The 57,671-nt window shown below is 60.1% G+C and carries 52 protein-coding genes (2 of these 52 cut by a window edge); 22 read left to right on the forward strand and 30 right to left on the reverse strand.

Annotation, left to right across the window (positions count from 1 at the left end; all coding sequences use genetic code 11):
* Positions 1-662 carry the beginning of an acetyl-CoA carboxylase biotin carboxylase subunit gene (locus AABM52_RS30225; protein ID WP_347909805.1) on the reverse strand. 754 nt of this gene lie to the left of the window's left edge, so the window shows 662 of its 1,416 coding nt (coding positions 1-662); the start codon lies at positions 660-662; the stop codon falls past the left edge of the window.
* Positions 663-853: 191 nt separating this feature from the next.
* Here AABM52_RS30225 and AABM52_RS30230 point away from each other — a divergent pair, with 191 nt between their 5' ends.
* Complete coding sequence (locus AABM52_RS30230) at positions 854-1,816, forward strand: LysR family transcriptional regulator (protein WP_150671917.1); 963 nt, start codon at positions 854-856, stop codon at positions 1,814-1,816.
* Here AABM52_RS30230 and AABM52_RS30235 read toward each other — a convergent pair.
* The 3 genes from AABM52_RS30235 to AABM52_RS30245 all read right to left on the reverse strand — a co-directional run bounded on the left by AABM52_RS30235 (position 1,758) and on the right by AABM52_RS30245 (position 6,081).
* Positions 1,758-1,967 (reverse strand): PA3496 family putative envelope integrity protein, encoded by a 210-nt coding sequence (locus AABM52_RS30235; protein WP_046038865.1) that lies wholly within the window; start codon positions 1,965-1,967, stop codon positions 1,758-1,760. The two genes, AABM52_RS30230 and AABM52_RS30235, sit on opposite strands and share 59 nt — an antisense overlap.
* A gap of 176 nt (positions 1,968-2,143) precedes the next feature.
* Entirely contained in the window at positions 2,144-3,010 is an 867-nt protein-coding gene (hexR, locus tag AABM52_RS30240; RefSeq protein WP_007954250.1) for a transcriptional regulator HexR, read from the reverse strand.
* Positions 3,011-3,210: 200 nt separating this feature from the next.
* Complete coding sequence (locus AABM52_RS30245) at positions 3,211-6,081, reverse strand: EAL domain-containing protein (protein ID WP_347909806.1); 2,871 nt, start codon at positions 6,079-6,081, stop codon at positions 3,211-3,213.
* A gap of 256 nt (positions 6,082-6,337) precedes the next feature.
* On the opposite strand from AABM52_RS30245, the gene uvrD reads away from it, so the two are divergent.
* From uvrD to AABM52_RS30265, 4 genes are all read left to right on the forward strand, one after another.
* On the forward strand, positions 6,338-8,521 hold the full coding sequence (gene uvrD / locus AABM52_RS30250; protein WP_347909807.1) for a DNA helicase II: 2,184 nt from the start codon (positions 6,338-6,340) through the stop codon (positions 8,519-8,521).
* A 42-nt stretch (positions 8,522-8,563) separates the two neighbouring features.
* On the forward strand, positions 8,564-9,004 hold the full coding sequence (locus AABM52_RS30255; protein WP_347909808.1) for an EamA family transporter: 441 nt from the start codon (positions 8,564-8,566) through the stop codon (positions 9,002-9,004).
* A gap of 179 nt (positions 9,005-9,183) precedes the next feature.
* A complete protein-coding gene (locus AABM52_RS30260) occupies positions 9,184-10,062 on the forward strand; it encodes a Tim44 domain-containing protein (RefSeq protein WP_347909809.1) in 879 nt (292 codons plus the stop codon).
* A 138-nt stretch (positions 10,063-10,200) separates the two neighbouring features.
* Positions 10,201-10,608, forward strand: coding sequence for an SMI1/KNR4 family protein (locus AABM52_RS30265; protein ID WP_223455238.1), 408 nt, complete (start codon positions 10,201-10,203; stop codon positions 10,606-10,608).
* Positions 10,609-10,630: 22 nt separating this feature from the next.
* Here the strand turns inward: AABM52_RS30265 and AABM52_RS30270 are convergent, their stop codons facing one another.
* Positions 10,631-12,394: a cation:proton antiporter gene (locus tag AABM52_RS30270; protein ID WP_347909810.1), complete on the reverse strand. Its 1,764-nt coding sequence runs from the start codon at positions 12,392-12,394 to the stop codon at positions 10,631-10,633.
* 286 nt (positions 12,395-12,680) lie between these two features.
* Between AABM52_RS30270 and AABM52_RS30275 the strand changes: the two genes are divergently transcribed.
* A complete protein-coding gene (locus AABM52_RS30275) occupies positions 12,681-13,163 on the forward strand; it encodes an acyl-CoA thioesterase (protein WP_046038855.1) in 483 nt (160 codons plus the stop codon).
* Between the two features lie 113 nt (positions 13,164-13,276).
* On the opposite strand, the gene pdxY is transcribed toward AABM52_RS30275, so the two are convergent.
* Complete coding sequence (gene pdxY, locus AABM52_RS30280; RefSeq protein WP_347909811.1) at positions 13,277-14,149, reverse strand: pyridoxal kinase PdxY; 873 nt, start codon at positions 14,147-14,149, stop codon at positions 13,277-13,279.
* Positions 14,150-14,268: 119 nt separating this feature from the next.
* On the opposite strand from pdxY, the gene AABM52_RS30285 reads away from it, so the two are divergent.
* Entirely contained in the window at positions 14,269-14,682 is a 414-nt protein-coding gene (locus AABM52_RS30285; RefSeq protein ID WP_347909812.1) for a DUF3301 domain-containing protein, read from the forward strand.
* 4 nt (positions 14,683-14,686) lie between these two features.
* On the opposite strand, the gene AABM52_RS30290 is transcribed toward AABM52_RS30285, so the two are convergent.
* Complete coding sequence (locus AABM52_RS30290; protein WP_347909813.1) at positions 14,687-15,658, reverse strand: GTP-binding protein; 972 nt, start codon at positions 15,656-15,658, stop codon at positions 14,687-14,689.
* A 27-nt stretch (positions 15,659-15,685) separates the two neighbouring features.
* On the opposite strand from AABM52_RS30290, the gene AABM52_RS30295 reads away from it, so the two are divergent.
* Positions 15,686-16,042, forward strand: coding sequence for an NADH:ubiquinone oxidoreductase (locus AABM52_RS30295; RefSeq protein ID WP_347909814.1), 357 nt, complete (start codon positions 15,686-15,688; stop codon positions 16,040-16,042).
* Positions 16,043-16,057: 15 nt separating this feature from the next.
* Here AABM52_RS30295 and zigA read toward each other — a convergent pair whose 3' ends face one another.
* Complete coding sequence (gene zigA, locus AABM52_RS30300; protein WP_347909815.1) at positions 16,058-17,263, reverse strand: zinc metallochaperone GTPase ZigA; 1,206 nt, start codon at positions 17,261-17,263, stop codon at positions 16,058-16,060.
* A 142-nt stretch (positions 17,264-17,405) separates the two neighbouring features.
* Between zigA and AABM52_RS30305 the strand changes: the two genes are divergently transcribed.
* The 7 genes from AABM52_RS30305 to AABM52_RS30335 all read left to right on the forward strand — a co-directional run bounded on the left by AABM52_RS30305 (position 17,406) and on the right by AABM52_RS30335 (position 22,802).
* Complete coding sequence (locus AABM52_RS30305; protein ID WP_347909816.1) at positions 17,406-17,786, forward strand: glutamine synthetase; 381 nt, start codon at positions 17,406-17,408, stop codon at positions 17,784-17,786.
* Positions 17,787-17,931: 145 nt separating this feature from the next.
* A complete protein-coding gene (gene folE2 / locus AABM52_RS30310) occupies positions 17,932-18,828 on the forward strand; it encodes a GTP cyclohydrolase FolE2 (RefSeq protein WP_347909817.1) in 897 nt (298 codons plus the stop codon).
* Positions 18,825-19,493 (forward strand): ATP-binding cassette domain-containing protein, encoded by a 669-nt coding sequence (locus AABM52_RS30315; protein WP_347909818.1) that lies wholly within the window; start codon positions 18,825-18,827, stop codon positions 19,491-19,493. Before folE2 ends, AABM52_RS30315 begins: the two co-directional genes overlap by 4 nt.
* Positions 19,493-20,359 carry a metal ABC transporter permease gene (locus AABM52_RS30320; RefSeq protein WP_223531990.1) on the forward strand — a complete coding sequence of 289 codons (867 nt, stop codon included), beginning with the start codon at positions 19,493-19,495 and terminating at the stop codon, positions 20,357-20,359. The genes AABM52_RS30315 and AABM52_RS30320 overlap by 1 nt, the downstream gene beginning before the upstream one ends.
* Before the next feature lie 11 nt (positions 20,360-20,370).
* Complete coding sequence (locus AABM52_RS30325; RefSeq protein WP_347909819.1) at positions 20,371-21,246, forward strand: metal ABC transporter substrate-binding protein; 876 nt, start codon at positions 20,371-20,373, stop codon at positions 21,244-21,246.
* Entirely contained in the window at positions 21,243-21,803 is a 561-nt protein-coding gene (locus AABM52_RS30330) for a carbonate dehydratase (protein ID WP_347909820.1), read from the forward strand. Before AABM52_RS30325 ends, AABM52_RS30330 begins: the two co-directional genes overlap by 4 nt.
* Before the next feature lie 120 nt (positions 21,804-21,923).
* Positions 21,924-22,802, forward strand: a complete 879-nt coding sequence (locus AABM52_RS30335; protein WP_347909821.1) for a His/Gly/Thr/Pro-type tRNA ligase C-terminal domain-containing protein — start codon at positions 21,924-21,926, stop codon at positions 22,800-22,802.
* Positions 22,803-22,913: 111 nt separating this feature from the next.
* Here the strand turns inward: AABM52_RS30335 and AABM52_RS30340 are convergent, their stop codons facing one another.
* Positions 22,914-23,435, reverse strand: a complete 522-nt coding sequence (locus tag AABM52_RS30340) for a DUF3617 domain-containing protein (protein ID WP_095946189.1) — start codon at positions 23,433-23,435, stop codon at positions 22,914-22,916.
* 132 nt (positions 23,436-23,567) lie between these two features.
* Between AABM52_RS30340 and cls the strand changes: the two genes are divergently transcribed.
* The gene (cls, locus tag AABM52_RS30345; protein ID WP_347909822.1) at positions 23,568-25,007 is read left to right on the forward strand and encodes a cardiolipin synthase; all 1,440 of its coding nucleotides are present in this window, start codon (positions 23,568-23,570) and stop codon (positions 25,005-25,007) included.
* On the opposite strand, the gene cfaB is transcribed toward cls, so the two are convergent.
* From cfaB to AABM52_RS30370, 5 genes are all read right to left on the reverse strand, one after another.
* Positions 25,004-26,188 carry a C17 cyclopropane fatty acid synthase CfaB gene (gene cfaB / locus AABM52_RS30350; protein WP_223455211.1) on the reverse strand — a complete coding sequence of 395 codons (1,185 nt, stop codon included), beginning with the start codon at positions 26,186-26,188 and terminating at the stop codon, positions 25,004-25,006. The two genes, cls and cfaB, sit on opposite strands and share 4 nt — an antisense overlap.
* A gap of 218 nt (positions 26,189-26,406) precedes the next feature.
* Positions 26,407-28,317, reverse strand: a complete 1,911-nt coding sequence (locus tag AABM52_RS30355; protein WP_347909823.1) for a heavy metal translocating P-type ATPase — start codon at positions 28,315-28,317, stop codon at positions 26,407-26,409.
* Positions 28,314-29,372 (reverse strand): protease modulator HflK, encoded by a 1,059-nt coding sequence (locus tag AABM52_RS30360; protein WP_347909824.1) that lies wholly within the window; start codon positions 29,370-29,372, stop codon positions 28,314-28,316. Before AABM52_RS30360 ends, AABM52_RS30355 begins: the two co-directional genes overlap by 4 nt.
* The gene (locus AABM52_RS30365; protein ID WP_347909825.1) at positions 29,369-30,412 is read right to left on the reverse strand and encodes a protease modulator HflC; all 1,044 of its coding nucleotides are present in this window, start codon (positions 30,410-30,412) and stop codon (positions 29,369-29,371) included. The genes AABM52_RS30360 and AABM52_RS30365 overlap by 4 nt, the downstream gene beginning before the upstream one ends.
* On the reverse strand, positions 30,409-32,367 hold the full coding sequence (locus tag AABM52_RS30370; RefSeq protein WP_347909826.1) for a protease modulator HflK: 1,959 nt from the start codon (positions 32,365-32,367) through the stop codon (positions 30,409-30,411). Before AABM52_RS30370 ends, AABM52_RS30365 begins: the two co-directional genes overlap by 4 nt.
* Positions 32,368-32,583: 216 nt before the next feature.
* Here AABM52_RS30370 and lpdA point away from each other — a divergent pair, with 216 nt between their 5' ends.
* A complete protein-coding gene (gene lpdA / locus AABM52_RS30375) occupies positions 32,584-33,984 on the forward strand; it encodes a dihydrolipoyl dehydrogenase (protein WP_347909827.1) in 1,401 nt (466 codons plus the stop codon).
* A 111-nt stretch (positions 33,985-34,095) separates the two neighbouring features.
* Here lpdA and AABM52_RS30380 read toward each other — a convergent pair whose 3' ends face one another.
* Positions 34,096-34,569 (reverse strand): Lrp/AsnC family transcriptional regulator, encoded by a 474-nt coding sequence (locus AABM52_RS30380; protein WP_347909828.1) that lies wholly within the window; start codon positions 34,567-34,569, stop codon positions 34,096-34,098.
* A 146-nt stretch (positions 34,570-34,715) separates the two neighbouring features.
* On the opposite strand from AABM52_RS30380, the gene AABM52_RS30385 reads away from it, so the two are divergent.
* Complete coding sequence (locus AABM52_RS30385; RefSeq protein WP_347909829.1) at positions 34,716-35,345, forward strand: LysE family translocator; 630 nt, start codon at positions 34,716-34,718, stop codon at positions 35,343-35,345.
* A 3-nt stretch (positions 35,346-35,348) separates the two neighbouring features.
* On the opposite strand, the gene AABM52_RS30390 is transcribed toward AABM52_RS30385, so the two are convergent.
* The 5 genes from AABM52_RS30390 to AABM52_RS30410 all read right to left on the reverse strand — a co-directional run bounded on the left by AABM52_RS30390 (position 35,349) and on the right by AABM52_RS30410 (position 42,502).
* A complete protein-coding gene (locus AABM52_RS30390) occupies positions 35,349-37,466 on the reverse strand; it encodes a hypothetical protein (protein WP_347909830.1) in 2,118 nt (705 codons plus the stop codon).
* Entirely contained in the window at positions 37,453-38,649 is a 1,197-nt protein-coding gene (locus AABM52_RS30395; protein ID WP_347909831.1) for a DUF3142 domain-containing protein, read from the reverse strand. Before AABM52_RS30395 ends, AABM52_RS30390 begins: the two co-directional genes overlap by 14 nt.
* A 109-nt stretch (positions 38,650-38,758) precedes the next feature.
* On the reverse strand, positions 38,759-40,789 hold the full coding sequence (locus AABM52_RS30400) for a pyridoxamine 5'-phosphate oxidase family protein (protein ID WP_347909832.1): 2,031 nt from the start codon (positions 40,787-40,789) through the stop codon (positions 38,759-38,761).
* Positions 40,790-40,852: 63 nt separating this feature from the next.
* Positions 40,853-41,479: a glutathione S-transferase gene (locus AABM52_RS30405; RefSeq protein ID WP_347909833.1), complete on the reverse strand. Its 627-nt coding sequence runs from the start codon at positions 41,477-41,479 to the stop codon at positions 40,853-40,855.
* A 120-nt stretch (positions 41,480-41,599) separates the two neighbouring features.
* Entirely contained in the window at positions 41,600-42,502 is a 903-nt protein-coding gene (locus AABM52_RS30410) for a LysR family transcriptional regulator (RefSeq protein ID WP_347909834.1), read from the reverse strand.
* 559 nt (positions 42,503-43,061) lie between these two features.
* Between AABM52_RS30410 and AABM52_RS30415 the strand changes: the two genes are divergently transcribed.
* Genes AABM52_RS30415 through AABM52_RS30430 form a run of 4 tightly spaced genes read left to right on the forward strand, consistent with a single transcriptional unit; the run spans position 43,062 to position 47,871 of the window.
* On the forward strand, positions 43,062-44,219 hold the full coding sequence (locus tag AABM52_RS30415; protein WP_347909835.1) for an AI-2E family transporter: 1,158 nt from the start codon (positions 43,062-43,064) through the stop codon (positions 44,217-44,219).
* Positions 44,220-44,233: 14 nt separating this feature from the next.
* Complete coding sequence (locus AABM52_RS30420) at positions 44,234-45,745, forward strand: TolC family protein (protein WP_347909836.1); 1,512 nt, start codon at positions 44,234-44,236, stop codon at positions 45,743-45,745.
* Positions 45,738-46,856, forward strand: a complete 1,119-nt coding sequence (locus AABM52_RS30425; protein WP_347909837.1) for an HlyD family secretion protein — start codon at positions 45,738-45,740, stop codon at positions 46,854-46,856. Before AABM52_RS30420 ends, AABM52_RS30425 begins: the two co-directional genes overlap by 8 nt.
* A complete protein-coding gene (locus AABM52_RS30430) occupies positions 46,846-47,871 on the forward strand; it encodes a DUF2955 domain-containing protein (protein WP_347909838.1) in 1,026 nt (341 codons plus the stop codon). The genes AABM52_RS30425 and AABM52_RS30430 overlap by 11 nt, the downstream gene beginning before the upstream one ends.
* Positions 47,872-47,917: 46 nt before the next feature.
* Here the strand turns inward: AABM52_RS30430 and glmS are convergent, their stop codons facing one another.
* From glmS to atpE, 10 genes are all read right to left on the reverse strand, one after another.
* Positions 47,918-49,750: a glutamine--fructose-6-phosphate transaminase (isomerizing) gene (gene glmS / locus AABM52_RS30435; RefSeq protein ID WP_347909839.1), complete on the reverse strand. Its 1,833-nt coding sequence runs from the start codon at positions 49,748-49,750 to the stop codon at positions 47,918-47,920.
* Between the two features lies 1 nt (position 49,751).
* Positions 49,752-50,528, reverse strand: a complete 777-nt coding sequence (locus AABM52_RS30440; RefSeq protein ID WP_347909840.1) for a DeoR family transcriptional regulator — start codon at positions 50,526-50,528, stop codon at positions 49,752-49,754.
* A 201-nt stretch (positions 50,529-50,729) separates the two neighbouring features.
* Entirely contained in the window at positions 50,730-52,097 is a 1,368-nt protein-coding gene (gene glmU / locus AABM52_RS30445; RefSeq protein ID WP_347909841.1) for a bifunctional UDP-N-acetylglucosamine diphosphorylase/glucosamine-1-phosphate N-acetyltransferase GlmU, read from the reverse strand.
* Positions 52,098-52,210: 113 nt separating this feature from the next.
* Positions 52,211-52,636, reverse strand: a complete 426-nt coding sequence (locus AABM52_RS30450; RefSeq protein ID WP_007985046.1) for a F0F1 ATP synthase subunit epsilon — start codon at positions 52,634-52,636, stop codon at positions 52,211-52,213.
* A 45-nt stretch (positions 52,637-52,681) separates the two neighbouring features.
* Complete coding sequence (atpD, locus tag AABM52_RS30455) at positions 52,682-54,061, reverse strand: F0F1 ATP synthase subunit beta (RefSeq protein ID WP_347909842.1); 1,380 nt, start codon at positions 54,059-54,061, stop codon at positions 52,682-52,684.
* 27 nt (positions 54,062-54,088) lie between these two features.
* Complete coding sequence (gene atpG / locus AABM52_RS30460; RefSeq protein WP_008045673.1) at positions 54,089-54,949, reverse strand: F0F1 ATP synthase subunit gamma; 861 nt, start codon at positions 54,947-54,949, stop codon at positions 54,089-54,091.
* A 50-nt stretch (positions 54,950-54,999) separates the two neighbouring features.
* The gene (gene atpA / locus AABM52_RS30465; protein ID WP_008045678.1) at positions 55,000-56,544 is read right to left on the reverse strand and encodes a F0F1 ATP synthase subunit alpha; all 1,545 of its coding nucleotides are present in this window, start codon (positions 56,542-56,544) and stop codon (positions 55,000-55,002) included.
* Between the two features lie 21 nt (positions 56,545-56,565).
* The gene (locus AABM52_RS30470) at positions 56,566-57,102 is read right to left on the reverse strand and encodes a F0F1 ATP synthase subunit delta (RefSeq protein ID WP_008045680.1); all 537 of its coding nucleotides are present in this window, start codon (positions 57,100-57,102) and stop codon (positions 56,566-56,568) included.
* Between the two features lie 12 nt (positions 57,103-57,114).
* Entirely contained in the window at positions 57,115-57,585 is a 471-nt protein-coding gene (locus AABM52_RS30475) for a F0F1 ATP synthase subunit B (RefSeq protein WP_008064601.1), read from the reverse strand.
* 58 nt (positions 57,586-57,643) lie between these two features.
* Positions 57,644-57,671 carry the final stretch of a F0F1 ATP synthase subunit C gene (gene atpE, locus AABM52_RS30480; protein WP_003097235.1) on the reverse strand. It continues 230 nt past the right edge of the window, so the window shows 28 of its 258 coding nt (coding positions 231-258); its start codon lies off the right edge, out of view; the stop codon is at positions 57,644-57,646.

The raw sequence follows: 57,671 nt of genomic DNA on the forward strand, positions 1-57,671 counted from the left end.
ACCACGTTGCCGAAGCTGTCGCCAAGAATCTGCGCTTCGATGTGCTTCGGATTGACGATGCATTTTTCCAGGAACACTTCCGCCGAACCAAAAGCCTTGGTGGCTTCGGAAATGACACGCGGGAAAGCCTGTTCGAGTTCTTCGCGGCTGTTGCAGCGACGAATGCCGCGGCCGCCACCACCGGACGTGGCCTTGAGCATTACCGGGTAACCGATGCGATCGCCTTCAGTCAGGGCTTCTGCGATGTCCGCGACGTTGCCTTCGGTGCCTGGAGTGACTGGCACACCGGCCTTGATCATGCTGCGGCGGGCTTCGGTCTTGTCGCCCATGCGGCGAATCACTTCAGCCGATGGACCAATGAATTTGATACCGCGCTCGGCGCAGATGTCCGCCAGTTCGGCGTTTTCCGAAAGGAAACCGTAGCCGGGGTGCAGCGCATCGCAACCGGTTTCCACGGCCAGGTTCACCAGCTTGCGCGGGTTCAGGTAACCGGCCAGCGGTTCGGCACCAATGCTGTGGGCCTCGTCCGCACGCTTGACGTGCAAGGCATGACGGTCGGCATCGGAATAGATCGCGACCGAGCGAATGCCCATTTCGGCGCAGGCACGCACGATTCGTACGGCAATCTCACCACGGTTGGCGATCAGGATCTTTGTTATCACTTGGAGGTTCCCTTGAGCCGGTGGTACCCACGACCTGCTAGACCCAGGTCGACGCGTGACCAAATGTTTCAATTTGGTCGCAGGTCCACACTAGCGCCCACAAGGGATTAACAAAAATGAATAAAAATTGGGTCGTGCATAAGTAAAGACTTATAGTTGATTCACCAGCCAGCGACGAGAGCGACCCAATAATGCGTAAGTCATTGATGCGTATGACTTTGCGGCAATTGCAGATCTTCAACGAGGTCTGTGATTTGCGCTCCTACAGCCGTGCGGCCGAAGAAATGTCGCTCACACAACCTGCCGTCAGCCTACAGATTCGTCAACTTGAAGAGCTGATTGGCCAGCCTTTGTTCGATTACGTCGGCAAAAAACTCTACATGACCGAAGCGGCTGAAGCGTTACAGCGGGCCAGTCGGGATATTTTCGGGCGCCTGGAAAACCTCGACATGCAGCTGTCGGACATGCAGGGCTCGTTGCAGGGGCAGCTGAAACTGGCGATTGAATCCAGCGCCAAATACTTCGTGCCGCATCTGTTTGCCGCGTTCAAACGCCAGCACCCGGAAGTGAACCTGCAACTGACGGTGGTCAATCGCGGCCAGGTCATTCGGCGTCTGTCGGACAACCGCGACGACCTGGTGATCATGTCTATGGTGCCTCAGGATATGGGCCTGGAATTCCTGCCGTTCCTGAACAACCCAATCGTCGCCGTGGCGCCACCGGATCATCCGCTGTGCCATATGGGACCGCTGCGCCTGCAGGATCTCGAGCCCTACACACTGCTGCTGCGCGAGCCAGGCTCCGGGACGCGGCTGGCGTGTGAAGAATACTTCAAAGAGAAGCGCGTGCACTTCAACCAGACCCAGGAGGTCTCGTCTGCCGAAGCTCAGCGTGAATGTGTACTGGCAGGCTTGGGCGTTGCGCTGTTGACGCGCCACGCCCTGAGCCTTGAACTGGCAACCGGTGGACTGATCGAGCTACCGGTTGAAGAGCTGCCACTGTTTCGCAGTTGGTGCCTGGTGCAGGCCAAGGCGAAACGCCTGTCACCGGTGGCTCACGCCTTCCTGGCGTTTATCCGCAGCGAACGGATTCAGATCAGCGCGCTGGTTGAGCGTTTCGACGGGACGCCGAGGGAGATGCCTGCCAGAAGTTGAGTTCCAACTCCGGAAAATCGCCAATTTCGGCCAGAAGCTGACGGCGTTCGCAGCGATCTTCGATGGCGCGGCGGAATTCCATGCGGCGCTGATCTTCTTGCTGACGACGGGTTTTGACAGCGCTGTTGCGTTCTTCGTAGGGCATGGCCATTTCGAGTCTCCCAAGGCGAGTACGGGAGTTTCAAGATAGGCGCGAGGGATGACGGTTTGGCGGCTTGGGCGTTACAGGGAGATGAACATTCAGAAGCAAAGATCGCAGCCTTCGGTAGCTCCTACACAGGAACGCGAATACCTGTAGGAGCTGCCGAAGGCTGCGATCCTTTGATCTTAGTCGTCCAGCGCTTTCACCGACTTGGGCGACAACCGCAAGCTGCGCAGGCTGCGCTTGACGCTCTTGAGGTGGTTGACCAGGCTCGGGCCACGCGCCATGGCCACGCCCATCGCCAGCACGTCGATCACCACCAGGTGGGCGATGCGCGAAGTCAGCGGCGTATAGATTTCAGTGTCTTCATGAACATCGATCGCCAGATTGACCGTAGACAGTTCGGCCAACGGCGTCTGGCTCGGGCACAGGGTGATCAACGAGGCGCCGCTTTCGCGCACCAGGTTAGCGGTGATCAGCAGGTCCTTGGAACGCCCGGACTGGGAAATGCAGATCGCCACGTCGGTTGGCTTGAGCGTCACGGCCGACATCGCCTGCATGTGCGGGTCGGAATACGCCGCAGCGGTAAGCAGCAAGCGGAAGAACTTGTGCTGAGCGTCCGCCGCGACCGCACCCGAGGCACCGAAGCCGTAGAACTCGACACGTTGGGCCTGGGACATCAGCGTCACCGCCCGCTGCAATTCCAGCGGATCGAGTTTCTCGCGAACTTCCATCAGCGTATGCAGGGTGGTGTCGAAGATTTTCAGGCTGTAGTCGGCGACCGAATCATCTTCATGGATCGCAAACTGGCCGAAACTCGCACCTGCCGCCAGGCTCTGGGCCAGCTTCAGCTTCAGGTCCTGAAAACCGGAACAACCGATGGCACGGCAAAAACGCACGATGGTCGGTTCACTGATGCCCACGCTGTGGGCCAGGTCGGCCATGGAGCTGTGCATCACGGCCGCAGGATCAAGCAGCACGTGGTCGGCGACCTTGAGCTCCGACTTGCGTAACAGGTGGCGAGACTGGGCGATGTGTTGCAGCAGATTCAAGGGGCTGGACTCTTTGTTATTGGCAGGTGCCGGGGATGTAGCACGCTTGTAGTTATACTACATGAATTGGCTTTTTGCCTGCTCAATGCGTTACCGAATCCCTCGATTTCAGGTGCCCGCGCTTCATGTAGCACCCATGGCGCCTATCCAGCTGCGCCGGGTGCGCGTTTTACAGGACAAAAGCGCCTTACGTACCCTCGTCAACTTGCGGCTTGCGCGTGCAGCAAGCCGGCTAACGTCTCGGCCTCGACCGGGCGGCTGATCAAATAGCCCTGCACTTCATCGCAGCGCTCGGCTTTCAGGAACTCAAGCTGTTCTTCCCGCTCCACCCCTTCCGCCACGACCTTCAGCTTCAGGCCGTGAGCCATGGCAATGATCGCCCGTGTGATCGCAGCATCCTCGGTACCCTCTCCCAACCCGCGGATAAAGGCCTGGTCGATTTTCACGTAATCCACCGGGATGCGCTTGAGGTAGCTCAGGGATGAGTAACCGGTGCCGAAATCATCAATGGCCAATTTCACCCCGAGATCACGCAACTGCTGGAAGGTTGCGATGATGTGTTCGACGCTGTCCAGCAACTGGCTTTCGGTGAGCTCCAGCTCAAGCAGTTGCGGCGCCAGCCCGGTCTCTTCCAGCACCTGCCGCACCAGACTGACCAGCTTGCCCTGGCGCAATTGATGCACCGACAGATTGACCGACACCCTAATCGCTTCAAGCCCCTGCCGTTGCCACTCACAGGCTTGCCAGCAGGCCTGACGCAGCACGAACTCACCGATCGGGCCGATCAATCCGGTTTCTTCAGCCAGGCCGATGAAATCCCCCGGCGGCACGCGGCCCATAGTCGGATGATCCCAACGCACCAAGGCTTCGGCGGCATTCAACCTGCCAGTGGCCAGGCACAGTTTCGGTTGGTAAAACACCTTCAGCTGTTTGTCTTCGATGGCTTTGCGCAGGTGGTTTTCCAGCTGTAAACGCTCCAGCGTGCTGGCTTGCAAGCTGTCGGTGTAAAACTGGAAATTATCGCCACCCAGGTGTTTGGCGTGCTGCATGGCCATGTTCGACTGACTGACCAACGCGGAAATTTCCCGGGCGCTGTCCGGCAACAAGCTGATGCCCATCGACGCGCTGACCACCAACTCATGCCCGTCAATAGTCACGGGCAAACGCAACTTGCTCGCCAGACGCGTCGCCACCCGGGCCAGGCTCGAAAGGTTGCCGTAGGCGTTGAACAGCACCGCAAACTCATCACCGGAAAGGCGCGCGATGGTGTCTGCCTCAGGCAATGCATTCACCAGTCGCCGGGACATTTTCTGCAACAACTGGTCGGCGACTTCATGCCCCAGGCTGTCGTTGAGTTGCTTGAACCGATCGAGATTGATGTGCAGCAACGCCAGGCTGCGATAACCGCCCTGTCGCACTCGTTGATGAGCCTCGCTGAGTCGTTCGCGGAACATCGCGCGGTTGGCCAGACCGGTAAGTTCGTCATAATGGGTCAGATAGCGCATGCGCTCTTCGGATTCTCGGCGAGCCGATAGATCAGCGAAGAAGCCTACAATATGGCTTACATTTCCCCGGGTATCGCGCACGGCATTCAGTTGCAACCATTGCGGATACATCTCCCCGTTCTTGCGGGTCTCCACCAATTCGCCCTGCCAGCTGCCTTCCTGCTCCAGCGCTTGATGTATTGCGGCGTAATGCCGACGTGCATCGCGACTGCATGGCAACTCAACGACATTGCGTCCGATCATGTCGTCAATGTCATAGCCCGTCACCCGACTGAAGGCTTGATTGATCGCGATCAGGACGTAGTTCGGATCGAAAATCACAATCCCTTCGCTGGCCGCCTCGAACACGGTCGCCGCCAGTTGCCGCTGCTCTTCCAGGCCTTTGCTGGCGCTGATGTCGCGGCGAGTGCCGACCATGCGAATCACCCGGCCGTTGTCGGCACGCTCAACTGCCCGCCCACGGTCCTCGATCCAGACCCAGTGGCCGTCGCCATGCCGCACGCGGTACTCGATCTGATAGTCCTCGGTGCGACCCTTCAAATGCTCGACCAGCGCCCTTTTCAGCGCAGGAAGATCCTCATGATGAAGGCGCGGCTTGAGGTGGCGCAGTAATGCCGTGACCTGCTCCGGCTCCAGGCCGAACAATTCCTGAATTTGCGTGTGATGGACTTCGTCGGTTTGCAGATTCCAGTCCCACAATCCCAACTCACTGGCCTTCAATGCCAGCGCCAGGCGCGCCTCACTCTTGCTCAGTGCCTGGTTGGCGGCGTCCAGTTCCAGGCTGCGCTGGGCGACCCGGTCTTCCAGGTCGACCTGGATCTCTCGCAACTCGTCCTCGGCACGTCGACGCTGCTCTATTTCCTTGGCCAGCTTCTGATTGAGCTGATCACTGCAGCTTTGCGCCTGCTGTAGATGCTCGATCAGTGCCTGATTCTGAAAACGTCGCATCAAGCCCCGATCGATCAATCGATTGACTTGCCAGGCAACCACATTCAATGCACCGAGCAGGATCAGCCCGAACCAGCCCCAACCGTGCTGCTGTTCGTCAGCTCCCCAAAACATATAGGCGATGGCCGGCAACAGGCAGGGCAAGGTGAATGACAGAAAGGCCGGCAAGCTGACCGCATAAGCCACACTGGCCGAGAGCGCCGCAGCACCGATGAGGCCGAAGACCCAGGCTTGCTGAATGAAGTTGTCGGCGGGAACCAGCGCGATGCCGGCACCGGCCAGGGTCAGTCCGGTGAGGCCGGAACCCAGCAAAAACATCCGCCACCAAATGGGATGGGCCTGACGATTGGGAATGGCCGAATCGAAGGCTGCGACCTGAATTACCCGCAATGCCACCAATGACAACAACCACACCAGCCAGACACTGACCAGGAAATAGCGCTGTGGGCTCCAGAGCAAACCGGCACAGACCAGGCCATTGATCAGCATGAACAACGTGGGCAGCAGCGAGCCTTGATACAGCAGGCGCGTGCGTTCGACCGCCATTTCCATGGCGTACTGTTTACGGATCTCCCGGGGCTCCACAGTGGGGCCCGACAGGTCGAAGCTGAGGGTCATAGGCGATGTTCTTGTTCTTATAATGATGAGCATGGGCCCGAAACTGCTCGGAGCATACACAAGCATTTGCCCGGACCAAACTGCTGCTGATCAATAAATCGCCAAATATTTCAGCCGCCGATGCCCCCGAAAACGCGGGAGGCACGCCCCGCCAACGCCCGCAGCCGATGACTGACCGGTCGTCCTTCGCATAACTTTCATCGGTTAAAGCAAAGCGGGGTTTGCCCGGTGTGTCGCGGCCCCCTAGAATGCCCCGATGCGCGATGATCTCTCCCTTCTGCTGAACTCCCTCAACGATGCCCAACGTCAGGCCGTAGCGGCCCCCGTGGGTCGTCAGTTGGTCCTGGCCGGTGCTGGTTCCGGTAAAACCCGAGTGCTGGTGCACCGTATCGCCTGGTTGATCCAGGTCGAAAACGCCTCACTCCACTCCATCCTGTCGGTGACTTTCACCAACAAGGCCGCTGCCGAGATGCGCCAACGCATCGAACAGTTGATGGGTATCAACCCGGCCGGCATGTGGGTCGGCACCTTCCACGGCCTGGCGCACCGCCTTCTGCGGGCACACTGGCAGGAAGCGGGCTTGAGCCAGACCTTCCAGATTCTCGACAGCGATGACCAGCAGCGGCTGGTCAAGCGGGTGATCCGCGAACTCGGCCTGGACGAACAGCGCTGGCCGGCCCGTCAGGCCCAATGGTTCATCAACGGCCAGAAAGACGAAGGCCTGCGCCCGCAACACATCCAGGCCAGTGGTGACTTGTTCCTGGCGACCATGCGCGGCATCTATGAAGCCTACGAGGCCGCCTGCCTGCGTGCGGGCGTCATCGACTTCTCCGAATTGCTGCTGCGCGCCCTCGATCTGTGGCGCGATCACCCAGGCCTGCTCGCTCACTATCAAAAGCGCTTCCGGCACATCCTGGTGGATGAGTTCCAGGACACCAACGCCGTGCAATACGCCTGGTTGCGCCTGCTGGCCAAGGGTGGCGACAGCCTGATGGTCGTAGGCGACGATGACCAGTCGATCTACGGCTGGCGCGGCGCGAAAATCGAGAACATCTACCAGTATTCCGAAGACTTCCCGGACGCCGAAACCATTCGCCTGGAGCAAAACTATCGCTCCACCGCCGGCATCCTGAAGGCTGCCAACGCCTTGATCGCCAACAACACCGGGCGCCTGGGCAAAGAGCTGTGGACAGACGGCGGCGACGGCGAAGCGATCAACCTGTACGCCGCCTTCAACGAGCACGACGAAGCACGTTACGTTGTCGAAACCATCGAAAGTGCGCTGAAAACCGGCTTGTCACGTAGCGATATCGCGATTCTGTACCGCTCCAACGCCCAATCTCGGGTTCTGGAAGAAGCCTTGCTGCGCGAGCGCATTCCCTACCGCATCTATGGCGGCCAACGCTTCTTCGAACGCGCCGAAATCAAAAACGCCATGGCTTACCTGCGGTTGCTCGAAGGTCGTGGCAACGACGCCGCGCTGGAACGGGTGATCAACGTACCGGCCCGTGGCATCGGCGAGAAAACCGTCGAAGCGATCCGCGACCATGCGCGCCACAGCGATGTGTCGATGTGGGAAGCGATGCGCCAACTGGTGGCCAACAAAGGCCTGACCGGTCGTGCGGCCGGCGCCCTGGGCGCGTTTATCGAGCTGATCGAGAACCTCGCCGCCAAGTGCATGGAAATGCCACTGCACCTGATGACCCAGACCGTCATCGAGCAGTCGGGGCTGATTGCCTATCACGAAGCGGAAAAAGGCGAGAAAGGCCAGGCCCGGGTAGAAAACCTTGAGGAACTGGTCAGCGCCGCGCGCAACTTCGAAAACAGCGAAGAAGACGAAGAGCTGACGCCATTGGCAGCGTTCCTCGGTCACGCATCGCTGGAAGCCGGCGATACGCAGGCCGACGAGCACGAAGACAGCATTCAACTGATGACCCTGCACAGCGCCAAGGGCCTGGAATTCCCTTACGTGTTCCTGGTGGGCATGGAAGAAGGCCTGTTCCCGCACAAGATGAGCCTGGAAGAGCCCGGTCGCCTTGAGGAAGAACGTCGTCTGGCCTACGTTGGCATCACCCGGGCCATGCAGAACCTGGTGATGACCTATGCCGAAACCCGACGCCTTTATGGCAGCGAGACCTACAACAAGGTGTCGCGCTTCGTACGCGAAGTTCCGAAAGGCCTGATTCAGGAAGTGCGGCTGTCCAACAGCGTCAGCCGTCCGTTTGGTGGCAACCAGTCGATGAGTGGCAGCAACCTGTTCAGCGGCAGCGAGATTCCGCAGACCGGCTTCAGCCTCGGCCAGACCGTACGCCACTCGGTGTTTGGCGATGGCGTGATCCTCAACTTCGAAGGCGCCGGGGCCCAGGCCCGGGTGCAGGTGAACTTCAGCGAAGGCAGCAAGTGGCTGATGCTGGGGTATGCCAAGCTGGAAGCAATCTAGCCTTTCTGTGCTGGCCTTAACTGATCTTGGAGGCGCAAACACATGGGCACAGGCTTTTTTTCTTCCTGGACATTCTGGGCCCTGTTATCGGCGGCATTCGCGGCAATGACCGCCATTTTCGCGAAAATCGGCATTGAAAGCGTCAATTCCGACTTCGCCACCCTGCTACGTACGATAGTGGTATTGGTCAGCCTGGCCTTGATTTTGTACGCCACGGGCCAATATCAGTCATTGGGATCGATCTCTGCGAAGAGCTACCTGTTCCTGCTGTTGTCGGGCCTTGCCACCGGTGCATCGTGGATCTGCTATTTCCGCGCACTCAAGGTCGGCCCGGCGTCACTGGTTGCCCCAGTGGACAAACTCAGCGTGGTGCTGGTGGCTGTTCTTGGCGTTGTCCTGCTGGGCGAAAAACTCGACCTGCGCCAATGGGGCGGAATCGGCCTGATCACGGCCGGGGTTGTCTTGCTTGCCTTGCGCCGCTAGGCAAGCGTCCTACAAATCCTGTCCACTCATCTGACAGATCAAAGTCAAAAGGCCTTATTGCACTGACTGGAGCTGAACACGACCTGTCAGGCAAAAGCCCGAAACACTCTGCCGCTAGCCAGTAACACTTCAGCTGTGCAACATGGCGCGCGTGCCTTCCACAAATGGGAATTCCCTTTATGAAACGTTTTCTTAGCATCGCCATGGCGTTGTGCATCGGCCTGACGATGAGTCTCGACGTCAATGCCGCCAAGCGCTTCGGTGGTGGCAAAAGCGCAGGCGCTGCGCCGACTCACCAAACCAGCCAGATGGCTCCTTCTTCTCCAGGCATGGGCGGCGCTGCGGCGACCGCTGGTGCTGCCGGTGCCGCTGGTGCCGCTGCCAAAGCCGGTGGCGCTTCGCGCTGGCTCGGCCCTCTGGCCGGTATCGCGGCCGGTGGCCTGCTGGCCTCCATGTTCATGGGTGGCGGCTTCCAGGGCATGCAGATCTTCGACATCCTGATCATGGCCGTCATTGCGTTCCTGGCCTTCCGCTTTATCGCCGCCCGTCGTCGCAAGCAGCAGGGGCAGTACGCTCCGGCCGGTCACGCGCCGATGCAACGTGAGGCGTTCGAACAAAAGCCTGCCGGCGGTTCGATCTTCGGTGGTTCGGCAGCGCCTGTTGCGGCTCGCCCGGTGATCAACGCGCCAGCCTGGTTCAACGAAAGTAACTTCGTCGAAGCGGCACGCAATCACTTCCAGTCCCTGCAACAGCACTGGGACGCCAACGAAATGGACAAGATCGCCGAGTTCGTGACCCCGCAAATGCTGGAGTTCCTCAAGCGTGAGCGTGCTGACCTGGGCGACGGTTTCCAGTCCACCTACATTGATAACCTCAATGTACAGCTGGACGGTGTGGACGATCGCGCCGAAAAGACCATTGCCACCCTGACTTTCACTGGCGTGTCGAAAACCTCGCGTTTCGACCAGGGTGAAGTCTTCAGCGAAAGCTGGAACATGGAACGTGCACAAGGCGAAAACCAGCCTTGGCTGGTAGCTGGTATCCGCCAGAACGGCTGATATCGCGTAGAGCTCCATCTGCTGTAAACAAAACCCCAGCCCTGGCTGGGGTTTTCTATTTCGCGGTTGCATCTATAGCAAGCTACTGTATAAACCGCCCCATATAAACCGCGCCATACAAGCAAGAGGATCCCGGACGTGGAAGAAATCATCGAACAACTGCGTGAAGCCAACGAACCGGTACCGGTCCCCTTGGAATTGCCCGACGAAGACCTGCTGGTCGAAATCGAAGAACAACTGTTCATCGACATTCCATTCGTCTTCAGAGAGTTTCTGCTGACCGTCAGCGACGTGGTCTACGGCAGCCTGGAACCGGTTACCGTGACCGACCCGCAATCCCACACCTACCTGCCCGACGTTGCCGCCAATGCCTGGGACGCTGGTGTCGATCGTAGCCTGATCCCGATCTGCCAGGTCGGTGACGACTACTATCTGGTCGAAGAAGACGGCACCGTGGTGCTTTGGCAGGCCGAAGAAGAGCTGATCGCCGAGGAAACCTGGGAGTCGGTGTGGCACTGGGCGCGGGACGTCTGGCTGGAAAGCTGACCCAGTCAACGCCGCTGGGTGGTCATTGCCCGGACGACTCCTTGTGATTGTCGAGGGTCTCCAGCAACGCCACCTGCATCCGCGTATGCATACGAATGAACCAGCGCCACAGCAGCGCCGCCACGGCGGCCGCGACCACGGCGATCAGTACCAGCAACTTGTTGGTCGGCAGAATACTGGCCGACAAGGCTGCCAACAGCAAAAAGATCACCAGCAGCGACAGGATCGGGATCACTTCGGCGATCACCCGGCGCACTCGCTGCGTGTGGCGCCCGGCCATCTCCGGCTTCACGCCCATTTCCGCCAGCAACATCGACAGTGCCTTTAGCTTGCGGTACGCCGCGATCAAAAAAGGCAGCGATAACAGCAGTGCCCCACCCCAGATCAACGCCTTTTGCCAGCTCGGATCGCTGATCCAGCCTTGCAGGTAAGCCGACATGCGTTCGGCGAAGTACGCGCCCGAGAAGAAAATCGCGATCACCAGTGCCAGATTGACTCCCACCTGCAGCAAAATCCTGCGAATCATGGATGCCAGTAACGCGCCCTCACCCTGAGGCTGGATGCTGCGCAGCCATTCGCCATACATCCCCAACACCCGTCTCATGCGCTCTGGCATAGCGTCAGCGAGCTTGATCGACAATGGATCGGCCGCACGAATCAGATAAGGCGTCAGCAAGGTCGTGATCACCGAAACCGCCACAGCCACGGGGTACAGAAAGTTGCTGGTGACCTGCAACGTCATGCCCAGTGCCGCGATGATGAAAGAGAATTCGCCAATCTGTGAAAGACCCATCCCGACCCGCAGTGAGGTACGTCCATCATTGCCGGCGATAAATGCACCAAGGCCACAGGACAGCATCTTGCCGAGCACCACGGCTACGGTGATTACGGCGATGGGCCAGGCGTACTGAAGCAGGATCGCAGGATCGAGCATCAGCCCAATGGCCACAAAGAAAATCGCGCTGAAAAGATCGCGGACCGGCTCAATCAATCGTTCGATTTTCAGCAGTTGCCGGGACTCAGCCATGATCGCGCCGATCAGGAATGCCCCGAGGACCATGCTGTATTCAAGCTTGACCACCAGCAGGCAGAAGCCAAAACACAGGCCCAGCACGGTGATCAGCAGCATTTCGTTGCTTTCGAATCTGGCGACGTAGGCCAGCAGCCGCGGCACCATCAGGATGCCGATGACCAACGCGACGATCATGAACAGCGACAGTTTGCCGACCGTGGAAAACACTTCGCCGGAGCTGACCGTACCGCTGACCGCGATGCTGGACAGCAGCGCGATGATGCCGATGCCCAGAATGTCCTCGACGATCAGCACACCGAATATCAACTGGGCAAATCGCTCGTTCTTCAACTTCAGATCGTTGAGCGCCTTGACGATGATAGTGGTCGAGGAAATCGCCAGGATCGCGCCGAGGAACAGTGAGTCCATGGTGTTCCAGTCAAACCAGCGACCAATCTCGTAGCCGATCCAGATCATCAGCACGATTTCCAGGAATGCCGCGATGAATGCCGTGGCACCGACCTTGAACAACTTGCGCAGGCTGAACTCCAGGCCCAGGCAGAACATCAGGAATATCACCCCGAGCTCGGCCAGGGTCTTGATGGTTTCTTCGTCGTGGATCAGGCCGAATGGCGGGGTGTGCGGGCCAATGATGAAGCCGGCGACGATGTACCCCAGTACCACCGGTTGTTTCAGGCGATGGAAAACCACGGTGACCACACCTGCGATCAACATGATCACTGCCAGATCCTGAATGAAACTGATGGCATGCATGGCGTGAGGCTCCCTGGATGGTATTGCTCGATCCCCGGACGCAGGAAAAGTCTGATCGAACAGAACAAAAATCGGAATTGCACGTAGGAAATGCCCTTGAGGCAGGGCTTTTTGCAGGGTAACACCGCGACTTCTGGCAGAAAGGCGGTGCAATATATGGAAACAGATCGATCCGGCGTGACGGCGACCCTGCACCCGGCGTCCCGATAACTGTTGGTTTGAAAAAACCGCCGAGGCACCCGCAGAGGTGCATCCCTCAAACCTGGCCTTGACCCGTGAGAATGCTATGGAACCCGGAAACGCCCAGCTGTCGATGACGGTATTGATGACCCCCGACATGGCCAACTTCTCTGGCAATGTCCACGGCGGCACCCTGCTCAAATACCTCGACGAAGTGGCCTACGCCTGCGCCAGCCGTTATGCCGGCCGCTATGTGGTGACCCTGTCGGTGGATCAGGTCATTTTCCGTGAGCCGATCCATGTCGGTGAACTGGTGACCTTTCTCGCCTCGGTCAACTACACCGGCAATACCTCCATGGAGGTGGGCATCAAAGTGGTGACCGAGAACATCCGCGAACGCTCGGTACGCCACACCAACAGTTGCTTCTTCACCATGGTCGCGGTTGATGACCAGCGCAAACCCGCCTCCGTACCACCGTTGCAACCCCAGAATAGCGAAGACAAGCGCCGTTACATGCAGGCCCAGCAGCGCCGGCAGATTCGTCAGGAGTCGGAAAAGCGCTATCAGGAGATCAAGGGCGACGTCTAAGGCAGGTCGCTCTCGCGCGATCTTCGGATCGCTATCGCGAGCAGGCTCTCTCCCACAGGTACTGCACTAGCCTTGTGGGGGCGAGCCTGCTCGCGAATGGGTTCAACGCTGAATCAGAGACTGATTGGTGTAGCCTCGAACCGCACCCGCGGATGGGCAATCCGGTCCTGAGCCCGGACCAGTTCCAACTCGTAGCTGGCACAGGCCTGGGTTTCCAGCAGCACTTCATGCACCGCCGACGCCGTGAACTCGAACGCGGCCACCAGGCTGTCGCCCAACAGCACGCGCGCCAGGAACAGGCCGGACGTCAGATCGCCCACGCCCACCGGCTGACGCGGGAACGCCAGCAACGGGCGCTGCAAATGCCAGCTGCCTTCGGCCGTCACCAGCAGCATCTCGAAAACCTCTGCCGATTTGCCTGGGTAGTCCAGATGCTTGACCAGCACCGCTTTCGGGCCGCGCACCAGTAATGCACGCGCCATGGCCAGGCAATCGAACAGCGATTGCGGCTTGCGCCCGGAGAAGCTGTCCAGCTCCAACTGGTTCGGGCACATGAAGTCCGCCACGGCGGCGGCCTCTTCCAGCAGGAAATCACTGACCTCCGCCGGAACACTGCAGCCCTTCTCCGGATGCCCCATGACCGGGTCACACAGGTACAGTGCCTTGGGGTTCATCGACTTGATCCGCGCCACCCCCGTCAGGATCGCCCGGCCCTGGGCCGCGCTGCCGAGGTAACCGGAGAGCACCGCATCGCAGTTGCCCAACTCACCAATCGCCGCAATGCCTTCGACCAGGTCGGGGATCTGGTGCGGCGCCAGCACTTCACCGGCCCACTGACCGTATTGGGTGTGATTGGAGAACTGCACGGTGTTGAGCGGCCAGACATTCACCCCGACCCGTTGCATCGGGAAAACCGCGGCACTGTTGCCGGCGTGACCGAATACCACGTGGGACTGGATAGCGAGCAAATGCGGAGTACGTTTCATGCGGTGGATTTCCGTAAAACGATTGAAATTCTAGCCGCGCAGTATGCGACTAAACGCAGCCTGTACGACAGACCAGCGACGCAGTTAAGCTGACACTATCTTGTTGGAGCACCCTGTTGATGCTGACCCTTGGAAATATATTCGTGCTGATGCTGTTCGCCACTGCCGGCGCATGGCTATGGCACAACCACGGCTTGCGCGAGCGCGCGCTGGAGCGGGTCAAGCAGCATTGCGGCAAGCTCGGGATCGAATTGCTCGACGGCAACGTGGCCTTGAAAAGAATCGCGTTCATCAGGGATGCCAGTGGTCGCCGACGCCTGGCCCGTGTGTATAACTTCGAATTCACCGTGACCGGCGAAACCCGACACAACGGCACCATCACCCAGTTCGGCGCTCACAGCGCACAGATTGAGCTGGCGCCCTACCCGGTCCCGTTCGACGAAACCGAGCCGGTGGTCGACGTGGTGAAACCTCGCGCGGAAGTGATCGAGCTGAGCCAGTGGCGTCAGGACCATACCAAGTGGCGGCCATGAGCCGTTAACCCGATCCGGATCGGCACGCCGCCAACTCACGCTGCAGTCGTTCTGCATTCTGCGCTTCACTGAAAATCAGCTCGATACGCGAATCCTGCCGCCATTCACTGGGCTTCCAGTCCAGCGCCGAGTTATCCACCGCGTTCGCCGAGACCCAGCCGTGGGCGCTGTGGATAACCAGCTTCGCCCGCCTCCAGGCAAGGCTTTCAAGCCACCGGCCAACCAGAGCGGCATCAAACACCTGGCTTGGGTGCCAACGCCATCCGATGCTCCAGCCTCCGCCCTGTTCCTGACTCAAGCAAATGGGCAGCGCGGGATCGCTCCATATCGCCGGCAACTGCGCCAATCCCTTGGGCACGACGAAGTTATCCACACCTGCCCGCGCTTTGGCATTCAGCCCCGGCAACTCGCTCAAAGGTAAAGCCGCCTGTTGCGTCCAGCACAGGGGGAGCGGCGGCAATTGTCCGGCAATTCGCTGACGGCTTTCTTCTTCGAGCCCCTCAGACTTGTTCAACAGCAGCAATCCCGCATGGCCCAGCGCTTGCTGTTGAACATCCGGCAGCGGTTTGCCAGCAGCGAGCGACTGGGCATCCAACACCAGCACACAAGGCTGGACAGCCAACACGCCTTGCCACGGCGCTTCGCTTAATTGCCTGAGCAACTGCGCCGGATGCCCCAGCCCCGAGGGCTCGATGAACAACCGATCCGGTTGTGCCTTGCGCAACAAGCGCCCAAGACCAATCTGAAACGGCGCACCGTTGACACAACACAAGCAGCCCCCGGCCACTTCCCCCAGTGCGATACCATCGGCGTCCTGGGTCAGTAGTGCAGCGTCGAGACCGATCTGGCCAAACTCGTTGATCAACACCGCCCACCGCTCGCCAGCCGGGCGCTGGGCCAGCAGGTGCTTGATCAGGCTGGTCTTGCCGGCGCCCAACGGGCCGGCAATGACATGAGTGGGGATATTCTGCAGCATGGTCGATGATTTCTGAGGAGGTGGTGGATGCGGTTGATCGGCTTGTCGTTGCTCCTGGCACTCGTTTCAAGCGAGGCGCTGGCCCAGGCTTGTGTGGTTCACAGCCAGGGCGAGCGGATTGATGTCCAGGTTTGCCAACAGAACCGCAACATCCCGCCAAAACTCTTCGCCGATGGTTTCTGCCAACCGAACCTGGCGGGGCAAAAAGTCGAGGTGCAGTATGTCGATCAATGTCCCGGCGGCGCATTTGGTATCTGCAGCAACGCCCAAGTCACCAATATGCCCTACCGACAGGATATTCACTATTACGGCGTTGCCACCGACGCGGCGTATTTGCAGCCGTACTGCGAGGCCCAGAGCCAGGGCACCTGGCTCAAGCCTTGAAGCGCCAGTAGTGTTTCAGGCGGCCTCTTCATACCAAGGGCCGAATGGATCAGGCAACAAACCCCAGCCCTCTACGCCAAGCGCCATTTCCTCATCGGTCAGCAGGCATGCGTCCAGTTCGGCCGTGAGCTGCGTGAAGTCAATGTTCTGGCCGATGAAAACCAGTTCCTGGCGACAGTCCCCGCTGTCGGCGGTCCAGTTTTTCATAATCCCGGCGGTACTTTCTTCGTCTTGCGGCCATTGGTTTTTCGGTACGAAACGCCACCAGCGCCCGGCAAAACCATAGCGCATCAAACCACCGGCCTGAGACCAACTGCCGGCGTCCATGTGCTTGCTCGCCAGCCAGAAAAAGCCCTTGGAACGCAGCAGCTTGCCGTTGTCCCAAGGACCGTCGATAAAATTGAAGAATCGCTGCGGATGGAACGGCCGGCGAGCCCGGTAAGCACTGGAAGCAATGCCGTACTCTTCGGTTTCCGGCACGTGTTCGCCGCGCAGCTCCTGCAACCATCCCGGTGCCTGGGCAGCCTTTTCGAAGTCAAAACGACCGGTGTTGAGAATCTTGTTCAAGGGGATTTCACCCATCGCCATCGGAATGATTTCCGCCCGGGCGTTGAGCCGTTCAAGTATGGCGATCAGCTCCTCGCGTTGGTGGCTGCTGATCAAGTCGATCTTGCTGAGCAAAATCACATCGGCGAACTCGACCTGCTCGATCAACAGATCGGTAATCGAACGTTCGTCTTCCTCCCCAAGGGTCTCTCCCCGGGAAGCCAGGCTTTCGGCAGCCTGGTAATCGAGCAGGAAGTTCATGCCGTCGACCACCGTGACCATGGTGTCGAGACGGGCGATGTCATTGAGACTCTGGCCGTTTTCATCGCAGAAGGTGAAGGTTTCCGCCACTGGCAGCGGTTCGGAAATGCCGGTGGACTCGATCAGCAGATAGTCGAAGCGACCCTCTCTGGCGAGTTGGCTCACCTCCTCCAGCAAGTCTTCACGTAACGTACAGCAAATACACCCGTTACTCATCTCAACCAACCGTTCTTCAGCGCGATTTAGGCTGACATCGCGCTGGACTTCGGCGCCATCGACGTTGATTTCGCTCATATCGTTGACGATGACTGCAACCCGCAAACCATCACGATTACGTAGTATGTAATTAAGAAGTGTACTTTTTCCGGCGCCAAGAAAGCCGGAGAGAACGGTCACGGGGAGTCGATTGGACATCTGCATATTCCTCACAGGGATGCCCGGTCGCTGTGTCGGGCTTACACAATGTTATACTGTAACAACACAAATAAACCATCCCCTCTTGCTCAGCCGGGCAAAGGACAGGATGCTGAACACCGCTCCCCTCGTGAGAAAGCCCATGCGCAACGCCCTTAAACCTGCATTGATCATGCTTTCCCTGCTGCTTTTGGCGGCCGAGGCGACGGCCCAGATCCCGAGCCTGGCCAAGTGCACCCGCAGTGCCAACCTGCTGGCCTGCGTGGATGCGGATGGCAATGCCTACAACGTTAACACCGCCGGCAGCACCCTCTATCTGCGGGGCTTCGAAACGGCCGGAAAACGCTATTGGGCACAGACCAACAGCCGCTACGGTCAGCTGACGTTTTTCACCGGTATCGCTTCCGATGGCGAGGCCTGGGTCGGTTACAACCGGCGCGTGGGCTGGACCACGATCAATCGGTTTTCCAGTTCCGGCGGCAGCAGCGCCAGGTTCACCTGCAGCCGGATCGCTGGCTGTTAGGCCTCTTTGTTTTTCTGTTGATGGCGTGAAATCAGACTGAGCATGTGGCGGTTGCGCATGATGAAAGTCCGTTCATGAAAAAGGCATCGTCGATTGATATGTTATACTATAACATGTCAAACCAACTCCCACGATGGACCTGCTCATGAATGCGCTGACTCTGCCGGATATCGCCGCGCAGGCCTCACGCCAAGCCCTGCCACTGGAGTGGGTGGGCATGTGCGGCATTGCTCTTCCCGTTTTGTTTGATGGCCAACGACTGAATGCAAAGGTCGATGCCGGCGTGAGCCTCGACGATGGCAACACGCGCGGCATTCACATGTCACGGCTCTATCTGGCGCTTGAATTGCTGGAGCAGGAAAACCTTTCACCGGCTTTATTGCGGCGGGTTTTGCAGCGTTTTCTTGAGAGTCATGAAGGGCTATCCAGCAGCGCACACCTAACCATTCATGCCGATTTGTTGCTGAAAAGGCCGGCGCTGATCAGTCCATTGGCCGGCTGGAAAAGCTATCCGGTCAGCATCGAAGCGCGTTTGAAAAACGCAATGTTCCACGTGGAACTAAAAATCGACGTGCCTTATTCCTCAACCTGCCCGTGTTCCGCGGCCCTTTCTCGACAGTTGATTCAGCAGCAGTTCGTCGATGATTTCGCCAACAAGCCACTGCAACACGCCGACGTTTTAGCCTGGCTCGGTTCCACGAACGGCATCGTCGCCACACCTCACAGCCAACGCAGCAGTGCAAAGTTGCGCGTACGTCTGGCTGATTTTCTGGACGAGTTGCCTCTGATCGCCGTCATCAACGACGCTGAAGCCGCACTCGGCACCGCCGTTCAAACAGCGGTAAAACGCGCCGACGAACAGGCCTTCGCCCTGGCCAATGGTCAGAACCTGATGTTCTGCGAAGACGCCGCACGCCGTTTGAATCTGGCCCTCAAGCGGTCCACAGGCATCAGCGCCTTCCACATTCGTGTCATCCACGCCGAAAGCCTGCACGCCCACGACGCCGTAGCCGAAAGCCGTTTCAACTGGGAGGCCGCATGATTGCTTGCCACGCTTTGCGCTGGGGTGCACCGGGGCAGCCACTCACGCCAGCGCTGGACTTCGAACTGTCGAAGGGCAACCTGACTGCCATCATCGGTGCGAACGGCTCCGGGAAAAGCAGCCTGTTGAAGGTCATCGCCGGCTTGCAAAAACCGTTGGCCGGAAAGGTTCGACTGAGTGTTCCACTCAAGGGGGGTGTGTCGTTCCTGCCCCAGCAACAACACCTCGACAGACAATTCCCGATCAGCCTTCAGGCATTGGTCGCCGCCGGTTTCTGGGGCAACAAACAGTCACCACAGGTCCGTAGCCAACGACTGAAAACCGTCCTCGAAAACTGGTGCCTGAATGGCCTGGAAGATCGACCCTTGATGGCCCTCTCCGGCGGCGAATTGCAACGCGCCCTGCTCGCCCGATTGAGCCTGACCGACGCACCCTTGCTATTGCTCGATGAACCCCACGCGGCCCTCGATGAACTCGGCCAGGCATTGCTCTGGAAGCACATATACGAATGGCACCTCGAGGGCCGAACACAGGTGGTCGTGTGCCATGACCTCGCCGCTGTCCGCGAGCACATCCCACACACGTTGCTGATCAAAAGCAGTGGATGCGCATTCGGCCCGAGCACCGAACTGATCCGCCAACCACCACAAGCGCAGGTGGCCTGATGATCGCTGCCGCGCATCTCTGGCAACCGTTCCACGAGTTCGTGTTCATGCGTCGGGCGCTGCTCGGCGGTTTGCTCCTGGCGTGCAGTACGGCGCCCCTTGGGGTGTTTCTGATCCTCAGGCGCATGAGCCTGATCGGCGATGCCGTCGCCCACGGCATCCTTCCCGGTGCGGCTCTAGGTTTCTGGTTTGCCGGGTTGAGCCTCCCGGCGTTGACCATCGGCGGTCTCGGCGCCGGCCTGAGCATGGCCGGCCTCGCCGCCTGGATTACGCGGCGCACCGGCCTGCGAGAGGACGCCAGCCTCGCGGCGATCTACCCGATTTCCCTGGCCGGTGGCGTGCTGATTCTCGGCATCGCCGGCAAACGCCTGGACCTGTTGCACCTGCTGTTTGGCTCGGCGCTGGCAGTCGACGGCCCGACCTTGACCGGCATGCTTTGGGTCTCGGGCCTGAGCCTGATTGCCATGGCGCTGATCTACAAGCCACTACTGCTCGACACCCTCGACCCGCTTTTTCTGCAAACCGTCAGCCGACTCGGCCCACTGGCCCACGGCGTGTTCCTGACGCTGGTGGTGTTGAATCTGGTCATCGGTTTCCAGGCGATCGGCGCGTTGATGGTGGTCGGCCTGATGATGCTGCCTGCCGCTGCTGCGCGTTTCTGGAGTCGTCGCCTGCCGGTGCTGATCGTCGTCGCGGCGTTGCTCGGCAGCCTCTCGGTGTGGCTCGGTTTACTGATCTCGTTCTATTACTCGCTACCCAGTGGCCCGGCAATCGTGCTGGTGGCCGGCGGAGGGTATCTGTTGTCCGTGGTGTTCGGGCCGGTGCACGGCTTGCTGCGCCGCCCGCCTTTGCTCACATCCCAATGAGGTGTTACCCGATGCGCGCTTTACTCGTGCTGTTCAGCTTGATGGTGTCGATGTCGCTGTCTGCCGCCGAAAAACTTCAGGTGGTCACCAGCTTCAGCATCCTTGCCGACATGACCCGGCAGGTTGGCAAAGATCATATCCAGATCACCAACATGGTCGGCCCGGACGCGGATGCACATACCTACGAGCCGACACCGGACGACGCCAAAGCGCTGCTCAAGGCCAGGCTCATCATCAAGAACGGCCTGGGTTTCGAGCCCTGGCTGGATCGACTGGTGACGAGCACCGAGACCCGGGCGCAGGTCATCAGCGCGAGTCGCGGTGTCATACCGCGCAGCCTGGATGAAGACGGCGAAACCGTTCCCGACCCGCACGCCTGGCATAACCTGGCGAACACCGAGCTGTACATCGCCAATATCACCAAGGCGCTGATCACCGCCGACCCGGCAAACACCGCCGACTATGAGCGCAACAGCCAGGCGTATCTGAAACAGGTCTATGCCCTGCTCGCCGAAGCCAAGGCCAAACTCGGTTCACTGTCACCGGGCAACCGCAAGATCGTGACCTCCCACGATGCCTTCGGTTATCTCGGCCAGGCCTACGGCATCGAGTTCATGGCGCCTCAAGGCCTGTCCACCGAGCGCGAACCTTCAGCCGCCGAAGTGGCCGCACTGATCACCCAGATTCGTCAGGCCAAGGTCAAGGCGGTGTTCATGGAAAACATCAAGGACGCCCGCCTGCTCAAGCAGATCGCCGATGAAAGCGATGCGCAGATCGGCGGCACGCTGTACTCCGACGCCTTGGCGGCGAGCGGTCCGGCCAGCACCTTCACCGGCTTGTTCGAGTACAACCTCAACACCCTGTACAACGCGTTGAGCAAGCCATGATCCGCAAGAACCCTTCCGGAGATTTGCCGCGGATTGCGGAGTCGGCCTACGTCGACAAGACGGCGATCATCTGCGGCAAAGTGGTGATCGGTGAGAACGTGTTCGTCGGCCCCTATGCCGTGATCCGCGCTGACGAAGTCGATGACTCGGGCGACATGCAGCCGATCACCATCGGCGCCAACTCGAACATCCAGGACGGTGTGGTCATCCACTCCAAATCCGGTGCGGCGGTGACCATTGGCGAGTTCAGTTCGATCGCCCACCGCTCGATCGTGCATGGCCCCTGCACCGTGGGCAACCGAGTGTTCATCGGCTTCAACAGCGTGCTGTTCAACTGTGTGGTCGGTGACGGTTGCGTGGTTCGGCACAACTCGGTGGTCGACGGTCGTGACCTGCCTGAGGCCTTCTACGTGCCCTCCACCACGCGGATCGGCCCCAACACCGACCTCTCGCAATACCCGCCGGTGAGCGTCAGTGCCTCGGAGTTCTCCGAAGACGTAGCGCGCACCAACGTCGACCTGGTGCGCGGCTACAAAGCCCTGCAAAACGAGTTCTGACGCGGGTGGCCAAAAACAGCCATCGTGTCAGGACAAATTGCCTGGCACGACAAACGTCTTAATGTTTGCCCCTACGGTTTATGCGATAAAGCTCGTTAGAAGCACGTGAGTACGCCGACCATGATCCAGATCACCCTGCCCGATGGTTCATTGCGTGAATACGACCAGCCACTGTCCGTGCACGAGGTGGCCGCCAGCATCGGCGCCGAACTGGCCAGCGCGGCCGTAGCGGGAAGGGTCGACGGTGTACTGGTGGACTGCGAATACCTGATCGAAGCGGATGCCCGGGTCAGCATTGTCACCCCCCGGGAGCCGGACGGCCTGGAGATCCTGCGCCGCTCCTGTGCATTGATGCTGGCCATGGCGGTCAAGCAACTCCACCCTCATGCGCAAATGCGTGCGGGAAAGGAGTTGGGTGACGGTTTCTTTTACGAGTTTACAGTCGAGCAACCGCTGACCCCGGCAGACCTGCCCCTCATCGAAGCGCGCATGCAGTCACTGGCCGCAACCAATCACTCGATCCGTCGTCGGCCGGCGCGCGAAGCAGTGCCGCTGTACCGTCTGGGGGACACCGAATACCAGAGCCACGGACCGCACGTCCCCACCACCAAAGTCTTGCAGGCGTTTGCCCTCGATCACATCAGCGGCACGTTACAGCAACGGATCTACGGCACTTGCTGGTCCAGCCATCAGGAGCTGCAACACTGGCGTGTTCCACCCCACGTGGTTGTCGTGAGCATGGATGACCGCCAGGCGACTTATGCACAAGCGGTAACCGAATCCTTGCGCCAAAAAGGCGTGCGGGCCAAGGCCGACCTGCGAAACGAAAAAGTTCGCTACAAGATTCGTCAGCATAGCCAGAGCGTGCCGTACCTGGTCGTGGTTGGCGAAAAGGAAAAGGCCGGGGGGTTCGTCAGTGTGCGCAGTCGCACGGGGGAGGATTTTGGCCGGATGGCCGTCGAGGCGGCGTGTGAGTGGTTGAGTCGGCCGGGGATCTAGGGAGGCTGGAAGGACGCCTTCGCGAGCAAGCCCGCTCCCACACTGGATCTGCGGTGTTCACAAAACCAATGTGGGAGCGATCCTGTTCCGGGCGGCGATCCGACGAAGCTTTTAAGCTCTTGGCTTCACCGTGCCGCAATCCTGTCCCAACCAGACGGCGCGGGATTCGAGGCTGCCCTTCTGCTGAATGCCGGTGGCATTGAATGTCCCGTTGACCTTGGTGGTGAATTCGCGATCACTGACGAATGTCGCCACACCGGCACCCTGGGCTCTCGGGCAGCTGAAACGGAATTTCCACTGATTGCCGGAGCGGTCGGTGATTTCCTGTTTGCAGCCCGACTGCGGATCGGTCAGCGGAATGTTGTCGGTCTTGACCTGTTCCGGGGTCAGGCACGCCCGGATCCCTTTGCCGCCCATGGTGATGCCCTGCTTTTCCAGCTGGGCACGCTGCTCGGGGGTCATCTGGTTCTGGAGCTGGCCGAGGATCAATTGCAGGTCCGGCATATTCTGCTCGTCGACCTTCATGTTGCTCGTGGTCAGCTCCCACAAACCTGGTTGCAGCATTTGCGCGTGAGCCGCCACAGGAAGTGCCAAACCCAGTGCCATGGCCAAACCCAGCAGACGAACGTTCATCGAGTAACTCCTGATCAGTAGTGGCCGTTAGACGTCAGCCGCGAGCTTCGGTTCATGGGCGAATTAATTAGCGACATTCTGCACGGAACATGGTCTGTTAAGCACTGAATCTTCAGGAGCAAGGCAGCCCCCATGGATTACTTCGGACCGCATATTTTCGGTTATACCATCGCCCTGTTGCACTCGCTGGGCATGATCGCGGCCATACACGCCGTGTTGACCGTCCGTACCGCCCAAGGCTCGATCGCCTGGGCCCTGTCGCTGTTTTTCATCCCTTACTTCACGCTGATCCCGTACCTGATGTTCGGCCGCAGCACCTTTGATGGCTACATCAAGGCCCGGCGACAAGCCAACGAGGAGATGCGCAAGGCCGTTTCCGAACTCAACTGGCGACCCTGGGTAGAAGAAGCCCTCACCGCCCGCGCTTCTTCTGCCTACGCCTCACTCAGAGCGATGCCCAAGCTCGGACACATGCCCTGCCTGGCCAATAACCAGACACGGCTGTTGATCAACGGCCAGTCAACATTCGACGCCATTTTCGATGCCATCAGCCAGGCGAAAGAAGCCGTGCTGATCCAGTTTTTCATCGTCCACGACGACCGCCTCGGCCAACGCCTGCAGACTTTGCTGTTGAAGAAAGCCGCCGAAGGCGTGGCGATCTACTTGTTGTATGACCGAATCGGCAGCCATTCCCTGCCCAACGGCTACGTGCAGGCCTTGCGTGATGGTGGGGTCGAGGTCAAGGCTTTCGGCCCCCGTAGTGGCTGGTTCAATCGCTTTCAGGTGAACTTTCGCAACCATCGCAAGATTGTGGTGGTGGACGGTATTCTCGGCTTCGTCGGCGGGCACAACGTCGGTGATGAATACATGGGCGAGAAACCGCCCCTGGCCCCTTGGCGCGATACCCACGTGCAAGTGCGCGGGCCCGTGGTGGCGTGCATGCAGGAATCTTTCGCTGAAGACTGGTTCTGGGTGGCTCATGCCCTGCCGCCACTGATCCTGCCCGAGGTTTATCCGGAAGACGGCGTGCTGTGTCAGTTGCTCGCCAGCGGGCCAGCAGACCCCTACGAAACCTGCTCTCTGTTCTTTGTCGAAGCGATCCATGCGGCGACGGAACGGGTCTGGATCACCAGCCCGTACTTCATCCCCGATGAAGCCGTGTTCGCAGCGTTGCGCCTGGCGGTACTGCGCGGTGTGGATGTGCGCCTGCTGTTGCCGTCCAGGCCCGACCATCGAATCGTCTACGCCGCCTCCAGCCTCTACGCTTTCGAAGCCGTGCGCGCCGGTGTGCGGGTGTTCCGTTACGAACCCGGATTCCTGCACCAGAAAGTGGTGTTGATCGACAGCGAAATCAGCGCCATCGGCAGCGCCAACCTGGACAACCGTTCGTTCCGGCTGAATTTTGAAGTGATGTTGCTGACCGTCGATAGCGCCTTTGCCGCCGAGGTGGAACAGATGCTCAACGATGACTTCGCCAACGCCCACGAAATCGCCAAAGGAGAAGGCCGGGAGACCCACCGCCTGCAGCAGGTCGGCATGCGGGTCGCCCGGCTTATTTCGCCGATTCTCTAGAGGTAGATATCGTCACGGGTCCATGGCAGTTCGTGACTGCCATCGGCGTGGGCCTTCACCGCGAGAATCTGGTGCAGGTTGATCCAGCCGCGGGCGAACGCGTAGGCGCAACCGGCCAGGTACAGCCGCCAGATGCGCAGGACTTGTTCCGGTACCAGTCTGGAAGCCGCTTCGAGGTTGTCTTCCAGGCGTTCGCTCCAGTGATCGAGTGTGCGTGCGTAGTGCAGGCGCAAGCTCTCGACGTCGACGATTTCAAGCCCCGCCTCACTGATCTCGGCAGAGATCATCGACAGGTGCGGCAGCTCGCCATTGGGGAACACATATTTCCCGATGAAATCTCCGGCACCACGTCCTACCGGACGGCCATCAGTGTATTTGGCGGTGATCCCGTGATTCATCACCAGGCCGCCTTCTTTGACCGCGCCGAACAAGGTATTGCAGTACTCGGCCAGATTGGCATGACCAACGTGTTCGAACATGCCGACGCTGACCACTTTGTCGAAACGGCCATCCTGCGGCAGATCGCGATAGTCGAGCAGTTGCAGTTCGACCAGGTCCTCCAGGCCCTCCGCTTTTACGCGTTCCCGGGCCAGGGCCAACTGCTCCTTGCTGAGGGTGATACCGAACACTCTCGCGCCAAATTCCCGCGCCGCAAAACGCGCCAATCCGCCCCACCCGCAACCCACATCCAGCAGATACTCGCCGGGCTGCAGGCGCAGCTTGCGGCACAGATGACGGAACTTGGCTTGCTGGGCCTGCTCGAGGCTTTCGCTGCCGGTCTCGAAGTAAGCGCAGGAATACGCCATGTCACTGTCGAGCCATAGCTGATAGAACGCGTTGGAAAGGTCGTAGTGGTAGGAGATCGCCTTGGCGTCTGTCTCTTTGTCGTGGGCGCTACGAACCGGCTGATTGTCGTCGTTTTCATCCAGCAACGCCTGGCTCCATTCATCGCAGACACGGATCACCTCGCTGATGGATCCTTCGAGCTCCAGCTTTCCTTCGACAAAAGCAGCACCGAGGGCGTCCAGGCTTGGATGGGTAAACTGGGTGACCATTTGTGGGTCCTTAACCACAATCGTGACACTGGGCGCCGGTCCCAGATTGAGTTCATGACCATCCCAGAGTCGCAGGCGAAGCGGTAATTGCAGATTCTGTAAGGCCGGTGGAAGATGCGCGAGCATGGAGAATTCCCCTTGTTTCAGACGTCTGAACAGAGGGTAGACCATCTTTGAAAAATAGCTGGCTATCGAATTAATAGCCGTTTTCAATGATTCGCGACGCCTACACCTGCCGCCGCGAACACACAAAATGATGTGCCCTCATCTCCAATGACTACGAACCGGGCGCACAGTTCTAAAAAGTTTAAGCCCCGTGACTACCCGGTTTAGAGCATTCGCCTTCAGGTTTCGTCCTTGAGCTTGAGCAAAGGCTCCTGGAACCGCAACAAACGACCGGCATTGCCCAACACCAACAAGGTGCTGAGGTTATGCAGCAACGCCGCAATCATCGCCCCGGCAGCACCGAGCCAGCCGAACGCGGCGAAGGCCACGATCGCCAGGGTCCAGCCGAGCCCGATGATCACATTGACCTGCAATGTCTGGCGGCACTGACGACTCAGGCGCACGCAGGTGCCGAGACGGCGCAGGTCACTGCCGATCAGCACGATGTCCGCCGATGCCAGGGCGATGTCCGCACCGCCCGCGCCCATGGCTACACCGACCACACCCGCTTTGAGGGCCAGGGAGTCGTTGATGCCATCGCCGACCACCATCGGCCGGAAGCCGCTGTCGATTTCCTTGAGCACGCGGTTGAGTTTGTCTTCGGGCAAGGCTTGCGCTTCGACGTCACTGATCCCGACATCCCGGGCCAACGCCTGCGCGACGCTGTGCCGGTCACCGGTGAGCAACAACTGGCGGCCCAACCCGAGGTCGCGCAATTCACCCAAGGCAAACTGCGCCTCGGGTTTGACGCTGTCGGCCAACAACAGCCAGGCGAGGAATTCACCATTGAGCGCCAACCCGGCAATCGGACCGTCGTGATCGGGAACCGTCGTTGTGCTGATGCCCAGTTGCGCAAACAACTCCGGTCGGCCGAGCGCCGCTTCGCCCTGCTCGGTCATCGCCACCACGCCCAGGCCCTGGCGCTCATGAATGTCAGAAAGCAGCAGGAAATGCTCTTGGGTCACCAACCCCGCGAGCGCACGGCTGACCGGGTGACTGCTGGCCGAGCCGAGGCTGGCAGCGAGCGCCTGGACATGGCTACGATCCTCCAGCGGACTGTCGATGGATTGCAGACGCAAGGTGCCGAAGGTCAGCGTCCCGGTCTTGTCGACCACCAACGAAGTCAGATCCGCCAGCTCTTCAAGGAACGCAGAACTGCGGATCAGAATCCCGTGGCGTGCCGCTACCGCCACCCCGGCAATAGCCGTCGCCGGTGCCGACAACACCAGCGCACAAGGACAGGCCGCCACCAACACCGCGAGCATCGCTTGAGCGTTGTTGGTGATGAACCAGGTCACCGCCGCCAGCAGCAACACCAGCACCATATAGCTGCCGGCGTAACGCTCCAGCAAACGAGTGATCGGCGGTTTCGAGCGCTCGGCGTTTTGCATCAGGGCGATGACTTTGCCGAGGGTCGATTCCTGGCCGGTGCGGGTCACTTCGATTCGCAGCAGACCGTCGAGGTTGATCGCGCCACCGAACACCGACATGCCGACGCCCGCCTCCATCGGCACCGATTCGCCGGTAATGGAGGCGGTGTCCAGACTCGCCTGGCCGGATAACACCCGACCATCCGACGGCACCCGGTCCCCGGCGCGGACCTCGACCAGGTCGCCCGCCTTGAGCGTGCCGTTGTCGACTTCGATGATGGAGCCGTCCGCCTGAACCTTGCGCGCGTGGCTGCGGGTCAGTTTGCCGAGGGCGTGAATCGCCTCCTGGGAACCGATCACGCTGCGCTCCTCCAGCACGTGACCGAAGATCATGATGATCGGCAACAGGGCCGCCGTCAGCAGATCCCCGGTGGCCCAGGCACCCAGCATGGCCAAGGCAATCAATTGATCGGTAATGCCGTGCAGGCTTGGATAACGCAGGCTGTACCAGGCCGAACGCATGACCGGTATGGCGACCAGCAGCGAGGCAAAACCCAGCAGCAGCTGACTGACGCCAGTCTGCTCCGGCGCCAGCCAACGCCAGATCAAACCCAGCGCGAGCAGGCCCAACGCGAGCATGGCCAGGGTCAGTTGGCGCGCGGCGCTACGTTGTTCTGCCGAAGACAACATGCTCGGCGCGGTGGCGGTTTGCGCAGTCATTGTGCTGCTCCCTGAATGACCAGGCGGGAATCGTCTTTGGGATCGACCGTTGTGACTGAACCGGCCTGACCGAGAATTTTCGGCATCCGCTCGCGATAGATGCGCAGCAGCATTTGCGGGTCAGTACCCTGCTGTTGCGCCTTGGCCAGGCTCAACACCGTGGCCGTGTCGGTGGATGCTTTGGCCAGTCGTTCACTGGCCTGGGCATGGGCAACTTGCAGTGTTCTGTCGGCTTGCTCGTTGGCGGTTTGCGTCAGTTTTTCGGCTTCGGTACGCGCATTGGCCACAGCTTTGTCGGCCTGCTGGCTCGCTGTGAGGACCGCATTGAAAGCATTGACCGCCGGGCTTGGCAGACTCGATTGCACATCCACCCGAGCCACCTCGATCCCCAGTCCCTGCCCCGTCGCCGTGAGTTCGGCAAGACGCTGGTTGATGCCCTGCACCAGATCGCCTCGCAAGCGCTCGCGTCGTTCCGCCGCCTGACTGTCAGCGCCGATCAGCTCTGGCCGGGCGACCAGAATTGTGTCCAGATCCCGTGCGGCCGTGAGCGCGACTGCACTGCGGGTCACCAGACGATCCAGTGCCGGCAACACATGTTCGCCCTGAAGTACGAACGCATAGGGCTCGGTGACTTTATAGAAAACCCGCACATCCAGTTGCACCACCCCGGCATCACCAGTCAGCAGATAACCTGAGCCTGCCAATGCATCACTGATTGGCGTGGCAAAACTGGCCACGCGATCTGCCTGGATCGCGGCGCCACTGCGCAACAGACCTTCCACTCGACGCTCGATCACCCGATCCGCCGCAGGCAACAAAATCACCTGCTCGAACGGTTGCGGCCAGGCCAATAACAGCCCGGCATTCTGAATGCGATCCAGCGCGCCGAAATGCAAAACCACTGCGCGATTTTGCGGATCGATCTGCCGTACATTGGAAAACGCCCACGCCAATGCCGCCAACACCGTTACTGCGTAAAGGGCGAGAAACGCCAAGCGCCCGGCCTGAATCCAGGGGCTGCTCAACTCATTTGTTCCACGTGGAACCAAACTCATGGCTGCGATCCGGACTTGTTGTCGAGGCTCGGCGGACCGTCAACCAACACCCGGAACGGTGCGGCATCGGTGCGCAGAATCAGCTTGGTCCCAGGCGTCACCACCGTGCCCAAGGTGTCGAGCGAGCGCAGCAGGTTGTAGAGCTGCGGCGATCCCGCGTAGGCGCGACCGTAAATCTGCGCCGCTTCGACGCGTGATTGCGCTTCGATATCCGCTGCTTTCACCGTGGCATCGGCCTGAACAATTCGCGCATCACGTTCAGCGGCTGAACGAATTTGCGCGGCCTCACGCTTGCCGATGGCCGTGCGCTCAGTGGCGATGGTTTCACGCTCGGCGCGCATCCGGTCGACCGTCGCGATGAGCGTCACCGAAGGCAGCGTCAATCGTTCGATACCGACCTGCAACACGCGCACGCCATAAGTGGTGAGCAGCTGCTGATCGATTTGCTTGCGCAGCTGTGCTTCGAAATCAGCGATGCGCACCTGGCTGGCATCGGTATTGACCAGGTTCGCCAGATCAAAACTGCTGGCGGTGGTTTCCAGTGCCGAGCCGACAAAGGTGCGAATCTGCCGCGCGGCTTCATCCGGCTGGTTCTGCACCGCACGCATGAAACGTTGCACATTGTCCGGATCGCCCTGCACCTGCCACGCCACGTAGGCCTGAACGATGATGCGCAAACCGTCCCGCGTGCCGACATCCTGCAAACCGCTGGACGTGGTACGCAGTCGTAGATCCACCGGAATCGCCGCTTCGAACGGTGCCGGCCAGCGCCAACCCAGTCCCGGCTCCAGCAAGACTCGCGATGGATTGCCGAAGCGCGTGATCACGGTGGCTTCACCCGAACGCACCTGCACCAGGCTCGCGGCGGCAACCGCAAACGCCACCAGCAATGCCGCCCACCCCATCCGACGCCAAGGGAATGGACCGGCTTCCTGAGGATCGCCGTGGTGATGATGGTGGTGGCCGTGGTGGTGCTGTCCGCCATGGCCGTGATCGTGGCCGGCGTGGTCATCGTGATCGTGGGAATGGGACTGGCTCAATTGGCAGCTCCTGGCTGAGCGGTTTTACGCGACGGCGCAGGGTCAACCGGCAGCGTGAAAGTACGGAGGTCGATGGTCGGCGCATTGCTGCTGCCGCCCAGACGATGATCGAGCACCAGCAATCTGGCGTTGGCCAAACCCTGGGACAACTGACTGAAATACTGCTCCAGCACGAAAGCCTGGCCAGCGCTGGCATAGGCTTTCTTCTCGGCGTTGAATTTCAGGTCCGCGGCCTGGGCGCCAGCGTTGATTTCACGGGCGCTGGCCGTCGCCTGATCGCGGGCGATGCTGGCCTGCAACTGCGCCTGGTTGGTGGCCTCGGCAGCGGCACCGCGTTCACGGGCGATCAAGGCTTGCGCGCCAATCTGCGCCGCTTGCACGCCGTGATAGGCATTGGCTGCACCGGCCGGCGGGTGAATAGCCTCGACCACCGTGGCGAGAATTTCCACACCGCTGTCGAGTTTTTGCAGGTCAGCCTGGACGGCGCGGCCGATTTCTTCGGCCAGCCCTACCCTGTCCTCGCCCAGCAAACCGTCGAGGGTGCGCGAGGCGAAGTCGTGAACCAGGATTCGGCTGGCGGTGCTGCGAATCAACATCGGCACATCGGCACTGTTATAGGTGGCGGCCAGCGCTGCCTCATCGCTCAGACCGATGCGATAGACGAAGCGCACGTCCATGTTGACGATCTGAAAGCTCTGCTTGTCGGCTCGGCTGCTCGCGATCACCTGGGATTTGTCGTTCACATGGCTGGCGTCCCACAGGCGATTGGCAATTGCCGGGGCCGGACCTTCGGCAGGGTCGGCCTGAGTGGGGGCTGTAGTTTCGCCGACACTGGTGGCCAACTCGTGAACCACGCCATTCTCGACCCTCAACACCCGGCCCAAAGGCCAAGGCAAACCCATATGTAAACCTGGGCCGAACACCTCAACCGGCTTGCCGAATCGCTCGTAGATGCCACGCCCTTGCAGGGCAATTTCGTGAATGCCAGTCAGCGACCAGCCAACCAGCGACACCACCGCCAGCACCGGCAGGAACGCCCGACGCATGTAGGTGAAGGCCCAGATCTGCCGCAGATCGATGCCGAAACGGTTATGCAATTCGTGCTGCAACGCCAACAATGGCTGTGGTGGCCAGCGCAGCATGTCAGCGACAAAGCTGCGCGCCAACAGCTCCGGCTCAAGGCGTTCGCGGCGCGGGCTGAACAATGACAACAGCGCGCGCAGTAACAGTTCTGCCGCCACCAGCCCCGGCAGCAGACCGATCAACACCGCCAGGCGTACAGGCCATACCGAGGTTTCATCGGCAAACAATAGACAAAAAGCACTGAGCACCAGGCTGATGATCGCCACACGGATCAATTGCGCCAATGTAGCGGCTTCAGGCCATTGCGCAGTGTTTTCCTGGGCCAGATGGCGTTCCATCACCAACAGGCCGAACGCCAACAGTAGGAAGCACGCCGCCCCGACAGTGGCCGACAGGCCCAGCGCTGCCGGGGGCAACGTGAGGTTCCAGGCTTGTTCGACGCTCAATACCGCCAACAATGCCCAGCCGCCAAGCCATAGCGTCGGCGCGCCGATTTGCCCGAGCAGATGCTGCGATTGTCGGCTGATCCGGTCCAGCAATCGCTCATACCACCCCGATGGCGCGGCAGACTCGTCGACAACAACCACCGGCACTACGGGATTCATGGCACGGGCCCGCCACTGGGTTACCCACCAGGCCGATTGCAAACCGGCCATCAACACAACAGACGCCGCGCTCAGGTTCAGCAGCAACGCCGGCCACAGTGTTTGCGAGGAAAACAACCCGGCAAAAAACGCCAGCAGCACACCCACCGTCGCGAATACGCCCGCGCCGATGGCGAACTGGCGTAAACGCCGCCCTTGAATGAACGCCTGCTGAAAGCGCGGTAACCCGGCTAACGGCGCTTCATCAACATCGAGATCGACTTGCATACCACCCCAGAGTGTCTTTCGCTTACAGGACAATTCGTTACGATATAACGAAAATGGTGAAATTTCCGTACTCACGCGCGCTATCTAAAGATGCCCAACCTGTCGCTTACCTGAAGCCTTGACCGAAATGCTGCAGAACGCACATATTGCGCTCGTAATTTTATCCAGGAACTACTTTTACCCATCCCTACCCCCTTTCGATCCAGGAGTACATCCATGAGCATTTATGACGTCGTGATACTCGGCGGTGGCCCCGGCGGTTACAACGCGGCGATCCGCGCCGGACAACTGGGTCTGAAGGCCGCCTGCGTGGAAGGACGCGCCACACTCGGCGGCACCTGCCTGAACGTCGGCTGCATGCCATCCAAGGCGTTGCTGCATGCCTCTGAACTGTACGACGCGGCCATGGGGGCGGAATTCGCCAACCTGGGGATCGATGTCAAACCCAGCCTCAACCTCGCCCAGATGATGAAACAAAAGGATGAAAGCGTTACCGGGCTGACCAAGGGCATCGAATTTCTTTTCCGCAAAAACAAAGTCGACTGGATCAAAGGCTGGGGCCACATCGACGGACCGGGCAAAGTCACGGCGACCGATAGAGCCGGTGGCAAGACCGAACTGATCGCCAGGGACATCATCATTGCCACCGGTTCCGAGCCCATGCCCCTGCCTGGTGTGGACATCGATAACAAACGCATCCTCGACTCCACCGGTGCCCTGGCCCTGAGCGAGGTGCCCAGGCATCTGGTGGTGATCGGCGCCGGGGTGATCGGCCTGGAACTGGGTTCGGTCTGGCGACGCCTTGGGGCACAGGTGACAGTGGTCGAGTTTCTCGACCGGATCTGCCCCGGCGTTGACATCGAAGCCGGCAAAACCCTGCAACGATCCCTGAGTAAACAAGGCTTGAGTTTCAAGTTGAGTTCTAAAGTGACCAGCGCCACCAGCTCAGCCAACGGCGTCCAGCTCAGCATCGAGCCTGCCGCTGGCGGTGCCGCCGAACTGCTCGAAGCGGATTACGTATTGGTGGCCATCGGACGCCGACCTTATACACAGGGTCTGGGCCTGGAGAACGTCGGCCTCGCCACCGACAAGCGCGGCGTGCTCGCCAACAAAGGGCATCGCACCGAAGCCGCCGGGATCTGGGTAATCGGTGACGTGACCTCGGGCCCCATGCTCGCCCACAAGGCCGAGGACGAAGCCATGGCCTGCGTCGAGCAGATCGTCGGCAAGGCGGGCGAGGTCAATTACGACCTGATCCCCAGTGTGATCTACACCAAACCGGAACTGGCCAGCGTCGGCAAGACCGAAGAGCAACTCAAGGCTGAAGGCCGGGCGTACAAGATCGGCAAGTTTCCCTTCACCGCCAACAGCCGGGCGAAGATCAACCACGAAACCGAAGGCTTCGCCAAAGTGCTGGCCGATGAGCGCACGGACGAAGTCCTCGGCGTGCATCTGGTTGGCCCGAGCGTCAGTGAAATGATTGGCGAGTATTGCGTGGCCATGGAGTTCAGCGCCTCGGCCGAAGACATCGCCCTGACCTGCCACCCACACCCGACCCGCTCCGAGGCCTTGCGCCAGGCGGCGATGAATGTGGAGGGGATGGCGACGCAGATGTAAGTCTTGAAGTGCTGCAGTGACTGATCTATCGCATTCGCGAGCAGGCTCGCTCCCACAAGGTTTGCGCTGTACCTGGGGGAGCGAGCCTGCTCGCGATGCAGACGACTCGGTCTAAAGCGGCAAATGCTCCAGCGGCAACGACCCCGGGGCCTTCACCGTGTGAATCGCAAAGTTGCTGCGAATATCACTCACCCCCGGCAGCTTCAGCAATCGCCCGGTGAGAAAGCGGTCATAGCCACGCAAGTCCGGCACCACCACCTGCAACAAAAAATCCGATTCCCCTGACACCAGAAACGCCGAAATCACCTCGGGCAATGCCGTCACCGCGTGGCGAAAGGCTTCGGCTTGTTCGTCGTTATGACGCTCGACCTTGACCCCGACAAACACCGTCAGCCCCAACCCCACTTCGTCGCGGTCCAGGTTGGCCTGATAACCGCGAATCACCCCCGCCTCTTCCAGCATCCGCACCCGGCGCAAGCAAGGCGATGCCGACAGGCCGATCTCGTCTGCCAGTTGCACATTGCTCAGGCGGCCATCCCGTTGCAGTGCGGCGAGAATCTTGCGGTCGTAGGCGTCGAGTTTCATGGTTTGGCAGATCCTGATGGTTCAAGCTTGATTAAGTGGCAGGTTATGCCAATACACGACCCGATAGAAGCTGACAACGCAAGCACCTGCCCCGCCCTCCAGCCCTAGACTGGCAGGACCAAATCGACAACGAACGGGGGTGCAACATGCAAGGTCTCTGGCTGTTTTTCATGGCGCTGGCAGTGGTCTACCTGTTGCCGGGGCCCGACATGATCCTGCTGTTGCAGACCGGCGCCCGCCAAGGCAAAGGCGCCGCGCTGGCCACGGCCGTGGGCTTGGGCATCGCCCGGGGTTGCCATGTGGCATTGGCGGCGCTGGGGCTGGCGGCACTGTTCAAGGCCGCGCCATGGACCTTCGACGTGGTGCGCCTGGCCGGTGCCGCGTATCTGTTGTGGATCGGCATTCAGTGCCTGCGAACCACGATGCTGCCGAGCCTCACCAGCGCCGACGCAACCGGTGAAAAAATGCGCTGGGGTACAGCCATCCGACGCGGACTGCTGACCAACCTGCTCAATCCCAAGGCACTGTTGTTCTGCTCGGTGCTGCTGCCGCAATTCATCGACCCACAGTCTGGGCCGGTGCTCGGGCAATTTGCGACCTTGGGCGTGGTGCTCGTTGGTGTCGGTTTGCTGTTCGACAGCGCTTACGCCCTGGTCGGCGCGGCACTCGGCCGTTGGCTGCAACGCAGCCCCTCAGCCCAGCGCCTGCAACAATGGTTGTTCGGCAGCCTGTTGATCGGTTTCGCCGTGCGGCTGACCTTTGTGCAACAGGCTTGAACCTCACTGCGCCTTGCGGCGGCGACGTTTGAACATCAATAGCGCGGCTGCCGCGAACGCCACTACGCTACCGATCTGTAGCGGCGTCTTGTACGGTCGCAAGGCCGAACGCGCAGCGTCGGTGACTTGGGTCACGTAGCGTTTGTCGGCGTTCTCGAAGTCGGGGTACGGGCACTGGTGGCCGAAATCGGCGGCCCATTCCACGTAAGGCCCTTCTTTGACATAACGCTGATAAATCGCACTTTGCTCCTCGAGGCTGCTGTTCCACCCCGACGCCTCGCACAGCACCGCCGCAAACGCCTGACTGGTGTGAGGCAAGTTATCCGCCGCCTTGCTCGCCAGCGCCGTGGCCACGAAACGATAGTGATAACGCTGATCTGGCTGGGCAGCGCTGGCCTGCTGACGCTTCACTTCGTCCTCGGCCACCAATGGACCGACTTTGAGCTCGTCGTTTGCCAGGGTGAAGTTACCGCCGAAGGTGGCGTAATCCGGCGCCATCTCGTAGCCCAAGATGTCCATGCCCCACTCGCGTGCCGTCCAGGCCGCATTGAACAGCGCAGCGGCGCGACGGGTCGGCCACCAGGCTGAATCAGCCGCCAGACGTTGTTCGCCATACAATCTCGCCTTGTGCCGCAAGCCGTCATTATCGAAGTACGCCGGCGCTTGCTCGTAATGCCCCTCGCGCAACAAACGCCGCCCAAGCAGATTGCGCAGGCTCGCCGCCACCGGCAAGGGCACGTAGTTGTCGCGGTCCTGCTGGCTGAGCGGCGGCGGTGCCGGCACTTGCGTGTCGACGTAGTGCTTGAGTTCTTCGAGGGTCAACACGCGCTCGGCAACAGTGGCGGCGTCGAACCAGTAAATGCTTTGGCTGCGATACAGCTGATCGAAGGCTTGCAGGTATTCCCCGCGTTGCAGAGCCAGGATCGCGCTTTCACCCTCGACCCGGCATTTGGGCTGAAGCGTTTCGTAATCGTAGTCCGGGGTCCGTCGCTCGCCCCAGGACTCATTCTGCGGGAAAGCCTGGGCCGCTTTGGCATAGGCTGCGGCAGCCGCACTCTTATCGCCCTCGCGCACCGCCAGTTTTGCCCGCAACCACCAGGCCAACCCACCATCGCCGGCATGTTCGAGGAAAGCCTTGGCGCTGGCGTAATCACCCTGTTGATAATTCATCGCCGCCAGGCGGTCGGCGTTTTCGAGACTGCCACGGGTACTGTTTTGCAGCAGCTTGATCATTTTCTGTTCGTTGGGCGGTTGATCGCCGAACGACCAACCCAATCGGCTGATCAGCGATGCGGTCACCAATTGCTGTACGGGCTGGCCCTTGAGCAACTCGGCCACTTGATCATCCGGCAGGGTCATCAGGTCCGCCATCAGCAACTTCAGCGAGGTGTAGCCCACCGCGGAGCCGTGCAGATTTTGCGTGGCGTACAACTCGATGGCGCGATTCCAGTCGCCGGCGGCGCGCACCACCCGGGCTTCTTCGCCGAGGCTGGCGACACCCAGTTCCAGTGGATCGCTGAAGCCGTCGATGCTCAGTTGCCGGGCTTGCTCGAAGGCCTTGGCGGATTGCTCGAGCAGACCAGGGGCTGCGTTGGCTTCGGCGCTCATGGCGAACAACGCGCGACCCAACGAGTAAGCCGCCCAGGTGCTGTGCGAAGCCCGTTGCTCAGCAGGCAGGGCCAGCACCTTCTTGAAATACCCGGCGGCCAGGGCAGGATCACCCGCGACAAATGCCACAGCACCGGCCAGGTACAACCTGAGCTCAGGCGGCAGTTGGGCCCCTTCGGTTTCAACCTGACGGGCATCGGTCAGGCTGCGAAGGTGTTTCACCAACACTTGTTGCTCGGCGGAAAGTCCGGCTTGCTCGGCCTGATCCCGCAGCGCTACTGGGTCAGTTTCATCCGCATAGTTGGCGCCAGCGGTGACATTCTTCAAGCCTTTGATGGCGTGGCCGAGGCGGCTGATTTCGAAGCTGAAGTTACCTTCCGGTAGTTCCGCCAGCGACTGGCCTCGGTTATCCAACAGGCGCATGGGGAAGTCCGGGCCGCAGGCCAACGCCGAACCCAGCGGCAGGCTGAGGCTCAGGCAAAGCAGATGACGCGGCCAGTTACGGGTGAACATTCGAACCTCCTTGATCAATGTGTGCGCAGCGAGCCCAACCAATGGCACGCTGCCCGCCGGCCGGTATTCGGCCATCGCGCAGGCGGGTGAAGGTAAGCAGATCCGGACGCTGTTGCAACGCGTAACCGGCCAAGGCATCGGCCCCCTCACAACCGCTGACAGCCAGTGTCAGGCGTTCGGGCCAGGCGCGGTCGAGGTTGCCCTGGTTGCTGATGCCGATGTCATAGAGGCCATTGTCGGCCGAGAGTTTCAGGTTCAATTGACTGTCGAGCACATCACCGCGCGCCACGGCACGCAAGGTGGTCAGGCTCCAGGCACGACGGTCGTTGGCCAATGGCAGGCGAAACCAGATCAGGCCCGCCAGATGTTTCGGTGGATCGGCACGCAACTCGGTACCGAGGGTGCGTAACGACTGCGGATCGGCAAGTAATTCACGGCGCAGGCCTTCACGCTCCACCGTGACTTCGCTTTCCACAACAGGCGCGCCGTCCGCCGACGGCAGCAACGCCACGCCATAAGCCGGCAGCGCCAGATAGAAAGGTTTCGTCGTGACGCCGCTCCAGGCCTTCGCCCATTGCCGGGCCTGATCGGCATCGAATAAGCCACGACGCGGATCGCTCACCGCGTGCACCTGCAACACGCTGCTGTCGACTGTGGATAACAGCGCCGGCAGTTCACGACTGTCGAGCCAGGACGGCAATGCGGTGATGCTCAGCGGCAGCGACGTCGGCAACGCTCCGCGCAACTGCGCGAGAAATTGGCGGTAGGCCGGTAGCCGAGCGTTTCCGGCGTCGTGGTCGATCTCCACACCGGCGAGGTTCAACCCCTGCCCCTGCCAGTCGCTGATCACCTGCCGGACTTGCGCCGTAACCTCATCCTGATCCAGCGCCTTGAGCTGCCCATCCAGGCGAATCACCGCAATCACCGGCCGGCCATCACGCTTGACCAGTGCCGGGTCAATCCGGGCCCGACTCCAGCCGGCGTTGGGGAAAGCCTGCAAGGCCAGCACTCGCAACGTCGAAAAATCGGCGCGGCTGTCCCGGAGGGCGGCGTCGTGGGCTGGCGTCCACTGCCGCTGCCAGACGTAAAGCTGTTGATCCAGCGGCGGAGCATCCTGTCTTTCGCAACCGGTGGTGAGCGCCAGCGCCATCAGCAAGACCATCGAGCGAGTAAAAAAAACCATTGAAACGCCTGTTCCTGAAATGCAGAAAGGGCCTGTGCGGCCCTTTTTCGTTCTGCTCACTACCCTACCCAGCCATCGACCGGCGGGCAATGTTCGCCTGCAATGATCGTCAGATATCGAGTACCAACGGCTGCGCCCCCTGCGCCGGAATCGCACAACAAATCAGCACCTGTCCGTCATCCGGCACCTCCGCTGGCGGCAGTGGGTAATGCACCTGACCGCTGATCAGGCGTGTGCTGCAGGTGCCGCAAGAACCGCCGCGACAACTGAATTCCGGACGCAGGCCACGGCTTTCCGCCAACTCCAGCAAGCTACCGCCGTCTGGCTGCCAGCGCGCCTCCTTGGCCGAACGCTGGAACACCACGGGCACGGACGTGGTGGCGGCTGGCGGTTGCTCGATCACCACCGCATCGGGGTCCGGTCGCCGGCGCAAGGTGGACGGGCCGAAGGTTTCGGCGTGAATCCGCGAATCGCGAATGTCCAACTCGCGCAAGCCGTCGTACAGCGACTGGGTAAAACTCCCGGGACCACAGACGACAAAATCCAGCTGTTCGTAGTCCTCGACTGTCAGCAGATCCTTGAGCAGCGCGACGTCGATCCGTCCACTGAGGTCGAAATCCTCTCCTTGTATTGCCTCGGCTTCCGGTTGGCTGAGCAACCGCACCACCCGCACCGCGTCCCCGGCATCCTCGAGCAAGCGATCCAGCTCCTGGCGAAACGGCTGGTCGGCCAGCGTGCGCGAACTCTGGATGAACCATGTCGGCCGGATACGGCGGGTGCGCAATCCCTGGTAAACCACCTCCCGCAGCATCGACAACAGCGGCGTGATGCCGACCCCGGCCGCCAGCAACACCAAAGGCCGACGCTCATGGGGCGCTACGGTGAAATGTCCTTGCGGCGCCCGCGCTTCCAACAGGTCGCCGACACGAATCTGCTCATGCAAATGCGTAGACACCTGCCCGTCACGCTTCACGCTGATGCGGAAAAAGTCATCGGACGGCGCGCTCGATAGGCTGTACGTGCGAATGTGCACATCGCCGTCAATGTTGAAGCGCAGGGGCAAATGCTGCCCGGCCTGGAACAGTGGCAACCCGGCCCCATCGGCGGGCTCCAGGTAAATCGAGCGAATGCTGTGGCTTTGCGCTTCAATCCGCACCACCCGTAACGGCCGCCATTGATCGCCCAAGGCCTTGGCTTGCAAACGCGCCTTGGCCTGCTCCCATGTGCCGGTGAGCAAACTGGTCGGTGAAACACCGTCGAAGCGCCAGCGCAACGCCAGGGCGGCCGGGCGACGTACCACCTGCTCGACATCGATTGTCCACAGGCGCTCGGCCCCCTGGAACGCCTCGACCTGAGGGCCTTCCAGGATGATTTCGGTGCGCCCGCTGAGCTGCAGCAAATCACCGGTATTGAAATCGATGAACAACAACCCGGCCCGGGGATTGAGCAGCAGGTTGCCCAAGGTGTTGAAATGCAGGTTGCCGGCGAAGTCCGGAATGGTCAGGCGATTGCCTTCCACCTGTACGAAACCGGCCTGACCGCCGCGGTGCGACACATCCACCGAACGTTCACCGTCGACATCCACATAACTGGCAACGAAGAACGTGTCCGCCTCGGCGATCATGGCTTTGGCCGCGTCATCCAGTTCGTTGAAATGCCGGGCGGCACGCGTCGAGGGATCGACCAGCGGCACCGAGCGAAACTGGCGCAACTGTATGTACTGCGGGCAATTGCCGAAGGACTGATCCACCGTCACCGCGAAACCGTCCGAGGACATGGCGCGGACATGCCCATTGATGCGGTTGCGGCGGCGGGTGTGCAACTCGATGCCCAACAGACCGATGGCCGAACCGTCGCTCAACTGCGCGGGATCATCAAAGGCCGGAAGGCTGCGAAATTGCAGCAAGCCAGGTTCTGGCGAGTGTGCGAAACCGGGCTGGCCTTCGAGGATGCTGGCCCAGGGATGACCGTCGGCATCCACCGCTGCGTACAGCATGAACGGCAATTGCTGATAGAAGGTGCGGTGCTGGTCCGGCATCTCGCTGCGAATCACTTTACGACCGAACACCTCCATTCGTTCGGCAACGCCCACATGCGCCTGCAGTTGTTTCTCGCCGGCATGCCAGGGTGAACGGTCCATACGGCTGCTCCCTTGCGCCTCTGGCGCAGAACGGGGCGGCCCGGTGTTGCCGGGCCGCCAGCATCAAGCGGTTTTTTGCAGACCGGCGACGGTGCGCGGCATGCCGACAAAACCCGGCAAGGCTTCGATACGGGCCAGCCAGGCGCGAATGTTGGCGTACTCGTCCAGCGACACATTGCCCTCGGGCGCGTGGGCGATGTAGCTGTAGGCGGCGACGTCGGCAATCGTCGGTTCAGTGCCGGCCAGGTAAGGCGTGTTGGCCAGTTCTTGATCGATCACTTTGAGCACGGTATGGGCGTAGGCAATCACTTCCGCAGCGTTGTAAGGCGCGCCAAACACAGTGATCAATCTTGCCCGGGCAGGGCCGAAGGCAATCGGACCGGCAGCCGTCGACAACCAGCGCTGGACCTTGGCGGCCCCTACCGGATCAGCCGGCAGCCAGCGACCGTTGCCGTACTTTTGCGCCAGATAAACCAGAATCGCGTTGGAATCGGCCAACACCACGCCCTGGTCATCGATCACCGGCACCTGACCGAATGCATTGAGCGCCAGAAACGCCGGTTGCTTGTGTTCGCCCTTGGCGAGGTCAACGAAGATCAATTCGGTCGGCAATTTCAGCAGGGACAGCATCAACTCGACCCGATGAGCATGGCCGGAACGGGGGAAGTTGTAGAGTTTGATCGCTTGCATGGTCGACACCTCGGGGTGAGTGGTGCTGTTCAGGAGTGAGATGGGTCGTATCTTCTACTCACATCCAAAACAACAGAATCACCAGCCAACGCAATCCATTATTTCAGCGGGTGAAATAATTCAACGCGTGAGTGCCGGATGCTCGCGCAGGGTTTTCACCGCGAAATCGACAAAACTGCGCACCCGGGCCGGCGCTTTGCGCCCGCCCTGATAGACCACATGGATAGGCAACGGCGGCAGCTCGAAGTCGGCCAGAATGATTTCCAGCTCGCCGGCGGCCACCTTGCTCGCCACTTGATAAGACAGTACCCGCGTGAATCCCAACCCCAGACTGGCTGCCGTGATGGCCGCCTGATTCGCAGTCACCACCAGTCGCGGCTCGGTCCGCACACTCAAGGTTTCGCCGTCTTCAATGAATGGCCAACTCCTGAGTTGGCCGATAGCCGAAGTCGCGATAATCGGCGCCTGGGCCAGTTCCCGGGGATGCCTGGGCCGACCATGGCTGGCCAGAAACTGTGGTGAAGCGCAAATCACCCGACGCACTTCGCCCACGCGGATCGCATGCTGGTTGCTGTCGGGGAGTTCGCCGATGCGGATGGCCACATCGACGCCCTCCTCGACCACGCTCACCACCCGGTCCACCAGCAGCGCGTTGATGCAGACCTCGGGGAATTGCGTCAGATAATTCACCATCAACGGCGTGACAAACAGCTCGCCAAACAAGACCGGTGCGGTGATGGTCAGTTGCCCACGGGGATGGATATGGCTACCCGCTGCCGAATCCTCGGCTTCCTGCACCTCGGCGAGAATTCTCCGACAGTCCTCCAGATATCGCTGGCCGGCCTCGCTCAAATACACGCTGCGTGTCGTACGCGTGAGCAGTTGTGTGCCAATTCGCTTCTCCAGCGCCGCGACCGCTCGGGTGACGCTGGCCGCTGACAGACCCAACCCCCGCGCCGCCGCCGAAAAACCCTGCTCTTTGGCGACAGCAGCGAAGACCTGCATTTCCTGGAAGCGGTCCATGGGCCAGTCCTCATTTCAGATAGATAAATCGCAACCAAAGACCGAAATTTTAATCGCAAATGTTCAACACCATAGTTGGACGCGCGACCATCAGGTAGATCAATGGGCTACTGCACTCTAGCGTCTGCACGGTAAAAACCAAGCGTGTCACAAACCTTAATTATTGATAATTAATGAGGATTATTTTCTTGCGACGGGTGCGACTGTTGGTAATTATCCTGATCAGCCCGTTGCAATGGCTAATGCCCGAATAGCCACTGGTTCAGATTCCAAACCGTTTCAGGCAAGGGCTCGCAGCGGACTCCATCAACTACAGCAGAATTCCAGCCTGTATAAACAGGCGGAATATACGACTGCTCCTATACTACAGACCACCCTGTTACCTATTGGGTTTTTGGTAGGTACCTCGTTGAAGTTTTCTCTACTTAAAGTAAGGCGTTATGGGTTTTTAACGCTTGGACGGCTGTCCGTCGATCTTGCTTTATGGATTCACTAAGTAGGGGGAGAGTTGAACTTCAATGGCCTGGCTAACCTGTGTGAGACAGCAAGGAGTTCGACAATGTTGCGCACTAACATTTCCGCTAGAGCACTGTCCGGTGGTTTGCTCGACGTACTGATTCGCGCCGGGCTGATAACGGTGCTGGTACTGTTCTGCTTCCAGATCTTCCACCCCTTCCTCAACCTGATGCTCTGGGCAATGATTCTGGCCATCACCCTGTATCCACTGCATGGGCTCATCAAGCGCAAGCTGGTCAACAAGGACGGTCGTGCCGCCACCCTGATCGTGGTGGTCTCCCTGGCATTGCTGATGGTGCCGATCTACCTGCTTGGCACCTCGATCAGTGAATCGATCCAGGGCACCCTGGCGGTCCTCAAGTCCGATACGCTGCAGATTCCGCTCCCCAGCGAAAAAATCGCTTCCCTGCCACTCATTGGCAAGCCGCTCTACGGCTACTGGATGCAAGCCGCCACCGACATGAGCAGCGTGGTGATGAAGGTGATGCCCTATATCAAGTCCGTCGGCCTGACCTTGTTGGGCAAAATGGCCGACGTCGGCGTGGGCTTTCTATTGTTCATCGGCGCCCTGATCATTGCCGGCGTGCTCATGGCCTATGGCGAAAACGGCGAAAGAAGTGCCCTGGCCATCACCTCGCGTCTTTCCGGACCAGAGCGCGGCCCACGCATCACCGAACTCTGCACTGCAACCATCCGCGCGGTCGCCCAAGGCGTGGTGGGTATCGCGTTCATTCAGATGTTGCTGGTCGGTGTGGGCTTCGTGCTCATGGGCGTCCCCGGTGCCGGGCTGCTGGCCATGGTGGCGCTGTTGATGGGGATCATGCAATTGCCGGTGTTGCTGGTGACCATCCCGGTAATCGCCTATGTCTTCGCCACCGACGGCACTACCTTGGGCACCGTCGTGTTTGGCATCTACAGCCTGATCGCCGGGATGGCCGACAACGTCCTCAAGCCGTTGATGCTGGGTCGTGGCGTCGATGTCCCGATGCCGGTGATTCTGATTGGCGCTTTGGGCGGCATGGTGAGCGGTGGCTTCATCGGTTTGTTCATCGGCCCGGTTGCGCTGGCGGTGGGCTACCAACTGTTCTGGCAGTGGGTCCAAGACCAACCGACTGTCGAGGCAATGAACGAGACACCCGAGATCGAGGCGGTGAACGAGACACCGAAGATAGAGGCAATGAACGATCAGCGTCCTGTTTGAGGAGTTTGCGCTTGATGCCACGCCCTGCTCGCATCAGCCAGCTTCTGCTCTGTGGCACCGTCGTTCTGGGGGGCTGTGTGCAACTGGGCCCCGACTTCCAGTCACCGGCCCAGCCTTGGGTCGACCACTGGAACAGCCCGGCCCTGGAGATCGCCGGCCAACAACACGCGCAACCTGACAGCCGTCAATGGTGGCGCGTGTTCAACGACCCGGTGCTGGACCATTTGATGGCCGAAGCCGATGCCCACAACCCCGACCTGCACGTCGCTGGCCTGCGGGTCATGGAGTCCCGCGCACAATTGGGCATCGCACTGGCCGGCCGCTACCCGCAATTGCAACAGGCCAGCGCCGACAGCCTGTACCTGAACCGTCGACAGTCGGGCGGCGCCAACCCCCAGGACACGCATTTCTGGCAACACAGCGTCGGCTTCGATATCGGCTGGGAGCTGGATTTCTGGGGGCGTTTCAGTCGTGCCATCGAGTCGGCCGACGCCTCCTGGTTTGCCGCCCAGGCCAACTATGAAAATGCCTTGGTGCTATTGCACGCGCAACTGGCGCAAAACTACTATGCCTTGCGCACCGCCGAGGCGCGCCTGGCCATCGCCCGCAGTAACGCCAAATTACAAAAACGCAGCTACGAGATCACCGAGCGTCTGTTCAACAGCGGGGCCGAAGCCGAACTCGATCTGCAACAAGCCAAGACCCAGTACCTGGGCACCCTGAGCACCATCCCGGATTTCGAGAGCCAGGTGGCGAGCTTGCGCAATGCGCTGTCTACCCTGATCGGCCAGCCACCCGGCTCGATCCCTAACCTCAATCGCAACACCGGGGTAGTGCCACTGCTCGATAACGCGGTCTTGCAGGATGTGCCGGCCAACCTGCTGGTGCGGCGCCCCGATGTCCGTGCTGCCGAGCTGCAAGTGGCGGCGCAGTCGGCGTTGATCGGTGTGGCCGAATCCGACCTGTACCCCTCCATCAGCCTGCTGGGCAGCATCGTCTGGTCCGCCAGCTCGCTCAACGCTGCGCCCAATACCCTCGATTTCGTGGCCGGCCCCAGCCTGCGCTGGGACATCTTCGACCACGGCCGGATCACCAACAACGTTCGTGTGCAGGATGCGCGCTTGCAGCAATTGATCGTTATCTACCAGGACAGCGTGCGCCAGGCGGCGCGTGAAGCCGACGATGCCGCGACCGGCTTGATCAAGGCGCTGGAGCGCGACCAAATCCTCAGTGACGCATCGGTGGCCGCCGAACGTTCGGTGACCTTGGCCAACGCCCAATACCGCGAGGGCTATTCGGATTTCCAGCGTGTTCTGGATGCCCAGCGGGCCCTGTTTGCCCAACAGGATATCTACCTGGTCAACCGTGGCACCGCCGTCAACAGCCTGATCGCCCTGTACAAGGCTCTGGGCGGAGGCTGGTACAGCGACCAGCCGATGGTCGACCCGGCCACCCGCAAACAAATGCAAGAACGGACCGATTGGGGCGATCTGCTCGACGAACCGAAGGAAAGTGCCCATGACTGACAGCCAACAAGCGGTCGACGAGAAAGCCCCGGCACCCGCCGCCGACCCTGCGAAAAAAGCGATCAATTGGGTGGTGCTGCTGATCATCCTGAGCCTGGTCTGGTACCTGATGGCCGACCGTTACACCCCCTACACGCAACAGGCACGGGTGCAGGCCTTCATTGTGCCGGTGGCCGCCGAGGTATCCGGCCGGGTGACCAAGGTGCATGTGCGCAACAACCAGGACGTCAAGGCCGGTGAATTGCTGTTTGAAGTCAACCCGGAGCAGTACCAGATCGCCGTAGATCGTGCCCGCGCCGACCTTGAATCAACCCGTCGCCAGGTGGGCGCCAACACTGCCGGCGTCGACTCCAAGCAAGCGTCCCTGCGTGCATCCCAGGCCAACGAGCTCAAGGCACGCCAGGACATCCAGCGGCTTGAACGCCTGTACAGCGAAGACCCGGGCACCATCTCGCTGCGACGCCTGGAGATATCCCGCGCCACCCTGTCAGAATCCATCAGCCAGGTCGCCGCAGCCAAGGCCGAAGTGCAACGTGCGCGCGAACAACAGGGCGGTAACGAAGGCGAAAACGCCCAGTTGCTCAGCGCCGCCAGCAACCTTGAAAAAGCCGAGCTGGACTTGAGCAATACCAAGGTCCATGCGCGCTCCGCCGGCCTGATCACCGATTTGCGCACCGATGTCGGCCAGTTCGCCGCCGCCGGTGCTCCGGTGATGACTCTGATCGCCATCCACGATGTGTGGATAAGCGCCGACATGACCGAAAACAATCTGGGCAGTGTCCAGCCCGGGACGCCGGTGTCCATCATCCTCGACGCCCACCCGGGCAGAATTTTCAAAGGCCATGTACGTAGCGTCGGCTATGGCGTTGATATCGGCCAGACCACCCAGCCGGGCAGTCTGCCGAAAGTGGAGAACAGTCGCGATTGGCTACGCCCTGCCCAGCGCTTTCCGGTCATCATCGAGTTCGAGCCCGGTGAGTTGACCAGCCCGCAAGGCATCCGGTCCGGCGGGCAGGCCGAAGTCATGGCGTTTCCGAGTGAAAATAACCCGCTGAATATCCTGGGTCGCCTGTTCCTGCGCCTGATGAGCTGGATGTCCTATGCGTATTGAGCGCCCGCCCCGGGTTCAGCGCGCCCTGCGCCTGAGCTTCGGCACGGCGCTGTGCCTGGCGGCGAGCTTCGGCCTGGCCCTGCCCATCCCGTTCCTCTCGCCGATGCTGGCGCTGATGATGCTGGCGGCAATGAACCGACCGTTGCCGTTCAAGGCCAGCCTTGGCCTGATCCTGATCCTTATGCTGACCACCGGGACCGGCCTGCTGCTTATTCCCCTGCTGCGTTACTACCCGTTAAGTGGTGTGCTGCTGGTCGGACTGTGCCTGTTCCTGGCCTTCGGTTACGGCCTGCGCGGCGGCAACCCGCTGGTGGCGACTTTCCTGGTGGTGGGCCTGACCCTGATCAGTTCGGCGGGAACCGCTGAGTTCGCCCTGGCACTTGAGGTGATCGTGGCCCTGATCAAGGGACTGTTCCTGGCCGTCACGACGCTGACCATCAGCCATTGGCTGTTTCCCGACCCCGTCAGCGCCCCCGCGGCCAAACCCGGCCCGAGCCTTACGCCCACCGAAAGCAGCTGGCTGGCGCTACGGGCCACGCTGGTGGTGCTGCCGACTTTCCTGCTGGCCATGATCGACCCGGCCAGCTACCTGCCAATCATCATGAAAGCCGTCAGCCTCGGCCAACAAAGCTGCGCGACCAGCGCCCGCACCGCCGGCCAGGAATTGCTCGGTTCGACCTTGCTCGGTGGCCTGATGGCGATCCTTTTCTGGTGCGCGCTGAGTCTGTTCGTCAACCTGTGGATGTTCTTTCTGTGGATGTTGCTGTTCGGTTTGCTGGCAGCCAGAAAGCTCTATGGCCTGGCGCGAACCCGGCAACCACCGAGTTTCTGGCTCAACAGCCTGGCGACCCTGATCATTCTGCTCGGCCAATCGGTGCAGGACAGTGCCGCGGGCAAGGATGTCTACACCGCATTCGCCATCCGCATGGGCCTGTTCATTCTGGTGACCTTGTACGCCTGTGTGATGGTCCATCTGCTGGACACGCGTCGGCGGCGTCGAATTACGACCGCCTAGAAACAGAAAAACCCCCTGAAGAGGGGATTTTTCATCTGTGGATAACTTATTCCACAGTGACCGATTTCGCCAGGTTGCGCGGCTGGTCAACGTCGGTGCCCTTGAGTACGGCGACGTAGTACGACAGCAGTTGCAGCGGGATGGTGTAGAGAATCGGCGACAGGATGTCGTGGATGTGCGGCATGTGCACCACGTGGGTGCCTTCACCGTTGGCCATGCCGGCCTTCTCGTCTGCGAAGACGATCAACTGGCCACCGCGGGCGCGGACTTCCTGAAGGTTGGACTTCAGCTTCTCCAGCAGCTCGTTGTTCGGCGCCACAGTCACCACCGGCATGTCGTTATCCACAAGCGCCAACGGGCCGTGTTTCAGCTCGCCGGCCGGATAGGCTTCGGCGTGGATGTAGGAAATTTCCTTGAGCTTGAGTGCCCCTTCCATCGCCACCGGGAACTGCGCGCCACGGCCGAGGAACAGCGTGTGGTTTTTCTCGGCGAACAGCTCGGAGATTTTTTCCACGGTGGTGTCCATGGCCAGCGCCTCGCCCAGACGGGTCGGCAAACGACGCAGTTCTTCGACCAGCGTCGCTTCAACGCCTTTGGCCAAGGTGCCACGAACCTGGCCCAAAGAAAGCGTCAGCAACAACAGGCCAACCAGTTGCGTGGTGAAGGCTTTGGTCGATGCCACACCGATTTCGCGACCGGCCTGGGTCAACAGGGTCAGATCGGACTCACGCACCAGCGAGCTGATGCCGACGTTGCAGATCGCCAGGCTGGCCAGGAAGCCCAGCTCCTTGGCGTTGCGCAGCGCGGCCAGGGTGTCGGCGGTTTCGCCAGACTGGGAAATGGTCACGAACAAGGTGTCCGGCTGCACCACCACCTTGCGGTAGCGGAACTCACTGGCGACTTCGACCTGGCAAGGAATGCCCGCCAGCTCTTCGAGCCAGTAACGCGCGACCATGCCGGCGTGGTAGCTGGTGCCGCACGCGACTATCTGTACGTTACGCACTTTGGCGAACAGCTCGGCAGCCTGTGGGCCGAATGCCTGTACCAGCACCTGGTTCTGGCTCAGGCGACCTTCCAGAGTGCGCTGCACCACAGACGGTTGCTCGTGGATTTCCTTGAGCATGAAGTGGCGGAACTCGCCCTTATCAGCGGCTTCGGCGCCGTCGCGATACTGCACGGCTTCGCGCTCGACAGCCTTGCCGTCAACGTCCCAGATCTGCACGCTGTCGCGGCGGATTTCGGCGATATCGCCTTCTTCCAGGTACATGAAGCGGTCGGTGACCTGACGCAGGGCCAACTGGTCGGACGCCAGGAAGTTTTCCCCCAGGCCCAGGCCGATCACCAGCGGACTGCCGCTGCGGGCTGCGACCAGTCGATCAGGTTGCTTCATGCTGATGACTGCCAGGCCATAAGCGCCGTGCAGTTCTTTGACAGTTGCCTTGAGGGCCACGGTCAGGTCGCTCAGATCCTTGAGTTTGTGGTTCAGCAGGTGAGCGATGACTTCGGTGTCGGTATCCGAGGTGAACACATAACCCAGGGCCTTGAGTTGTTCACGCAGGGCTTCGTGGTTTTCGATGATGCCGTTGTGCACCACCGCCAGGTCACCGGAGAAATGCGGGTGGGCATTGCGCTCGCACGGCGCACCGTGAGTGGCCCAGCGGGTGTGGGCAATGCCCAGACGCCCAAGCAGTGGCTCGGCGGCCAGTGCTTGTTCCAGCTCACTGACCTTGCCCGGGCGACGCACGCGCTCGAGTTTTTCGTCGTTGGTGTAGACCGCCACGCCGGCGCTGTCATACCCGCGGTATTCCAGACGCTTCAGGCCTTCGACCAGGATGGCGGTGATGTTACGTTCTGCGACTGCGCCGACAATTCCACACATGCTATTTCTCCTGACTGACAGCCGCGCAAATCAAAGTGATGCCGCGGGCCTGAATCTGATCGCGAGCCTCAAGTGGCAGGCGTTCATCGGTAATAAGGGTATGGACACTGCTCCAGGGCAGCTCCAGGTTGGGAATCTTGCGGCCGATCTTGTCGGCCTCCACCATCACGACCACTTCGCGGGCGACTTCGGCCATGACCCGGCTCAGCCCGAGCAGTTCGTTGAAGGTGGTTGTACCGCGAATCAGATCGATGCCATCGGCGCCGATGAACAGCTGGTCGAAGTCGTAGGAGCGTAGTACCTGCTCGGCGACCTGCCCCTGAAAGGACTCGGAATGCGGGTCCCAGGTACCACCGGTCATCAACAGCACCGGTTCGTGCTCGAGTTCGCTCAGGGCGTTGGCGACATGCAGCGAGTTGGTCATCACCACCAGGCCGGGTTGCTGTCCGAGTTCCGGGATCATGGAGGCGGTGGTACTGCCACTGTCGATAATGATCCGCGCATGCTCGCGAATCCGCGCAACGGCGGCACGGGCAATGGCTTGCTTGTACTTGGAAACCGGCTGACCGAGGTCCGCGACCAGTTCCTGAGGCATGGTGATCGCCCCGCCGTAACGACGCAGCAACAGACCATTGCTTTCAAGCGCCGCCAGATCCTTGCGAATCGTAACTTCCGACGTTTCGAAGCGCTTGGCCAACTCATCCACACTGACTTCGCCCTGCTCATTGAGCAAGGCGAGGATATTATGACGACGCTGTGGTGTGTTGCGCTTCGACATGAGCTGGCAAGTTTCGTTTCGAAAGATAACGGAAGCAATCAAAACCTATCAGCGAAACTTCGTCAAGCGCCAAGCGATAAAAATGGCTGTGGATAACTTGCTCGCGATGGGTGTGAACGATGATGCATTCTTTCTGGAAAAATGCGTCGCTCTCGAATTCATCGCGAGCAAGCTCGCTCCTACAAAGGAGTTGTGGATAACTCAGCTCTTCTTGATCTTCTCCGGCCGCTTCCAGCCATCGATGTTCTTCTGACGACCACGCCCGATAGCCAACTGGGATTTATCCACAGTCGAGGTAATGGTCGAACCGGCCGCCGTGGTCGCACCGTCCAGGATATCCACAGGCGCTACCAACGAGTTGTTGGAACCGATGAACACGTCTTCACCCAGCACGGTTTTCCACTTGTTGGCGCCATCGTAGTTGCAGGTGATGGTGCCAGCACCGATGTTGGTACGCGCCCCTACTTCGGCATCGCCCAGATAAGTCAGGTGCCCGGCCTTGGCGCCTTCGCCCAGGTGAGCGTTCTTCAACTCGACGAAGTTACCCACATGGGCCCGGGCTTCCAGCACGGTACCGGGACGCAGACGTGCAAACGGGCCGGCATCGCTGCCTTCACCCAAAATGGCACCTTCGATATGGCTGTTGGCCTTAATGACCACGCCTTTGCGCAGGGTGCTGTCCTTGATCACGCAGTTCGGGCCGATCACCACGTCATCTTCAATGACGACTTTGCCTTCAAGGATCACGTTGATGTCGATCAGCACGTCGCGGCCCACGATCACGTCTCCACGCACGTCGAATCGTGCCGGGTCGCGCAGCGTCACACCTTGAGCCATCAAACGGCGCCCGGCGCGCAATTGATAATGCCGTTCCAGTTCGGATAGCTGCTTGCGGTCATTGGCGCCCTGCACTTCCATGGCGTCGTGCGGTTGCTCGGTGGACACCGCCAGTCCATCGCTCACGGCCATGGCAATGATGTCGGTCAGGTAGTACTCGCCCTGGGCGTTGTTATTGGAGAGTCGACTCATCCAGTCGCCAAGACGGGCAAAAGGCAAGGCCAGAATGCCGGTATTACCTTCGGTGATCTTGCGTTCGGCTTCATTGGCATCTTTCTGTTCGACGATGGCGGCAACCTTGCCGGCGGCATCACGAACAATGCGGCCGTAACCGGTCGGGTCATCCAGTTCGACAGTGAGCAAGCCCAACTGCTGTGGACCCACCTGCTTGAGCAGGCGCTGCAGGGTTTCGACCTCGATCAACGGCACATCACCGTAGAGCACCAGCACAGTGTCGGACTGAATGAACGGCACTGCCTGAGCAACGGCGTGACCGGTACCCAGCTGTTTATCCTGCAGGACGAAATTCAGGTCATCCGCTGCCAGGCGCTCGCGCACGGCATCTGCACCGTGACCGATCACGACGTGGATGCGCTGTGGATCAAGTTGCCGGGCGCTGTGGATAACATGGCCAAGCATTGAGTTGCCGGCAATCGGGTGCAAGACTTTCGGCAAAGCGGAACGCATGCGCGTGCCTTGGCCAGCAGCAAGAATAACGATTTCAAGAGACATGACTGGCTACCAATCCTGGGTGGTCAGCGGCTGCGACCAGGTTGTAAAAGTCGGAAAAGAAAAAAGGGTAGCCGAGGCTACCCTTTTTAATCAATCACACAACAAGTGCTGCCTTAGTGGCCGAACTTCTTGCGGATCTGCTGGACGGTGCGCAGCTGAGCTGCAGCCTCGGCCAGACGTGCGGCAGCAGAACCGTAATCGAATTCCGCGCCTCGCTCATGCAAGGCTTTCTCGGCAGCCTTAACGGCTTCCAAAGCTGCGGCTTCGTCCAGGTCGGCAGCACGTTGCACGGTGTCGGCAAGAACCTTGACCATGTTCGGCTGCACTTCGAGGAAACCACCGGAGATGTAATACACCTCCTCTTCCCCGCCCTGCTTGACCAGGCGGATCGGACCTGGCTTCAGATTAGTGATCAGCGGCGCGTGACCCAGAGCGATACCAAGATCACCCAGTGCACCGTGCGCAATCACCATCTCGACCAGACCGGAAAAGATTTCTCCTTCCGCGCTGACGATATCGCAATGGACTGTCATAGCCATCTGATTGCCTCAACCTAAATTAGCGCCCGTTGCCGGGCGCCGGGATTACAGTTTCTTGGCTTTCTCGATCGCTTCTTCGATGCCGCCAACCATGTAGAACGCTTGTTCTGGCAGGTGGTCGTAGTCACCGTTGAGGATGCCTTTGAAGCCAGCAATGGTGTCTTTCAGGGAAACGTATTTACCCGATGCACCGGTGAAGACTTCAGCCACGAAGAACGGCTGCGACAAGAAGCGCTGGATCTTACGAGCACGGTTTACCAACTGCTTGTCAGCTTCCGACAGCTCGTCCATACCCAGGATCGCAATGATGTCCTTCAGTTCTTTGTAACGCTGCAGAACGTACTGAACGCCGCGAGCGGTGTCGTAGTGGTCCTGGCCGATTACGTTCGGGTCCAGCTGGCGCGAAGTCGAGTCGAGTGGATCGACCGCTGGGTAGATACCCAGGGAAGCGATGTCACGGGACAGAACGACGGTAGCGTCCAAGTGGGCGAAGGTGGTCGCTGGCGACGGGTCGGTCAAGTCATCCGCAGGTACGTATACCGCTTGGATCGAAGTGATCGAACCTTCCTTGGTCGAAGTGATACGTTCTTGCAGAACGCCCATCTCTTCAGCCAGGGTCGGCTGGTAACCTACTGCGGAAGGCATACGGCCCAGCAGTGCGGATACTTCAGTACCGGCCAAGGTGTAACGATAGATGTTGTCGACGAACAGCAGAACGTCGTTACCTTCGTCACGGAACTTTTCGGCCATGGTCAGGCCAGTCAGTGCTACGCGCAGACGGTTACCCGGCGGCTCGTTCATCTGACCGTAAACCAGTGCCACTTTGTCCAGAACGTTGGAATCCTTCATCTCGTGGTAGAAGTCGTTACCCTCACGAGTACGCTCACCCACACCGGCGAACACGGAATAACCGCTGTGCTCGATGGCGATGTTACGGATCAGTTCCATCATGTTTACGGTTTTGCCTACACCGGCACCACCGAACAGACCAACTTTACCGCCTTTGGCAAACGGGCAAACCAGGTCGATAACCTTGATGCCGGTTTCCAGCAGGTCGTTGCCGCCCGCTTGTTCAGCGAACGACGGCGCTGGACGGTGAATGCCCCAACGCTCGTCGGTGTCGATCGGGCCAGCTTCGTCGATCGGGTTACCCAGAACGTCCATGATCCGGCCCAGAGTCGCTTTACCGACCGGTACGGAGATGGCTGCGCCAGAGTCGATAACGTCCAGACCGCGCTTCAAGCCTTCGGTGGAACCCATCGCAATGGTACGAACCACGCCGTCGCCCAGCTGCTGCTGAACTTCCAGGGTGGTCCCGGCCGCGCTTTGTACAGTCAGCGCGTTGTAGATGCTCGGTACGCTGTCGCGTGGAAATTCCACGTCGATAACGGCGCCGATGATTTGAACGATACGTCCGCTACTCATAGCTGGATCCTCTGAATATTTGAACCGTTAAACCGCGGCAGCGCCGCCGACGATTTCCGAGATCTCTTGGGTGATCGCAGCCTGACGCGCCTTGTTGTAGACCAGCTGCAAATCGCTGATCAAATCACCGGCGTTGTCGGTAGCGTTCTTCATCGCGATCATCCGCGCAGCTTGTTCAGCCGCGTTGTTCTCGACCACCGCCTGGTAGACCTGCGACTCCACGTAACGGACCATCAAGCCGTCCAGCAGCTCCTTGGCATCCGGTTCGTAGAGATAGTCCCAGTGGTGCTTGAGGTCTTGATCCGGGGTTGCCACCAGTGGAATCAACTGCTCCACGGTAGGCTGTTGCGTCATGGTGTTGATGAACTTGTTGGATACCACGGACAGGCGGTCAATACGGCCGTCCAGGTAGGCATCCAGCATCACCTTGACGCTGCCGATCAGATCATTGATCGACGGCTCTTCACCCAGGTGGCTGATAGCTGCAACGACGTTACCGCCGAAGTTGCGGAAAAAGGCCGCACCCTTGCTACCAACGACACACAGATCGATCTCGACGCCGTTTTCGCGGTTTACCGCCATGTCCTTGACCAGGGCCTTGAACAGGTTGGTGTTCAAGCCGCCGCACAGACCACGGTCACTGCTCACTACGACATAACCAACACGCTTGATTTCGCGGTCGATCATGAACGGGTGGCGGTATTCCGGGTTGGCGTTGGCCAGATGCCCAATTACCTGGCGGATACGCTCCGCATAAGGACGGCTAGCAGCCATGCGCATTTGTGCCTTGCGCATTTTGCTGACCGCCACTTTTTCCATGGCGCTGGTAATCTTTTGCGTGCTTTTGATGCTCGCAATCTTACTGCGAATCTCTTTTGCGCCTGCCATGTAACACCTATCAGGTTAGCAAGCGGGAGCCTTGCGGCTCCCGCTGCGGCTTACCAGGTTTGGGTGGCCTTGAACTTCTCGATACCGGCTTTCATGCCAGCGTCGATTTCGTCATTGAAGTCACCTTTCACGTTGATCTTCGCCATCAAATCGGCGTGATCGCGGTTGAAGAAAGCAATCAGCGCTTGCTCGAAGCTGCCGATCTTGGCGATTTCAACGTCAGTCAGGAACCCACGCTCAGCGGCATACAGCGACAGCGCCATGTCAGCGATCGACATTGGTGCGTATTGCTTCTGCTTCATCAGCTCGGTAACGCGCTGACCATGCTCAAGTTGCTTACGGGTCGCTTCGTCCAGGTCAGAAGCGAACTGGGCGAATGCCGCCAGTTCACGGTACTGAGCCAGAGCGGTACGGATACCACCGGACAGCTTCTTGATGATCTTGGTCTGAGCGGCACCACCCACACGGGATACCGAAACACCGGCGTTCACTGCAGGGCGGATGCCCGAGTTGAACATGGCCGATTCCAGGAAGATCTGACCGTCGGTGATGGAAATCACGTTGGTCGGAACGAACGCGGAAACGTCGCCAGCCTGGGTTTCGATGATCGGCAGTGCGGTCAGGGAACCGGTTTTGCCGGTCACTGCGCCGTTGGTGAACTTCTCTACGTATTCTTCCGAAACGCGGGATGCGCGCTCCAGCAGACGGGAGTGGAGATAGAACACGTCGCCTGGGTAAGCTTCACGGCCTGGTGGACGGCGCAGCAGCAGGGAAATCTGGCGGTAAGCCACTGCTTGCTTGGACAGATCGTCATAAACGATCAGCGCGTCTTCACCGCGGTCGCGGAAGAATTCACCCATGGTGCAACCGGAGTACGGTGCCAGGAATTGCAGCGCAGGAGATTCCGAAGCACTGGCAGCCACGATGATCGTGTTGGCCAGGGCGCCGTTTTCTTCCAGCTTGCGAACCACGTTGGCGATGGTCGATTGCTTCTGACCGATCGCTACGTAGACGCAGTAGATGCCGCTGTTCTTCTGGTTGATGATCGCGTCGATCGCCAGAGCGGTTTTACCGATCTGACGGTCACCGATGATCAGCTCACGCTGGCCACGGCCGACAGGGATCATGGCATCGACAGCCTTGTAGCCAGTCTGTACAGGCTGGTCTACCGACTTACGCCAGATCACGCCTGGAGCAACTTTCTCGACCGCGTCGGTCTCGGTGTTGCCCAGTGGACCTTTGCCGTCAACAGGGTTACCCAGTGCGTCGACTACGCGACCCAGCAGTTCCTTACCAACCGGAACTTCCAGGATGCGGCCGGTGCACTTGGCGCTCATGCCTTCAGCCAGAGACTGGTATGCGCCCAATACAACGGCACCTACGGAGTCTTGCTCCAGGTTGAGGGCCATACCGAAGACGCCGCCCGGAAACTCGATCATCTCGCCGTACATTACGTCGGCCAGACCGTGAATCCGCACGATACCGTCAGATACGCTGACGACAGTGCCTTCGTTACGGGCTTGGGAGGTCACATCGAGCTTGTCGATGCGGCCCTTGATAATTTCACTTATTTCGGAAGGATTGAGTTGCTGCATTGCTCTGCTGCCCCTTCAAACTCAAGATTTCAATGCTTCGGCAAGTTTCGCGATTTTGCCGCGAATCGAGCCATCGATAACCAGGTCGCCGGCGCGGATGACGACACCACCAATAAGGGCAGCGTCCTCCGCAACTTGCAGGCGCACTTCCCGGTTGAGTCGTGCACTGAGAACCTTGGCGAGTTTGTCTTGCTGTTCTTGGTTCAATGCGAAAGCACTGGTGACTTCAACGTCTACCGATTTCTCTTGTTCGGCCTTGTACAGGTCGAACAGAGCGGCGATCTCCGGCAACAGCGGGAGACGGTCGTTTTCGGCAACGACGTGGATGAAGTTCTGTGCCTTGGCATCAAACTTGTCGCCGCACACGTCAATAAACGTGGCGGCCTTTTCTGCGCTCGTCAGTCGCGGGGCCTTGAGCACGCGCTGCATGGTGTCGTCTTCCGACACCGCTGCAGCCAGGCCGAGCATGGCTGACCAATTGGCCAGTTGCTGGTGGGCCTGAGCGTGCTCGAAGGCCGCCTTAGCGTAAGGTCGGGCCAACGTGGTCAGTTCTGCCATGATCGCCCTCGCTTAGATTTCAGCAGCCAGTTGGTTAACCAGCTCTGCGTGCGCGTTTTGATCGATTGTGGCACCCAGGATCTTCTCGGCGCCGCCGACTGCCAGCAAGCCCACTTGGGCACGCAGCGCGTCTTTGACACTGTTCAGTTCCTGTTCGATCTCGGCCTGAGCCTGAACCTTCACACGGTCAGCGTCGATACGGGCTTTTTCAACAGCCTCTTCGACAATCTGGTTACCGCGTTTCTTGGCTTGCTCGATGATTTCAGCTGCCTGAGCTTTCGCTTCGCGCAGTTGCTGACCCGCTTTCTCTTGGGCCAACTCCAGGTCGCGAGCTGCACGGCTGGCAGCGTCCAGACCATCAGCGATCTTCTTTTGACGTTCGTGCAGAGCCGCAATGACCGGAGGCCATACGAACTTCATGCAGAACAGTACAAAAATCAGGAACGCAACGGACTGGCCAATCAGGGTCGCATTAATGTTCACGCCAACACCTCGCAGTTACGTTGTCCATCACACCAAATTACCCGGAAGATCCGAGTAATTAGCCAGCGATTTGACCAACGAACGGG

Source organism: Pseudomonas grandcourensis (assembly GCF_039909015.1).
In the GTDB taxonomy this organism is placed as follows: domain Bacteria; phylum Pseudomonadota; class Gammaproteobacteria; order Pseudomonadales; family Pseudomonadaceae; genus Aquipseudomonas; species Aquipseudomonas grandcourensis.

Bases quoted from the DNA above. Each gene is read 5' to 3' on its own strand.
- AABM52_RS30275 (WP_046038855.1), top strand. From the start codon at position 12,681: ATGGAACCCGGAAACGCCCAGCTGTCGATGACGGTATTGATGACCCCC.
- atpD (WP_347909842.1), bottom strand. From the start codon at position 54,061: ATGAGTAGCGGACGTATCGTTCAAATCATCGGCGCCGTTATCGACGTG.
- AABM52_RS30450 (WP_007985046.1), bottom strand. From the start codon at position 52,636: ATGGCTATGACAGTCCATTGCGATATCGTCAGCGCGGAAGGAGAAATC.
- AABM52_RS30415 (WP_347909835.1), top strand. From the start codon at position 43,062: ATGTTGCGCACTAACATTTCCGCTAGAGCACTGTCCGGTGGTTTGCTC.
- AABM52_RS30420 (WP_347909836.1), top strand. From the start codon at position 44,234: ATGCCACGCCCTGCTCGCATCAGCCAGCTTCTGCTCTGTGGCACCGTC.
- AABM52_RS30330 (WP_347909820.1), top strand. From the start codon at position 21,243: ATGATCCGCAAGAACCCTTCCGGAGATTTGCCGCGGATTGCGGAGTCG.
- AABM52_RS30230 (WP_150671917.1), top strand. From the start codon at position 854: ATGCGTAAGTCATTGATGCGTATGACTTTGCGGCAATTGCAGATCTTC.
- AABM52_RS30335 (WP_347909821.1), top strand. From the start codon at position 21,924: ATGATCCAGATCACCCTGCCCGATGGTTCATTGCGTGAATACGACCAG.
- AABM52_RS30290 (WP_347909813.1), bottom strand. From the start codon at position 15,658: ATGCTGCAGAATATCCCCACTCATGTCATTGCCGGCCCGTTGGGCGCC.
- zigA (WP_347909815.1), bottom strand. From the start codon at position 17,263: ATGTCCAATCGACTCCCCGTGACCGTTCTCTCCGGCTTTCTTGGCGCC.
- AABM52_RS30355 (WP_347909823.1), bottom strand. From the start codon at position 28,317: ATGACTGCGCAAACCGCCACCGCGCCGAGCATGTTGTCTTCGGCAGAA.
- atpA (WP_008045678.1), bottom strand. From the start codon at position 56,544: ATGCAGCAACTCAATCCTTCCGAAATAAGTGAAATTATCAAGGGCCGC.
- AABM52_RS30400 (WP_347909832.1), bottom strand. From the start codon at position 40,789: ATGGACCGTTCACCCTGGCATGCCGGCGAGAAACAACTGCAGGCGCAT.
- AABM52_RS30235 (WP_046038865.1), bottom strand. From the start codon at position 1,967: ATGGCCATGCCCTACGAAGAACGCAACAGCGCTGTCAAAACCCGTCGT.
- AABM52_RS30410 (WP_347909834.1), bottom strand. From the start codon at position 42,502: ATGGACCGCTTCCAGGAAATGCAGGTCTTCGCTGCTGTCGCCAAAGAG.
- AABM52_RS30360 (WP_347909824.1), bottom strand. From the start codon at position 29,372: ATGAGTTTGGTTCCACGTGGAACAAATGAGTTGAGCAGCCCCTGGATT.
- AABM52_RS30255 (WP_347909808.1), top strand. From the start codon at position 8,564: ATGGGCACAGGCTTTTTTTCTTCCTGGACATTCTGGGCCCTGTTATCG.
- AABM52_RS30315 (WP_347909818.1), top strand. From the start codon at position 18,825: ATGATTGCTTGCCACGCTTTGCGCTGGGGTGCACCGGGGCAGCCACTC.
- AABM52_RS30270 (WP_347909810.1), bottom strand. From the start codon at position 12,394: ATGCATGCCATCAGTTTCATTCAGGATCTGGCAGTGATCATGTTGATC.
- AABM52_RS30260 (WP_347909809.1), top strand. From the start codon at position 9,184: ATGAAACGTTTTCTTAGCATCGCCATGGCGTTGTGCATCGGCCTGACG.
- AABM52_RS30285 (WP_347909812.1), top strand. From the start codon at position 14,269: ATGCTGACCCTTGGAAATATATTCGTGCTGATGCTGTTCGCCACTGCC.
- AABM52_RS30405 (WP_347909833.1), bottom strand. From the start codon at position 41,479: ATGCAAGCGATCAAACTCTACAACTTCCCCCGTTCCGGCCATGCTCAT.
- AABM52_RS30320 (WP_223531990.1), top strand. From the start codon at position 19,493: ATGATCGCTGCCGCGCATCTCTGGCAACCGTTCCACGAGTTCGTGTTC.
- AABM52_RS30380 (WP_347909828.1), bottom strand. From the start codon at position 34,569: ATGAAACTCGACGCCTACGACCGCAAGATTCTCGCCGCACTGCAACGG.
- pdxY (WP_347909811.1), bottom strand. From the start codon at position 14,149: ATGAAACGTACTCCGCATTTGCTCGCTATCCAGTCCCACGTGGTATTC.
- atpG (WP_008045673.1), bottom strand. From the start codon at position 54,949: ATGGCAGGCGCAAAAGAGATTCGCAGTAAGATTGCGAGCATCAAAAGC.
- lpdA (WP_347909827.1), top strand. From the start codon at position 32,584: ATGAGCATTTATGACGTCGTGATACTCGGCGGTGGCCCCGGCGGTTAC.
- AABM52_RS30430 (WP_347909838.1), top strand. From the start codon at position 46,846: ATGCGTATTGAGCGCCCGCCCCGGGTTCAGCGCGCCCTGCGCCTGAGC.
- AABM52_RS30305 (WP_347909816.1), top strand. From the start codon at position 17,406: ATGCGCAACGCCCTTAAACCTGCATTGATCATGCTTTCCCTGCTGCTT.
- AABM52_RS30425 (WP_347909837.1), top strand. From the start codon at position 45,738: ATGACTGACAGCCAACAAGCGGTCGACGAGAAAGCCCCGGCACCCGCC.
- cfaB (WP_223455211.1), bottom strand. From the start codon at position 26,188: ATGCTCGCGCATCTTCCACCGGCCTTACAGAATCTGCAATTACCGCTT.
- AABM52_RS30390 (WP_347909830.1), bottom strand. From the start codon at position 37,466: ATGTTCACCCGTAACTGGCCGCGTCATCTGCTTTGCCTGAGCCTCAGC.
- glmS (WP_347909839.1), bottom strand. From the start codon at position 49,750: ATGTGTGGAATTGTCGGCGCAGTCGCAGAACGTAACATCACCGCCATC.
- AABM52_RS30340 (WP_095946189.1), bottom strand. From the start codon at position 23,435: ATGAACGTTCGTCTGCTGGGTTTGGCCATGGCACTGGGTTTGGCACTT.
- AABM52_RS30245 (WP_347909806.1), bottom strand. From the start codon at position 6,081: ATGACCCTCAGCTTCGACCTGTCGGGCCCCACTGTGGAGCCCCGGGAG.
- AABM52_RS30440 (WP_347909840.1), bottom strand. From the start codon at position 50,528: ATGTCGAAGCGCAACACACCACAGCGTCGTCATAATATCCTCGCCTTG.
- AABM52_RS30385 (WP_347909829.1), top strand. From the start codon at position 34,716: ATGCAAGGTCTCTGGCTGTTTTTCATGGCGCTGGCAGTGGTCTACCTG.
- glmU (WP_347909841.1), bottom strand. From the start codon at position 52,097: ATGTCTCTTGAAATCGTTATTCTTGCTGCTGGCCAAGGCACGCGCATG.
- AABM52_RS30395 (WP_347909831.1), bottom strand. From the start codon at position 38,649: ATGGTTTTTTTTACTCGCTCGATGGTCTTGCTGATGGCGCTGGCGCTC.
- AABM52_RS30295 (WP_347909814.1), top strand. From the start codon at position 15,686: ATGCGGTTGATCGGCTTGTCGTTGCTCCTGGCACTCGTTTCAAGCGAG.
- folE2 (WP_347909817.1), top strand. From the start codon at position 17,932: ATGAATGCGCTGACTCTGCCGGATATCGCCGCGCAGGCCTCACGCCAA.
- AABM52_RS30325 (WP_347909819.1), top strand. From the start codon at position 20,371: ATGCGCGCTTTACTCGTGCTGTTCAGCTTGATGGTGTCGATGTCGCTG.
- AABM52_RS30370 (WP_347909826.1), bottom strand. From the start codon at position 32,367: ATGCAAGTCGATCTCGATGTTGATGAAGCGCCGTTAGCCGGGTTACCG.
- uvrD (WP_347909807.1), top strand. From the start codon at position 6,338: ATGCGCGATGATCTCTCCCTTCTGCTGAACTCCCTCAACGATGCCCAA.
- AABM52_RS30470 (WP_008045680.1), bottom strand. From the start codon at position 57,102: ATGGCAGAACTGACCACGTTGGCCCGACCTTACGCTAAGGCGGCCTTC.
- cls (WP_347909822.1), top strand. From the start codon at position 23,568: ATGGATTACTTCGGACCGCATATTTTCGGTTATACCATCGCCCTGTTG.